General features: G+C 72.0%; 46 protein-coding genes, 2 tRNA genes and 1 pseudogene (2 of these 49 only partly in view). 42 read left to right on the top strand and 7 right to left on the bottom strand.

Features of this window, described 5'->3' with window-relative positions:
• From ACZ6CL_RS13440 to obgE, 12 genes are all read left to right on the top strand, one after another.
• On the top strand, window positions 1–584 hold the 3' portion of the coding sequence (locus ACZ6CL_RS13440) for a rod shape-determining protein (protein WP_039941926.1). It extends 436 nt beyond the left edge of the window; 584 of the gene's 1020 nt are visible here — the last part of the coding sequence; the start codon falls outside the window, past its left edge; its stop codon occupies window positions 582–584.
• Window positions 585–736: 152 nt separating this feature from the next.
• Entirely contained in the window at window positions 737–1678 is a 942-nt protein-coding gene (mreC, locus tag ACZ6CL_RS13435) for a rod shape-determining protein MreC (protein WP_468935126.1), read from the top strand.
• 6 nt (window positions 1679–1684) lie between these two features.
• On the top strand, window positions 1685–2392 hold the full coding sequence (mreD, locus tag ACZ6CL_RS13430; protein WP_468935238.1) for a rod shape-determining protein MreD: 708 nt from the start codon (window positions 1685–1687) through the stop codon (window positions 2390–2392).
• An 85-nt stretch (window positions 2393–2477) separates the two neighbouring features.
• Window positions 2478–4625 (top strand): penicillin-binding protein 2, encoded by a 2148-nt coding sequence (gene mrdA, locus ACZ6CL_RS13425; RefSeq protein WP_468935124.1) that lies wholly within the window; start codon window positions 2478–2480, stop codon window positions 4623–4625.
• Between the two features lie 65 nt (window positions 4626–4690).
• Window positions 4691–5824 carry a rod shape-determining protein RodA gene (gene rodA / locus ACZ6CL_RS13420; RefSeq protein ID WP_468935236.1) on the top strand — a complete coding sequence of 378 codons (1134 nt, stop codon included), beginning with the start codon at window positions 4691–4693 and terminating at the stop codon, window positions 5822–5824.
• A 51-nt stretch (window positions 5825–5875) separates the two neighbouring features.
• Window positions 5876–7474 (top strand): CYTH and CHAD domain-containing protein, encoded by a 1599-nt coding sequence (locus tag ACZ6CL_RS13415; protein WP_468935122.1) that lies wholly within the window; start codon window positions 5876–5878, stop codon window positions 7472–7474.
• A gap of 70 nt (window positions 7475–7544) precedes the next feature.
• Window positions 7545–9470, top strand: coding sequence for a TIGR03960 family B12-binding radical SAM protein (locus ACZ6CL_RS13410; RefSeq protein ID WP_468935121.1), 1926 nt, complete (start codon window positions 7545–7547; stop codon window positions 9468–9470).
• 165 nt (window positions 9471–9635) lie between these two features.
• Window positions 9636–10415, top strand: coding sequence for a TIGR03936 family radical SAM-associated protein (locus tag ACZ6CL_RS13405; protein ID WP_468935118.1), 780 nt, complete (start codon window positions 9636–9638; stop codon window positions 10413–10415).
• A gap of 223 nt (window positions 10416–10638) precedes the next feature.
• Complete coding sequence (locus ACZ6CL_RS13400; RefSeq protein ID WP_468935115.1) at window positions 10639–14697, top strand: Rne/Rng family ribonuclease; 4059 nt, start codon at window positions 10639–10641, stop codon at window positions 14695–14697.
• A gap of 252 nt (window positions 14698–14949) precedes the next feature.
• Complete coding sequence (gene rplU, locus ACZ6CL_RS13395) at window positions 14950–15270, top strand: 50S ribosomal protein L21 (protein WP_009717947.1); 321 nt, start codon at window positions 14950–14952, stop codon at window positions 15268–15270.
• 14 nt (window positions 15271–15284) lie between these two features.
• Window positions 15285–15542 carry a 50S ribosomal protein L27 gene (gene rpmA / locus ACZ6CL_RS13390; RefSeq protein WP_009717948.1) on the top strand — a complete coding sequence of 86 codons (258 nt, stop codon included), beginning with the start codon at window positions 15285–15287 and terminating at the stop codon, window positions 15540–15542.
• Window positions 15543–15689: 147 nt separating this feature from the next.
• The gene (gene obgE / locus ACZ6CL_RS13385; RefSeq protein WP_468935112.1) at window positions 15690–17123 is read left to right on the top strand and encodes a GTPase ObgE; all 1434 of its coding nucleotides are present in this window, start codon (window positions 15690–15692) and stop codon (window positions 17121–17123) included.
• Window positions 17124–17290: 167 nt separating this feature from the next.
• On the opposite strand, the gene ACZ6CL_RS13380 is transcribed toward obgE, so the two are convergent.
• Window positions 17291–19378: a hypothetical protein gene (locus ACZ6CL_RS13380; protein WP_468935110.1), complete on the bottom strand. Its 2088-nt coding sequence runs from the start codon at window positions 19376–19378 to the stop codon at window positions 17291–17293.
• Window positions 19379–19651: 273 nt separating this feature from the next.
• Between ACZ6CL_RS13380 and proB the strand changes: the two genes are divergently transcribed.
• The 5 genes from proB (at window position 19652) to ACZ6CL_RS13355 (ending at window position 24913) form a co-directional block, all read left to right on the top strand.
• On the top strand, window positions 19652–20836 hold the full coding sequence (gene proB, locus ACZ6CL_RS13375; RefSeq protein ID WP_468935108.1) for a glutamate 5-kinase: 1185 nt from the start codon (window positions 19652–19654) through the stop codon (window positions 20834–20836).
• 216 nt (window positions 20837–21052) lie between these two features.
• The gene (locus ACZ6CL_RS13370) at window positions 21053–21544 is read left to right on the top strand and encodes a hypothetical protein (RefSeq protein WP_468935105.1); all 492 of its coding nucleotides are present in this window, start codon (window positions 21053–21055) and stop codon (window positions 21542–21544) included.
• 128 nt (window positions 21545–21672) lie between these two features.
• Window positions 21673–22977: a glutamate-5-semialdehyde dehydrogenase gene (locus ACZ6CL_RS13365; protein ID WP_468935102.1), complete on the top strand. Its 1305-nt coding sequence runs from the start codon at window positions 21673–21675 to the stop codon at window positions 22975–22977.
• A gap of 105 nt (window positions 22978–23082) precedes the next feature.
• Window positions 23083–23709 carry an SCO2584 family spore wall biosynthesis protein gene (locus tag ACZ6CL_RS13360; protein WP_468935100.1) on the top strand — a complete coding sequence of 209 codons (627 nt, stop codon included), beginning with the start codon at window positions 23083–23085 and terminating at the stop codon, window positions 23707–23709.
• A 133-nt stretch (window positions 23710–23842) separates the two neighbouring features.
• The gene (locus tag ACZ6CL_RS13355) at window positions 23843–24913 is read left to right on the top strand and encodes an SCO2583 family membrane protein (protein ID WP_468935097.1); all 1071 of its coding nucleotides are present in this window, start codon (window positions 23843–23845) and stop codon (window positions 24911–24913) included.
• A gap of 11 nt (window positions 24914–24924) precedes the next feature.
• Here the strand turns inward: ACZ6CL_RS13355 and ACZ6CL_RS13350 are convergent, their stop codons facing one another.
• Complete coding sequence (locus tag ACZ6CL_RS13350) at window positions 24925–26091, bottom strand: M48 family metallopeptidase (RefSeq protein ID WP_468935094.1); 1167 nt, start codon at window positions 26089–26091, stop codon at window positions 24925–24927.
• Between the two features lie 116 nt (window positions 26092–26207).
• Here ACZ6CL_RS13350 and ACZ6CL_RS13345 point away from each other — a divergent pair, with 116 nt between their 5' ends.
• The 16 genes and pseudogenes from ACZ6CL_RS13345 to ACZ6CL_RS13270 all read left to right on the top strand — a co-directional run bounded on the left by ACZ6CL_RS13345 (window position 26208) and on the right by ACZ6CL_RS13270 (window position 41955).
• Window positions 26208–26357: a hypothetical protein gene (locus tag ACZ6CL_RS13345; RefSeq protein ID WP_167542520.1), complete on the top strand. Its 150-nt coding sequence runs from the start codon at window positions 26208–26210 to the stop codon at window positions 26355–26357.
• A 101-nt stretch (window positions 26358–26458) separates the two neighbouring features.
• Window positions 26459–26626, top strand: a complete 168-nt coding sequence (locus ACZ6CL_RS13340) for a hypothetical protein (protein ID WP_468935091.1) — start codon at window positions 26459–26461, stop codon at window positions 26624–26626.
• A 59-nt stretch (window positions 26627–26685) separates the two neighbouring features.
• The gene (gene nadD, locus ACZ6CL_RS13335) at window positions 26686–27297 is read left to right on the top strand and encodes a nicotinate-nucleotide adenylyltransferase (protein ID WP_009717958.1); all 612 of its coding nucleotides are present in this window, start codon (window positions 26686–26688) and stop codon (window positions 27295–27297) included.
• Between the two features lie 10 nt (window positions 27298–27307).
• Window positions 27308–29104, top strand: a complete 1797-nt coding sequence (locus ACZ6CL_RS13330) for an LCP family protein (RefSeq protein ID WP_468935088.1) — start codon at window positions 27308–27310, stop codon at window positions 29102–29104.
• A 130-nt stretch (window positions 29105–29234) separates the two neighbouring features.
• Window positions 29235–29675 (top strand): ribosome silencing factor, encoded by a 441-nt coding sequence (gene rsfS, locus ACZ6CL_RS13325; RefSeq protein WP_468935086.1) that lies wholly within the window; start codon window positions 29235–29237, stop codon window positions 29673–29675.
• 8 nt (window positions 29676–29683) lie between these two features.
• Complete coding sequence (locus ACZ6CL_RS13320; RefSeq protein WP_468935083.1) at window positions 29684–30325, top strand: histidine phosphatase family protein; 642 nt, start codon at window positions 29684–29686, stop codon at window positions 30323–30325.
• Between the two features lie 97 nt (window positions 30326–30422).
• Window positions 30423–30495: transfer RNA gene (locus ACZ6CL_RS13315), tRNA-Ala, on the top strand.
• Window positions 30496–30822: 327 nt separating this feature from the next.
• The gene (locus tag ACZ6CL_RS13310) at window positions 30823–30981 is read left to right on the top strand and encodes a hypothetical protein (protein WP_468935080.1); all 159 of its coding nucleotides are present in this window, start codon (window positions 30823–30825) and stop codon (window positions 30979–30981) included.
• A gap of 5 nt (window positions 30982–30986) precedes the next feature.
• Complete coding sequence (locus tag ACZ6CL_RS13305; protein WP_009717962.1) at window positions 30987–31220, top strand: hypothetical protein; 234 nt, start codon at window positions 30987–30989, stop codon at window positions 31218–31220.
• A 139-nt stretch (window positions 31221–31359) separates the two neighbouring features.
• Window positions 31360–31432, top strand: a tRNA-Ala gene (locus ACZ6CL_RS13300).
• A gap of 278 nt (window positions 31433–31710) precedes the next feature.
• Window positions 31711–34587, top strand: a complete 2877-nt coding sequence (gene leuS / locus ACZ6CL_RS13295; RefSeq protein ID WP_468935078.1) for a leucine--tRNA ligase — start codon at window positions 31711–31713, stop codon at window positions 34585–34587.
• Window positions 34588–34707: 120 nt separating this feature from the next.
• The gene (locus tag ACZ6CL_RS13290) at window positions 34708–35451 is read left to right on the top strand and encodes a hypothetical protein (RefSeq protein ID WP_468935076.1); all 744 of its coding nucleotides are present in this window, start codon (window positions 34708–34710) and stop codon (window positions 35449–35451) included.
• A gap of 81 nt (window positions 35452–35532) precedes the next feature.
• On the top strand, window positions 35533–36378 hold the full coding sequence (locus tag ACZ6CL_RS13285) for a DegV family protein (protein ID WP_468935073.1): 846 nt from the start codon (window positions 35533–35535) through the stop codon (window positions 36376–36378).
• Window positions 36379–37781: 1403 nt separating this feature from the next.
• A complete protein-coding gene (locus ACZ6CL_RS13280) occupies window positions 37782–38672 on the top strand; it encodes a ComEA family DNA-binding protein (protein WP_468935071.1) in 891 nt (296 codons plus the stop codon).
• Window positions 38669–41191 (top strand): annotated as a pseudogene (locus tag ACZ6CL_RS13275) (ComEC/Rec2 family competence protein); the annotation flags it as partial. The gene ACZ6CL_RS13280 and the pseudogene ACZ6CL_RS13275, both read left to right, overlap by 4 nt.
• Before the next feature lie 95 nt (window positions 41192–41286).
• Window positions 41287–41955, top strand: a complete 669-nt coding sequence (locus ACZ6CL_RS13270; protein WP_468935234.1) for an O-methyltransferase — start codon at window positions 41287–41289, stop codon at window positions 41953–41955.
• A gap of 119 nt (window positions 41956–42074) precedes the next feature.
• Here ACZ6CL_RS13270 and ACZ6CL_RS13265 read toward each other — a convergent pair whose 3' ends face one another.
• On the bottom strand, window positions 42075–42320 hold the full coding sequence (locus ACZ6CL_RS13265; RefSeq protein WP_468935232.1) for a hypothetical protein: 246 nt from the start codon (window positions 42318–42320) through the stop codon (window positions 42075–42077).
• Window positions 42321–42415: 95 nt separating this feature from the next.
• Between ACZ6CL_RS13265 and holA the strand changes: the two genes are divergently transcribed.
• Complete coding sequence (gene holA, locus ACZ6CL_RS13260) at window positions 42416–43405, top strand: DNA polymerase III subunit delta (protein WP_468935068.1); 990 nt, start codon at window positions 42416–42418, stop codon at window positions 43403–43405.
• 57 nt (window positions 43406–43462) lie between these two features.
• On the opposite strand, the gene ACZ6CL_RS13255 is transcribed toward holA, so the two are convergent.
• A complete protein-coding gene (locus tag ACZ6CL_RS13255; protein ID WP_468935065.1) occupies window positions 43463–44380 on the bottom strand; it encodes a hypothetical protein in 918 nt (305 codons plus the stop codon).
• A 232-nt stretch (window positions 44381–44612) separates the two neighbouring features.
• Complete coding sequence (gene rpsT, locus ACZ6CL_RS13250; protein ID WP_468935062.1) at window positions 44613–44879, bottom strand: 30S ribosomal protein S20; 267 nt, start codon at window positions 44877–44879, stop codon at window positions 44613–44615.
• Window positions 44880–45074: 195 nt separating this feature from the next.
• Here rpsT and lepA point away from each other — a divergent pair, with 195 nt between their 5' ends.
• From lepA to hemW, 4 genes are all read left to right on the top strand, one after another.
• Window positions 45075–46958, top strand: a complete 1884-nt coding sequence (gene lepA, locus ACZ6CL_RS13245) for a translation elongation factor 4 (protein ID WP_468935060.1) — start codon at window positions 45075–45077, stop codon at window positions 46956–46958.
• 219 nt (window positions 46959–47177) lie between these two features.
• A complete protein-coding gene (locus ACZ6CL_RS13240; RefSeq protein ID WP_468935058.1) occupies window positions 47178–49067 on the top strand; it encodes an AMP-dependent synthetase/ligase in 1890 nt (629 codons plus the stop codon).
• Window positions 49068–49277: 210 nt separating this feature from the next.
• Entirely contained in the window at window positions 49278–51224 is a 1947-nt protein-coding gene (locus tag ACZ6CL_RS13235) for a SpoIIE family protein phosphatase (RefSeq protein ID WP_468935055.1), read from the top strand.
• 115 nt (window positions 51225–51339) lie between these two features.
• Entirely contained in the window at window positions 51340–52572 is a 1233-nt protein-coding gene (hemW, locus tag ACZ6CL_RS13230; protein WP_468935053.1) for a radical SAM family heme chaperone HemW, read from the top strand.
• Between the two features lie 11 nt (window positions 52573–52583).
• Here hemW and ACZ6CL_RS13225 read toward each other — a convergent pair whose 3' ends face one another.
• Both ACZ6CL_RS13225 and ACZ6CL_RS13220 read right to left on the bottom strand, forming a co-directional pair.
• Window positions 52584–53414, bottom strand: coding sequence for a DUF3097 domain-containing protein (locus tag ACZ6CL_RS13225; RefSeq protein WP_468935050.1), 831 nt, complete (start codon window positions 53412–53414; stop codon window positions 52584–52586).
• Window positions 53415–53460: 46 nt separating this feature from the next.
• Window positions 53461–54195 (bottom strand): MBL fold metallo-hydrolase, encoded by a 735-nt coding sequence (locus ACZ6CL_RS13220; protein WP_468935047.1) that lies wholly within the window; start codon window positions 54193–54195, stop codon window positions 53461–53463.
• A gap of 175 nt (window positions 54196–54370) precedes the next feature.
• Between ACZ6CL_RS13220 and hrcA the strand changes: the two genes are divergently transcribed.
• The 4 genes in view from hrcA to ACZ6CL_RS13200 are tightly spaced (at most 42 nt apart) and all read left to right on the top strand, a layout consistent with a single transcriptional unit that may run on beyond the window.
• Window positions 54371–55384: a heat-inducible transcriptional repressor HrcA gene (gene hrcA, locus ACZ6CL_RS13215; RefSeq protein WP_468935044.1), complete on the top strand. Its 1014-nt coding sequence runs from the start codon at window positions 54371–54373 to the stop codon at window positions 55382–55384.
• Entirely contained in the window at window positions 55385–56518 is a 1134-nt protein-coding gene (gene dnaJ / locus ACZ6CL_RS13210) for a molecular chaperone DnaJ (RefSeq protein WP_468935041.1), read from the top strand.
• Window positions 56519–56560: 42 nt separating this feature from the next.
• Window positions 56561–57649: a nitronate monooxygenase gene (locus tag ACZ6CL_RS13205; RefSeq protein ID WP_468935038.1), complete on the top strand. Its 1089-nt coding sequence runs from the start codon at window positions 56561–56563 to the stop codon at window positions 57647–57649.
• Window positions 57646–57671 carry the beginning of a 16S rRNA (uracil(1498)-N(3))-methyltransferase gene (locus ACZ6CL_RS13200; RefSeq protein WP_468935036.1) on the top strand. Its footprint extends 718 nt past the window's final position, so the window shows 26 of its 744 coding nt (coding positions 1–26); it begins with the start codon at window positions 57646–57648; the stop codon falls past the right edge of the window. Before ACZ6CL_RS13205 ends, ACZ6CL_RS13200 begins: the two co-directional genes overlap by 4 nt.

The raw sequence follows: 57671 nt of genomic DNA, 5'->3' as shown, positions 1-57671 counted from the left end.
ACGAGGCCACCGGCAACATGGTGGTGGACATCGGCGGCGGTACCACCGAGGTCGCCGTCATCTCGCTCGGCGGCATCGTCACCGCCCAGTCGATCCGGGTGGCCGGCGACGAGCTGGACAACGCGATCATCCAGCACATCAAGAAGGAGTACAGCCTCCTCCTTGGCGAGCGCACCGCCGAGAACATCAAGATCACGATCGGCTCGGCGTTCGAGAGCGAGGAAGAGGAGCACACCGAGATCCGCGGCCGTGACCTGGTCAGCGGGCTCCCCAAGACCGTCGTGATCTCCGCCGCCGAGGTCCGCAAGGCCATGGAGGAGCCGGTCAACTCCATCGTCGACGCGGTCAAGACCACGCTCGACAAGTGCCCGCCGGAGCTGTCCGGCGACGTCATGGACCGCGGCATCGTGCTCACCGGTGGCGGCGCGCTGCTCCGCGGCCTCGACGAGCGGCTCCGCCGCGAGACCGGCATGCCGATCCACATCGCCGAGGACCCGCTGGATTCGGTGGCGCTCGGCTCCGGCAAGTGCGTGGAGGAATTCGAGGCGCTCCAGCAGGTGCTGGACGCCCAGCCGCGCAGATGACAACCAGGCGGATCGGCCGTACGGGCGGTGTGTCGCCCGTACGGCGCATCGGCGGATCCGCTGATATACAGGCATAAGGCTCCTTAAGGACCGGACGGCCACAACGAGATCGGGACCGGTCCGACTTCGACGAGGAAGGCACGTCGCCGCACGTGAGGGACACACGAGAGAGCCGGCTGCTCCTGGTGCTGCTGATCGCCATCGCGTTCGCACTGATCACGGTGGACATCCGCGGCGGCGAGGACTCGCCCCTCGACGGCGCCCGGCAGGGCGCCGCTTCCGCCTTCGGCCCGGTGGAGGACGGCGTCGCGAACGCCGTTGATCCCGTCGGTAACGCCGTGGCCGCCATCCGGGACTCCGACGCGCGGCACAACCGGATCAGTCAGCTGGAGCAGGAGAACACCAGACTCAGGCAACGGCTCGGCAGCGACGACCGCAACCGCGCCCGGTCGGTGGAACTCGACAAGCTGCGCCGGGTCGCGGGTACCGGTCAGTACGGCATCAAGGGCGCCGAGGTCATCGGCATCGGCGCCGCCCAGGGCTTCTCCTGGACCGTCACCCTCGACGTCGGCAGCGACGACGGGATCCAGCGCGACCAGACGGTCATCAACGGCGACGGACTCGTCGGCCGGGTCACCACGGTCGGCCCCTCCACCTCCACCGTGCTGCTCGCCATCGACCCCGACTTCACCGTCGGCACCCGGATGGAGAAGTCCAGCGAGCTGGGCTTCGCCACCGGCCGCGGCGACCGCTCCCTGCACGTCCAGCTCCTCAACGGCAAGGCGAAGATCAAGAAGGGTGACCGGCTCGTCACCTTCGGCTCCCAGGCCGACAAGCCGTTCGTGCCCGGCGTCCCGGTCGGCAAGGTGGTCCGCGTCGACCCCACCGGCGGCGACCTCACCCGCACCCTGCAGGTGCGCCCCTACGTCCGCTTCAGCAGGCTGGACATCGTCGGCGTGGTCGTCCAGCCGCCGCGCTCCAACCCGCGGGACACCGTGCTGCCGCCCAAGCCCGCGAAGCCCAAGCCGGCGCCCACGGTCACCGTCACGGCCACCCCCTCCGCCACCGCCACGAACCCGGCCAACAGGAGCTGACCGATGCTGCGCCTCAACCGTGTCCTCCTGTCCACCGTCCTCGTCGTCGTCGCCCTCGTCGTCCAGATCTGCGTCCTCGCCCGGCTGCAACTGCCCGGCGCCGTCCCCGACCTGCTGCTGCTCGTCGTCCTCGGCCTCGCGCTGGTCTACGGCCACACCGGCGGCGCCCTGGTCGGCTTCGGCGCCGGACTGCTCGCCGACCTCGCCCCGCCCGCGGACCACGCCGCCGGGCGCTATGCCCTGGTGCTGTGCGTCGTCGGCTATCTGGCGGGGCTCGCCAAGCCCGAGAGCGGCCAGCTCCGGTCGGCCACCGGGCCGATGGTGGTGGTCGTCGCGGCGGCCATCGGCGCCACCCTGCTGTACGCGGGGGTCGGCATCCTCGTCGGCGACGACGCGGCCCGCCACGTGGGCCTGGGACAGCTGCTGTTCACGGCCGCCCTGTACGACCTGCTGCTGGCGCCCTTCGCGGTGCCGCTGATCATGGGGCTGGCCAGACGCGGGGAGAACGACCGGATGGCCGACAGCTCCGGCGGCACCGGCACCGAGAGCGGCACCCGCTGGATCACCTCGGCGGGGAGCGTCCGGGCCGGGCGGATGAGCCGGTTCCGGCGCCCGGGCCGGGCCGCCCGGTTCGGCGGCCAGGGCGGCGGCCTGCTGACGAAGGCGACGAAGCGGACCGGCCGGATCAAGCTCAAGGGGGTCAAGCGCCTGTGAGCAGCCCCTTTCCACCGAGCAGCGCCGCCCTCCGCCCGGCCGTCGCAGCCCTCCCGTCTCCCGCCTCCACCCTCAACGGAGCGCCATGAGCAATATCCCGGAGACCGGACGGACTCCCCGGGTCACCGTCCGCCTCGTCGCCATCCAGATCCTCGTCTTCTCGCTGCTGCTCACCCTCGGCGGACGTCTCTGGTACCTGCAGATCCGCAACGGCGACGAATACACCGAGAAGGCCGCCAACAACCACGTCCAGCAGGTCGTCCACCCGGCCGTCCGCGGTTCGATACTGGACGCCCGCGGGGTGCCCCTCGCCGACAACGAGACCCGGCTCGTCGTCTCCGCCAGCCGCACCGCGCTGATGAAGGAGCCGGACGACGGCGAGGCCGTCCTCACCCGGCTCGCCGGCGTCCTCCACATGAAGCCCAAGGACGTCAAGGACAAGGTCCGGCTGTGCGACGCCGAGACCCCGCAGCCCTGCTGGAACGGCTCCCCTTACCAGCCCATCCCGATCACCGACGAGGCCAGCGCCAAGCAGGCGCTCCAGATCCGCGAGCGCGAAGAGGACTTCCCCGGGATCAGCGCCGAGCCCACCGCCGTCCGCCGCTACGCCGCCCCGGCCGGTTCCAACGCCGCCCAGGTGCTCGGCTACCTCTCGCCGGTCACCGACGAGCAGATCAAGAAGGCCGAGCACACCAAGTCGCCGCTGCTCCGCTCCGACCAGGTCGGCTCCAACGGGCTGGAGAGCGAGTACGACAGCAAGCTGCGCGGCAAGGCCGGGGTGACCCGCTACGAGGTCGACAACCTCGGCCGCGTCATCGGCCAGCGGGAGAGCCAGCAGGCCCGGCCCGGTGACAACGTCGTCACCAGCCTCGACTCACGCGTCCAGGCGGTCGCGGAGAAGGAGCTGGAGCAGGCGATGAAGGACGCCCGCAAGCAGTACGACCGGAACACCGGCACGAAGTACAAGGCGGACTCGGGCTCGGTCGTGGTCATGGAGGCCAAGACCGGCCGGGTGGTGGCGATGGCGTCGAACCCGTCGTACGACCCCAACGCCTGGGTCGGCGGCATCTCCGGCAAGGACTACAAGAAGCTCACCGGCAAGGACAGCAACTACCCGCTGCTGAACCGGGCGATCCAGGGCCAGGCGGCCCCCGGCTCGATCTTCAAGGTGATCCCGACGACCGCGGCGGTCAACGCCGGGTACGGGTTCGACGGTCCCTACGCCTGCACCAGCTCGTTCAACATCGGCGGCCAGGTCTTCAAGAACTTCGAGTCCGAGAACCACGGCGGGATCAGCCTCGGCCGCGCGCTGGAGGTCTCCTGCGACACCGTCTTCTACCGCCTCGCCTACGAGCAGTGGAAGAAGGACGGCGGCAACAAGCCCAAGAAGAACCCGGGGGACTGGTTCTACAAGACCGCCCACCAGTTCGGCCTCGGCAAGGAGACCGGCGTCGACCTCCCCAACGAGGTCAGCGGCCGGGTCCCGGACCGCCAGTGGAAGAAGGACTTCTGGAAGGCCAACAAGGACGCCTGGTGCAAGAACGGCAAGAAGGACGGTAGCTACACCCAGCGGCTCTCCTACGAGAACTGCCTCGAAGGCATGAAGATGCGCGCCGGTGACTCCGTCAACTACTCGATCGGCCAGGGCGACACCCTCGTCACCCCGATCCAGATGGCCACCATCTACGCGGCGATCAGCAACGGCGGCACGCTCTACGACCCGACCGTCGGCAAGGCGATCGTCAGCCCGGACGGCAAGCACATCCAGGAGATCAAGCCCACGTCCCACGGCAAGCTGCCGTTCAAGGGCGACACGCACAACCGGATCGACCAGGCGCTCGCGGGCGTCGCCACCCGGGGAACCGCCGCCTGGCGGTTCCAGGGCTGGCCGCAGGACAAGATCCCGATGCACGCCAAGACCGGTACCGCCGAGGTCTACGGCAAGCAGACCACCTCCTGGTTCGCGACGTACACCAAGGACTACTCGGTCGTCATGACGATCTCGCAGGGCGGCACCGGTTCCGGTGCCTCGGGCCCGGCCGTGCGCAAGATCTACAACGCGCTGTACGGGGTCGACGCCAAGGGCGGGATCAACAAGAAGAAGGCACTGCTGCCCACGCCGCAGGCCGACCTTCCCAAGATCTCCTCCGACGGCTCGATCGAGGCCCAGCCGGTGGGCAAGCCGTTCGCCCTGCTCGGCGACACCAGGCGGCGGGGAGGTGAGCGGCAGTGAGCGCCTCGACCCACGGCTACTCCGTCCCCCGCTTCGCCCCCGAGCGCAGCACCTGGCGCAAGCTCATGGCGCGCGACTCACTCGTGCGCCGCCTGGACTGGGTGCTGCTGCTCAGCTGCCTCGCGCTGTCCGCGATCGGCGCCGCGCTGGTCTACTCGGCGACCCGCAACCGCACCGAGCTGAACCAGGGCGATCCGTACTACTTCCTGGTCCGGCACGCCCTGAACACCGGGATCGGGCTGCTGCTCGCGATCGGCACCATCTGGCTCGGCCACCGCACCCTGCGCGGCGCGGTGCCGGTGCTGTACGGCCTGTCCGTCATCCTCGTCCTCGCCGTCCTCACCCCGCTGGGCTCGACGATCAACGGCGCGCACGCGTGGATCGTGGTCGGCGGCGGGTTCTCCCTCCAGCCCGGCGAGTTCGCCAAGATCACGATCATCCTCGGCATGTCGATGCTGCTGGCCGCGCGCGTGGACGCGGGCGACCGGCTCAGTCCCGACCACCGCACCGTCGTCCAGGCGCTCGGCCTGGCCGCACTGCCCATCGCGATCGTGATGCTGATGCCGGACCTCGGCTCGGTGATGGTCATGGCGGTGATCGTGCTCGCGGTGCTGCTCGCCTCCGGCGCGTCCAACCGCTGGATCGCCGGACTGATCGCCACCGCGGTGATCGGCGCGCTGCTGATCTGGCAGCTGCACATCCTCGACCAGTATCAGATCGACCGCTTCGCCGCCTTCGCCAATCCCGCCCTGGACCCGGCGGGCGTCGGCTACAACACCAACCAGGCGCGCATCGCGATCGGCTCGGGCGGCCTCACCGGCAAGGGGCTCTTCCACGGCACCCAGACCACCGGCCAGTTCGTGCCCGAGCAGCAGACGGACTTCGTCTTCTCGGTCGCGGGGGAGGAGCTGGGCTTCCTCGGCGCGGGCCTGATCATCGTGCTGCTGGGCGTCGTCCTGTGGCGTGCCTGCCGGATCGCCCGGGGGACCACCGAGTTGTACGGGACGGTCGTCGCGGCCGGGATCATCGCCTGGTTCGCGTTCCAGTCGTTCGAGAACATCGGGATGACGCTGGGCATCATGCCGGTCGCCGGTCTGCCCCTGCCCTTCGTCTCGTACGGCGGCTCGTCGATGTTCGCCGTATGGATCGGAATCGGACTGCTCCAGTCCATCCGGGTGCAAAGGCCCGTATCGGCCTGATCAGGACGCGGGGGACTCCCGTGAAAGGTCCCGGGCGACTACATTCACGCCATGGTGGACATGATGCGGGAGATCGAACGCAAGTACGAGACCACCGATGACGGCGCCCTGACCGGTGCCCTTCCCGAGCTGGCCGGGGTCGCCGGAATCGCGCAGGTCAGGGACCAGGGCGCCGTCACGCTCGACGCCACGTACTACGACACCCCCGGGCACCGGCTCGCCGCCGACGGCATCACCCTCCGCCGCCGCACCGGGGGCGACGACGCGGGCTGGCACCTCAAGCTGCCGGTGGGCCCGGACGTACGGGACGAGATCCGCGCCCCGCTCTCGGACGCACTGCCCCCGCACCTCGCGAGCCTCGTACGCTCCCGCGTCCGCGACACCGGCCTCGTACCGCTCGTCCACCTGCTGTCGGAGCGGCACGTCCACCATCTCGTGGACGGCGACGGCACGCTGCTCGCCGAGCTGTCCGCCGACCGGGTCACCGCACGACGGCTGGCCCCGGCCCCCGGCGACCCGGTGAGCTGGACCGAGGTCGAAGTGGAACTGGCCGAGGGCGGCGACCCCGCGCTGCTCGACACCCTGGAGCCGCGGCTGACGGACGCCGGGCTGCGCCGCGCCGACCTCCCCTCCAAGCTCGCCCGCGCCCTGGCCGAAACCGACCCGCGCGACGGCGGCCAGACGCTGGAGAAGAAGCCCGGCAAGAGGGGCGGCAAGCAGGGAAAGAAGGACGCCGGGAAGAAGAAGGCCGCCAGGAAGGCCGAGGCCACCGCCGGTGACACCGTCCTGGACTACGTACGCCGCCAGATCACCACGATCGTCACGCTCGACCCCGCCGTACGCCTGGACACCCCCGACTCCGTGCACCGCATGCGGGTAGCCACCCGCCGCCTGCGCAGCGCCTTCCGCTCGTACCGCAAGGTGCTGGACCGCACCGTCACCGACCCCATCGGCGCCGAGCTGAAGTGGCTGGCCGCCGAGCTGGGCATCGACCGGGACCGCGAAGTGCTCACCGCGCGCATCGGCGAACGGCTCGCCGAGGTCCCCGTCGAACTGCGGCTCGGCCCCGTCGCCGGCCGGCTGAAGATCTGGTCGCACGCCCGCCGCACCGGTTCCCGCGACCGGCTGATCGGCGTCCTGGACGGCGAGCGCTATCTCGCGCTGCTCGGCACCCTCGACGCGCTCCTGGCCGCCCCGCCGCTGCGCGGGGCCGCCGCCCGCCCGGCAGCCGAGGTGATCCGCAAGGCCGTGCTGCGCGACTACGAACGGCTCGCGGACCGCCTGGAGCCGGTCCTGGACGCCCCCTCGGGGCCCGACCGCGATGTCGTCCTGCACGAGGCCCGCAAGGACGCCAAGCGGGCCCGCTACGCCGCCGAAGCGGCCCGCCCGGCGCTCGGCGCGCCCGCGAAGGCGTTCGCGGGGCTCATGACCGAGGTGCAGGAGCTGCTCGGCGACCACCAGGACAGCGTGGTCGCTCGGGAAGCGCTGCGCGAGCTGGCCGTCCAGGCGCACGCGGCGGGGGAGTCCACCTTCACCGTCGGCCTGCTCTACGGCCGCGAGGAGGCCCGCGCTGCCGCCCGCGAGCGCGAACTGCCCGGTCTGTGGGCCGAGGTCTCCCGCCGGGAGCACCGGGCGGCCCTGCAGAACTGACCGTGGCGTAGCGGCCGGGAAGGGACCGGTACGCTTGAGGGTCACCCCTGTCCGCGCACGAAGGTTACTGATGTCTGTCGAGTCGGTCTTCCCACAGCTCGAGGCCCTGCTCCCCCATGTGCAGAAGCCGATCCAGTACGTCGGCGGTGAACTGAACTCCACGGTCAAGGCCTGGGACGAGTGCGACGTCCGCTGGGCGCTCATGTACCCGGACGCCTATGAGGTCGGGCTGCCCAACCAGGGCGTCATGATCCTCTACGAGGTGCTCAACGAGCGCGAGGGCGTGCTCGCCGAGCGTACGTACAGCGTCTGGCCGGACCTCGAAGAGCTGATGCGCGAGCACAAGGTGCCGCAGTTCACCGTGGACGCGCACCGCCCCGTCAGCGCCTTCGACGTCTTCGGCGTCTCCTTCTCGACCGAGCTGGGCTACACCAACCTGCTCACCGCGCTCGATCTCGCCGGTATCCCGCTGGACGCCGCCGACCGCACCGTGGACCACCCGGTCGTGGTCGCGGGCGGCCACGCCGCGTTCAACCCGGAGCCGATCGCGGACTTCATCGACTGCGCGGTGATCGGCGACGGCGAGCAGGCCGTCCTGGAGATGACCGAGATCATCCGGGCCTGGAAGGCCGAGGACCGCCCCGGCGGCCGCGACGAGCTGCTGTTCCGGCTCGCCCGTACCGGCAGCATCTACGTCCCGAAGTTCTACGACGTGGAGTACCTGGCCGACGGCCGGATCTCGCGCGTCATCCCCAACCGCTCGGGCGTGCCGTGGCGCGTCTCCAAGCACACCGTCATGGACCTCGACGAGTGGCCGTACCCGAAGCAGCCGCTCGTGCCGCTCGCCGAGACCGTGCACGAGCGGATGTCGGTGGAGATCTTCCGCGGCTGTACCCGCGGCTGCCGTTTCTGCCAGGCGGGCATGATCACCCGCCCGGTGCGCGAGCGCTCCATCACCGGCATCGGCGAGATGGTCGACAAGGGGCTCAAGGCCACCGGTTTCGAGGAGGTCGGCCTGCTGTCGCTCTCCTCCGCCGACCACACCGAGATCGGCGATGTCGCCAAGGGCCTCGCCGACCGGTACGAGGAAGACAAGATCGGCCTGTCCCTCCCGTCGACCCGGGTGGACGCCTTCAACATCGACCTGGCCAACGAGCTGACCCGCAACGGCCGCCGCTCGGGCCTCACCTTCGCCCCCGAGGGCGGCTCCGAGCGCATCCGCAAGGTCATCAACAAGATGGTCTCGGAAGAGGACCTCATCCGTACGGTGTCCACCGCCTACGGCAACGGCTGGCGGCAGGTGAAGCTGTACTTCATGTGCGGCCTGCCGACCGAGACCGACGAGGACGTGCTGCAGATCGCCGAGATGGCGACCAAGGTGATCGCCAAGGGCCGTGAGGTGTCCGGCAAGAACGACATCCGCTGCACCGTCTCGATCGGCGGGTTCGTCCCCAAGCCGCACACCCCGTTCCAGTGGGCGCCGCAGCTCAGTGCCGAGGACACCGACGCCCGGCTGGAGAAGCTGCGCGAGCGGATCCGCGGCGACAAGAAGTACGGCCGCTCGATCGGCTTCCGCTACCACGACGGCAAGCCCGGCATCGTCGAGGGCCTGCTCTCGCGCGGCGACCGCCGGGTGGGCGCGGTCATCCGCGCCGTCTACGAGGACGGCGGCCGCTTCGACGGCTGGCGCGAGCACTTCTCCTACGACCGCTGGATGGAGTGCGCCGAGCGCACCCTGCCCGAGGTCGGCCTTGACGTCGACTGGTACACCACCCGGGAGCGCACCTACGAGGAGGTCCTGCCCTGGGACCACCTCGACTCCGGTCTCGACAAGGACTGGCTGTGGGAGGACTGGCAGGACTCGCTCGACGAGACCGAGGTCGAGGACTGCCGCTGGACCCCGTGCTTCGACTGCGGCGTCTGCCCGCAGATGGACACGTCCATCCAGATCGGTCCCACCGGCCGCAAGCTGCTGCCCCTGTCGGTCGTGAAGTAGCCCGGGCGGAACCCGGGCAGAAACAGCCCTCGGGCAACCGGCCGGTCACAAAGTACGCTGGAAGGCGCACGGGCCGCACAGGTCCGTGCGCCGAAAAGCGAAGAAGCACAAGGAGACAGTCCCCTGGGCAAGCGACAGCCCGAAGGCCCGCCGCCCGCACCCGCGGTGCAGCGCATTCGTTTGCGTTACACCAAGCGCGGCCGCCTCCGGTTCACCAGCCACCGCGACTTCCAGCGCGCCTTCGAGCGGGCGCTGCGCCGCGCAGAGGTGCCCATGGCGTACTCGGCGGGCTTCACCCCGCACCCCAAGGTGTCGTACGCCAATGCCGCACCCACCGGCACCGGCAGTGAGGCCGAGTACCTGGAGATCCAGCTCACCGAGGCGCGGGAGCCCGAGACGCTGCGGACGCTGCTCAACGAGTCGCTGCCCGACGGCCTCGACGTCACCGACGCCGTCGAGGCCCGCACCTCCGGGCTCGCCGACCGGCTCCAGGCGTCCGTATGGGAGATCCGGCTCGACCGGGTCGCCCCGGCGGAGGCCGAACGGGCCGTGGCCGCCTTCCTGGAGGCCGAGACCGTCGAGGTCGAGCGCCGGACGAAAAACGGCATGCGCACCTTCGACGCCCGCGCCGCGGTGGCCCGCCTGGAAGCGTCCGCGGGTCGGGGCGATAGGCCTGGCGACGATGGCTGTGCGATACTGCGGCTGGTAGTACGGCATCTGACACCTGCCGTGCGACCCGACGACGTCCTGTCCGGTCTCCGCGCCACGGCCGACCTGGCGCCGCCGGTCCCCGCAGCGGTGACCAGGCTGGCGCAGGGGCTGCTCGATGAGGAGTCCGGCACGGTGACCGACCCGCTCGCGCCCGATCGCGAGGCAGTTCAGGCCGCCCCACCCACGGCCGCCGAGCTGACCGCCGCGATGGCGGCGCCGGAAGGTTCCGCGTAAGGACCGCCGTCGATGCGCCGCCCAGGCACTTGGGAGCCACCCGGGTCCGGCAGGCGCACTGACCAGGAGACTTTCGCCGGTCCCGGCCCCGAAAACCGGCCCGGCGAGCGATACGACAGCTCCCGTGCGGCGCCCGCGCCCCGGACGGCGGAACCCGCGCAGCGCGTGGGGTCCGGCCGGAAGCAGGCGCGGCGCCCGGGAGCGTGACGGGAGAACCGCCCGCATGCTCGAGCCCATTGAGCCGACCGAACCTATCCAGCCCCAGGCACAAGCCGCGCCCCGCGCCGCCGCCTCCGGGGATCCCACTTCACCCAGCGACACCCTGCCGCCGCGCCGCCGCCGCGCCGCCTCCCGGCCCGCCGGTCCGCCGGTCGGCGCCGTGAGTGACGCCGAGGTGACGGCGCCCGCCGTACCGGCCATACCGGCCGAGTCGATCGCCGCCGGCGCCGCCGTGGCCGCCGCGGAGGCGTCCACCGCTTCCGTCGCCTCCGACGCTTCCGACGGTGACACCGCTTCCGCCGCTCCGCCCGCCCGCGCGCGCCGCCGGGCGACGCGCAAGACCGCCGCCCCGGCAGGTGCGCCGGAGGCCGCGGAGACCGTCGTCACGGCGGACGCCCCCCGGGCCGCCGAGCCCGCCGGGATCCCGGCCGCCGATCCGGAGCCCGCCGCCGAGCCCGCGCCGCCCGCCCGTGCGCGCCGCCGGGCCACCCGCAAGGTGACCGCCCCGGCCGGTGCGCCGGAGGCCGCCGAGACGGTGGTGTCGGCGGAGGAGCCCGCAGCGGCCGAGGCCGCCGCCGAGCCCGCGCCGCCCGCCCGTGCGCGCCGCCGGGCCACCCGCAAGGCCGTCGCTCCGGAGGGCGCCCCGCAGACGGAGCCCGCCAACGTGGACGCGTCGTCTGCGGCGGCCGCTGGTGGCAGTGGCGACGAGGACACCGCCCCAGCCGCAGTCGCAGCCGACGCCCCGGCCGACGAGGCGCCCCGTGCCCGTACGCGCCGCCGTGCCGCCCGTAAGGCGACCGCCGCGGCCGGTGCGCCGCAGACCGCCGACGACGAGCCGGGCGCCGAGGCCGCGGAGGCCACTGAGCCCGCTGCCACCGAGGCCGAGGCCTCCGCGGAGGCCGCGCCGCCCGCCCGTACCCGCCGCCGGGCGACCCGTAAGACGGCCGCCGCCGCGGCCGAGGCCACTGAGGCCACCGAAGAGCCGACTCCCGAGCCCGCCGCGGCCGCTTCGGAGGAGAGCGCCGAGGAGGCGCCGCGCGCCCGCCGCCGCCGTGCCACGCGCAAGACGGCCGCCGCCGAGGAGCAGCAGTCCCAGCCGCAGGCCGCCGCCGAGGCCGCCGAGCCCGAGGCCGAGCCGGAGACCGCGCCGCGCGGTGGCCGCCGCCGGGCCGTGCGCCCGCCGACAGCGGTGTTCCAGGCGCCGGTCTTCACCGAGCCGGTCTTCCAGACCCCGGAGAGCGCCGCCGCCGAGGCCGCCGCGTCCGCCGCGGAAGAGGCCGACGAGGCCGAGGAGACCGAAGAGCAGGACAAGACCGCGGCCGCCGAGCCGGTGGCCCCCGCCGCGGGCGGCCGCCGTCGTCGCCGCCGCCGGGGCGAGCCCGTCGAGGAGCGCCCGGCGGAGGCCGAGGAGCCCGCCGCTGCCGCCGAGGAGGCCGAGCAGCAGGACGACCGCGCGGCCGACCGTGAGCAGGGCGACGAGGAGTCGGGCGACCGCCCGGCCCGCCGCCGTCGCCGTGGTGGCCGTCGCCGCCGCCGGGGCGAGGCCGCCGACGCCGAGGGCGCCGAGGGCCGTTCCGAGGGCGAGGACGGCGACCGCTACGAGGACGAGGCGCAGGCCGAGGGCGAGACCGGCGAGGAGCCGGGCGCCGCCGACGAGGAGGGCGCCGAGGCCGGTGAGTCCGCCGGTGGCAGCTCCAGCAGCCGTCGCCGCCGCCGTCGCCGCCGTCGCAGCGGGGACGGCGCCGAAGCGGAGTCGGGCGGTGACGACCCGGAGCGTACGGTCGTCAAGGTCCGGGAACCGCGCGAGCGGCGCGCGAAGGACACCGAGTCCAGCTCGGACGAGGTGCAGTCGATCAAGGGCTCCACGCGTCTGGAGGCGAAGAAGCAGCGTCGCCGCGAGGGCCGTGAGCAGGGCCGCCGCCGGGTGCCGATCATCACCGAGGCCGAGTTCCTGGCCCGCCGTGAGGCGGTCGAGCGGGTGATGGTCGTCCGGCAGAACGGCGAGCGCACCCAGATCGGCGTGCTGGAGGACAACGTCCTCGTCGAGCACTTCGTCAACAAGGAGCAGGCCACCAGCTACGTCGGCAACGTCTACCTGGGCAAGGTCCAGAACGTGCTGCCGTCGATGGAGGCCGCCTTCGTCGACATCGGCAAGGGCCGCAACGCCGTGCTGTACGCGGGCGAGGTCAACTTCGAGGCGCTGGGGCTCACCGGCGGTCCGCGCCGCATCGAGACCGCCCTGAAGTCCGGGCAGTCCGTGCTCGTCCAAGTCACCAAGGACCCGATCGGCCACAAGGGCGCCCGGCTGACCAGCCAGGTCTCCCTGCCCGGCCGCTACCTGGTGTACGTCCCCGAGGGCTCCATGACGGGCATCAGCCGCAAGCTGCCCGACACCGAGCGCGCCCGGCTGAAGCAGATCCTCAAGAAGATCGTCCCCGAGGACGCGGGCGTGATCGTGCGCACCGCGGCGGAGGGCGCGAGCGAGGACGAGCTGGCGCGCGACGTCCAGCGGCTGCAGGCTCAGTGGGAAGAGATCAAGAAGAAGGCGAAGAGCGGTAACGCGCCGACGCTCCTCTACGGGGAGCCGGACATGACCGTCCGGGTCGTCCGCGACATCTTCAACGAGGACTTCTCCAAGGTCATCGTCAGCGGCGAGGACGCCTGGCAGACCATCCACGGCTACGTCCAGCACGTCGCGCCCGACCTCGTCGACCGGCTCCAGAAGTGGAACTCGGACGTCGACGTCTTCGCCACGTACCGGATCGACGAGCAGCTGATGAAGGCGCTGGACCGCAAGGTCTGGCTGCCCAGCGGCGGTTCCCTGGTGATCGACCGGACCGAGGCGATGGTCGTGGTCGACGTCAACACCGGCAAGTTCACCGGCCAGGGCGGCAACCTGGAGGAGACGGTCACCAGGAACAACCTGGAGGCGGCCGAGGAGATCGTGCGTCAGCTGCGGCTGCGCGACCTCGGCGGCATCATCGTGATCGACTTCATCGACATGGTGCTGGAGTCCAACCGCGATCTCGTGCTGCGGCGGCTGCTGGAGTGTCTGGGCCGCGACCGTACGAAGCACCAGGTGGCCGAGGTCACCTCGCTCGGCCTGGTCCAGATGACCCGTAAGCGGGTCGGCCAGGGCCTGCTGGAGTCGTTCTCCGAGTCCTGCGTCCACTGCAACGGCCGTGGCGTGATCGTCCACATGGACCAGCCGACGGCGGTCGGCGGCGGTGGCGGCGGCAAGCGCAAGAAGAAGAAGTCGTCGGCGGCCGGTGGCCAGCAGGCGCCCGCGCCGGAGGAGACCGCCGAGGCCGAGACGGTCGCCGAGGCCGCCGAGGAGATCGCGGCGGAGGTCGCGGAGCCGAAGGCGCTGCCGGAGCCGGTCTTCGCGGCCGACGAGGAGCTGTACAGCAGCGCCGCCGAGGCCGAGGCCGCCGCGGGCCGTGGGCGTACCCGGCGCCGGGCGACGCGCAAGGTGTCCGCCCCGGCGGGCGCGCCGAAGAGCGCCGGGCAGCCGGAGGCCGTGGTCGTCGCGGCGGACGAGCCGAAGGCGGAGGCGCCCGCCGAGGCGCCCGAGGCCGCCGCTCCCGCCCCCGAGCCGGAGGTGGCTGCCGAGCCGGAGGCCGCTCCCGCGCCGCGTGCGCGCCGCAGGGCGACCCGTAAGGTGTCCGCTCCGGCGGGCTCGCCCACGGGCTCCGAGGACGCCGCCGTGGTGGTCGTCAGCGCTCCCGCGGGGGAGCAGGCGAAGCCGGAGGCCGACGAGCCGGTGGCGGCGCCCGCCGACGGTGAGGCCGAAGCCGGGGGCGAGGCTCCGGTGGACGGCGAGGCCAAGGCACCGGCGAAGAAGACGGCCCGTAAGACGGCTGCCAAGAAGGCGCCCGCGAAGAAGGCACCCGCCAAGAAGACGGCCGCCAAGAAGACCGCGTCGAAGACGACGACGGCCAAGAAGACGACCGCGAAGAAGACGACGGCGAAGAAGGCGACCACCAAGAAGGCGGCGTCGAAGAAGACCGCGGCGGCGGAGCAGCAGACGCCGCAGTCGGTCTCGGCCTCCGCCGACGACTGAGCCGGACGCATACGAGAGCCCGGAGGCCCCCCGCGCACGTGCGTAGGGGGCCTCCGGGCTCTGGTAACCTTGACCCTCGGCGTCCTACGCCAAGCCCCTGAGCACATCCCTCCCGCCCGGCGGGAGAGGCCGTTCGGCCGATGCTGAACCACGCAGAACCGCGAGGCATCACTCGGTTGTCATGACCTTCGTGGGTCATGGAGAGCGGCTGGCATCAGAGGTCCCGTTTACTAGCGAGAGAGTGAGAACCGCGTGTACGCAATCGTGCGCACCGGCGGCCGCCAGCAGAAGGTAGCCGTGGGCGATGTCATCGAGGTCGACCGCATTGGAACCAGCAAGGTCGGCGACACCGTCGAGCTCTCGACTCTGCTCGTTGTCGACGGCGATGCCGTCACCAGCGACCCGTGGGTCCTGGCCGGTGTGAAGGTTCACGCCGAGGTCGTTGACCACCACAAGGGTGCCAAGATCGACATCCTGAAGTACAAGAACAAGACCGGTTACCGGAAGCGGATCGGCCACCGCCAGCTGCACACCGCGCTGAAGATCACCGGCATCGACTCGGCTGCGAAGTAAGGGACTGAGGAGACATGGCACACAAGAAGGGCGCATCGTCCACTCGGAACGGTCGCGACTCCAACGCCCAGCGGCTCGGGGTCAAGCGCTTCGGCGGCCAGGCCGTCAACGCGGGTGAGATCCTCGTCCGCCAGCGCGGCACGCACTTCCACCCGGGCACGGGCGTCGGCCGCGGCGGCGACGACACGCTGTTCGCGCTGGCCGCCGGTGCGGTGCAGTTCGGCACCCACCGTGGCCGCAAGGTCGTGAACATCGTCCCGGTCGCCGAGTAATCTCGGCCCCGGCACGACGCCACACACCTTTCCGAGGGCGGACCGCTCTTCCCCGTGACGGGGAAGCGGGTCCGCCCTCGGTGCGTTACGCCTGGTACGCAGGTAACGACGACACATCGACCCCGTACGTAACTGGAGGCACCCGTCATGACCACCTTCGTGGACCGCGTCGAGCTGCACGTCGCCGCGGGTAACGGAGGCCACGGCTGCGCCTCCGTGCACCGCGAGAAGTTCAAACCGCTCGGCGGCCCGGACGGCGGTAACGGTGGCCGGGGCGGCGATGTGATCCTGGTCGTCGACCAGTCGGTCACCACGCTGCTCGAGTACCACCACAGCCCGCACCGCAAGGCCACCAACGGCAAGCCCGGCGAGGGCGGCCACCGCTCCGGCAAGGACGGCAGCGACCTGGTCCTGCCGGTCCCGGACGGCACCGTCGTCCTCGACAAGAAGGGCAATGTGCTCGCCGACCTGATCGGCGAGGGCACCACCTACATCGCCGCCCAGGGCGGCCGCGGCGGCCTCGGCAACGCGGCCCTCGCCTCGGCCCGGCGGAAGGCCCCCGGCTTCGCGCTGCTGGGCGAGCCGGGCCACACCGGGGACGTCGTCCTGGAGCTGAAGACCGTCGCGGACGTGGCCCTCGTCGGCTACCCGAGCGCCGGCAAGTCGTCGCTGATCTCGGTGCTCTCGGCCGCCAAGCCGAAGATCGCCGACTACCCCTTCACCACCCTGGTGCCCAACCTCGGCGTGGTGACGGCCGGTTCGACCGTCTACACCATCGCGGACGTGCCCGGTCTGATCCCGGGCGCCAGCCAGGGCAAGGGCCTCGGGCTGGAGTTCCTGCGCCATGTCGAGCGCTGCTCGGTGCTGGTGCACATCCTGGACACCGCGGTCCTGGAGTCCGAGCGCGACCCGCTGACCGACCTCGACGTCATCGAGGCCGAACTCGCCGAGTACGGCGGTCTGGAGGACCGGCCCCGGCTCGTCGTCCTCAACAAGGTCGACATCCCGGACGGCAAGGACCTCGCCGACATGATCCGCCCGGACCTGGAGGCCCGCGGCTACCAGGTCTTCGAGGTCTCGGCCGTCGCCCACCTCGGGCTGAAGGAGCTGTCGTTCGCCCTCGCCGACATCGTCGGGACGGCGCGGGCGGCCAAGCCGAAGGAGGAGGCGACCAGGATCGTCATCCGCCCGAAGGCCGTGGACGACGCGGGCTTCAGGGTCGTCGCCGAGGACGGTTTCTACCGCGTCGTGGGCGAGAAGCCCGAACGCTGGGTCCGTCAGACCGACTTCGCCAACGACGAGGCCGTCGGCTATCTCGCCGACCGGCTGAACCGCCTCGGAGTCGAGGAGGAGCTGATGAAGGCGGGCGCCCGCGCGGGCGACGAGGTCGTCATCGGCCCCGAGGAGAACGCGGTCGTCTTCGACTGGGAGCCGACGCTCGCGTCGGGCGCCGAGATGCTGGGCCGCCGAGGTGAGGACCACCGCTTCGAGGCCCCCCGCCCGGCGGCGCAGCGGCGCCGCGACCGGGACGCGGAGCGGGACGACGCGGACGAGGAGTACGAGTCGTTCAAGCCGTTCTAGGCCGGTTTCGGGGCGCGGGCGGGGCGGGCTGCCTCCGTCACGCGCCCTGACGGCCCCTGTCGGCCGCGAGCGGCCGGTGCCACGGCGAAGGGCCCGGGAGCGATGCTCCCGGGCCCTTACGCGCGCTGTGGCGCCTCAGCCGTCTCGGACCGGCGGTCCAGGCGGTCTCAGACCGTCGCCGTCTCCTCCGGCTCCGACGGCCCGGCCTCCAGCTCCGTCTCCTCGGCCGCGTCCCGGGCCTCGCGCTGCGACGGGATCTCGTCGGCCAGCCGCGTGGCCATCCGCGCCCGCCGCTCGTCGGCCAGCCGGGCCAGCTTCTGCGCGGCCTGGTCGAAGCGCACCAGGGACGGCGGGTCGGACGGCCCGAGCAGGTGCACCTTCAGCTCGGCGCGGGCGGCCGCGAGGGTGTCGTTCTCGGGCTCGCGGACGGCCTCCAGCAGCTCCGGAACCTCCGACGCCTCGGGCGTGAGGATCGTGGCGGCGCGCACCGTCGGGAAGTTCGCCCGGAACTCCTCCTCGGTCAGCCCGCTGGTGTTCGCCACCGCGTACGGCTTCTCGCTGGTCAGGTAGTCCGAGACGACGCTCGACACATCGCTGATCAGTACGTCGGCCTGGTTGAAGCAGGTGAAGATGGCGGGCCGCGGGCCGGTGACGACCTGGTGCTCCCACTCCGGCAGCGACGCCCAGTAGGCGCTCTCCCAGGCGGCGGTGGCGGCCGCGACGCCCGCGGCGCGGTTGTCGTCCGGGGTGCCCTGGAGCCTCATGCGCTCGATCTCGTCGGCGCTGCGGCGGAAGGCCCTGCTGGTGAGCTGGTTCAGCTCCTCGGCGCGCCGGTTCAGCTCGGCCGCGGCCTCGGCGGGCGGACGGGACCCGCCGCGCTGGGTGTTCGCCTCCGCGATCATCGCCTTGATGCGATCGTTGGCGCGCCCGGCCCGCCGGTCGACGGAGCCGGTCATCGGGTGCGGCTTGTACAGCAGCCGCACCTTGGGGTCGGCGAGGAGTTCGCGGACGATGTTCTCGCCCGCCAGGATGACCGAGGTGTTGCCCGGGTTGCCGTCCCAGCCCTCCCAGGTCGGCGCGTACAGCACGGTGGTGTACTCACCGGTCGGGACGCCCGCGTAGGGGCGGATCGGCGCCAGCTGCGGGCGGCCGACCTCCACCACGTCCTTGTCCTCGACGCCGATGTCGGCGAGCTGGTAGCGGTCGCGCGCGGCCGGGCCCGCGACCCACACCTCGTCGTACGCCTTGGCGTACGGGTTGCAGCTCGAGAGCTTGTCGCTCTCGCCGTGGTTGATGAACGCGTGCTTGATCGAGGGGATGCGCAGCACCTGCGAGGTCTTGCCCGAGTTGGCCGGGTGCAGCAGCACCTTGAGCGTCGAGTGCTCGATGCGCATCAGATGGGCGACCTTGGGGAGGCAGATGATCGGGACGTCCGTCGCGTCGATCTTCTGCACCATGAACCGCTCGCGCAGCACGATGATGGGGTTGCCCTCGAGCGCGGCGAGCGTGGAGAGCCACATGTTCGCCTGGTACGCGGAGCTGGTGCCGCCGGAGAAGTACATCCCCACGGTCGGCTGGTACTCGGCCAGCCAGGTGTCGAGCCACTCCAGGGCCTTCGCCTCGCTCACCGCCCGCTTGCGCGGCAGCAGCCAGGTGGCCAGGTGGACGGTACCGGCGATGCCGATCAGCAGGGCGATCGCGAGGCCGACGGCGCCCCAGACGCCGTTCTTGGTGCCGGCCGTCAGCAGTAGACCGGCGGTGGCGGGGGCGGCGAGCCGCAGGATCCGGCGGCCGTGCTGGCGGGAGAACAGCCGCGGCGGGGCGTCGCTCAGCCGCAGCGCGGACGCGTCGATGTTGCGCGTGACGAACGGCAGCTGCCGGGTGCGGCGCACCATTATGGCGGCCGCCTGGCAGGCGAAGTGCACCACATAGAACAGCAGCAGCCCGACGGTCAGCGGCGCCTGCTCGTGCAGTGGATTGATTCCCTCGATCCGCAGCAGCCCGACCATGATGAGCATGTCGCGGAACAGCTGGCGCACCGTGATGTCGAAGCGCACCTTGCCCAACAGCGTCAGCAGTCCGGGCTGCTTCTGCTGCAGGAAGAGATCGAGGGCGAGGCCGCACGCCGAGGCGGCGATGAAGAGCGGTACGTTCGGAAGTACGGCGCCGACGAGCTGTGTGGTGAAGAACACCACCATGGCTAGCAGCGCCGTCAGCTGTACGACCCGGCGTGGGGCGAATCCAGCAGAGGGCACGGGATGGGCTCCTGGCGGGAGGGCGGTGGACGTGTGGGGGGACCCCTGACCGTATGCCGCTCTCTGGCCCGGTGACAATCCGCGCAGGTGCCAACCGTCCTGAAACGGGCCCAAACGATCTCCCGGGGCTTCACGGCGCGGAGAAAAGGCCGGGTGAGACGGGGCCCGGCTCACGTAGATTGCCCCCTTGTCATGATGTGAGTGTGCGGGACACGCGTTCCGCGAGGTGCGCGTGAGAGCCGGGGACCATCCCGGGATGAGCAGGGGAGAGGCGTGACAGAGCAGGACGGGTCGGCGGTACGGGACGAGGTGGCCGCGGCCCGCAGGATCGTGGTCAAGATCGGTTCGTCTTCCCTCACCACCGCGGCGGGGGGTCTGGACGCGGACCGGGTTGACGCGCTGGTCGACGTGCTCGCGAAGGTGCTCGACCAGGACGCGAGCGGGGCCGGAGCCGGGCCCGGGTCCGGAACCGGCAAGGAAATAGTCCTGGTCTCCTCCGGGGCCATCGCCGCCGGACTCGCCCCCCTGGGCCTGGACCGGCGCCCCCGCGACCTCGCCCGCCAGCAGGCCGCCGCCAGCGTCGGACAGGGACTGCTGGTGGCCCGCTACACCGCCTCCTTCGCGCGCTACGGGCGCCGCGTCGGCCAGGTGCTGCTCACCACGGACGACACCAGCCGCCGCGCCCACTACCGCAACGCCACCCGGACCCTGGACCAGCTGCTGGCCATGGGCGCCCTGCCGATCGTCAACGAGAACGACACCGTGGCCACCGACGAGATCCGGTTCGGGGACAACGACCGGCTCGCCGCCCTGGTCGCCCATCTCGTACGGGCCGATCTGCTGGTGCTGCTCTCCGATGTGGACGGGCTCTACGACGGCGACCCGAGGACCCCCGGCACCTCGCGCATCGGCGAGGTCAAGGGCCCGGCGGACCTCGCCGGGGTCTCGATCGGCAGCGCGGGCCGCTCCGGGGTCGGCACCGGCGGCATGGTCACCAAGGTCGAGGCGGCCCGGATCGCCGCCGCCGCCGGGGTCCCCGTGGTGCTCACCTCCGCCAGCCGGGCCGGGGACGCCCTGCTGGGCCGCCCCACCGGTACGTACTTCCACCGCACCGGCCGCCGCTCGGCCGACCGGCTGCTGTGGCTCGCCCACGCCTCGGACCCCCGCGGATCGCTCACCCTGGACGACGGGGCGGTGCGGGCCGTGGTGGAGCGCCGCACGTCGCTGCTGCCCGCGGGGATCGCGGCGGTGGAGGGTGAGTTCACCGCCGGTGATCCGGTCGAGCTGCGCGACACCGAGGGCCGCGCGGTGGCGCGTGGGCTGGTGAACTTCGACGCCAAGGAGATCCCGCGGCTGATCGGCCGCTCGACCCGCGACCTCGCCCGCGAGCTGGGCCCCGCGTACGAGCGCGAGGTCGTGCACCGGGACGATCTGGTGGTGCTCCACCGCCACGCGTGACGCTCCGCCCGGGTCGCCTTCGTACCCCGGAGGTGAGGTGAGCCCCCGAAAAAAGGGGGCTTACCTTCCGCAAAAACGCCCCGCCGCCGCGCGAGGACTGGTCAACTTTGTTCAACGGGGTCGCGCGGGCAGCGGGCCCGCGGTGGAAGTACGAGCACCACCGCCACAGTGCTCCGCCCGCGCGTGAGCGGAGCAGCGAGCTACAGGAGGCCGCCGGTGAGACGAGGGCGCCCGGGGGCGCCGCCCCGAGGGGCGGCGGAGCGCACCCTGACCAGTGTCGGGTTGAACGGTGTCGGCGCGAACGGCGCCGGGACGGGTGATGCCGGGACGGAGGACGCGCCAGCGCAGGGCAAGCGACCTGTCGAGCTGTCCCGGCTGTGGCACATCACGCTGAGCGTCTCGGGTGTCGAGGCGCCGCTGCGGGAGGTACGGCGGGCGCTGGAGCAGCTGGCCCACGACCACCCCTTCCTGCTGACCAGCCGCTACGCCAACGATCACGCCGAGATCCGTTACTGGGAGGAGGCGCGCGATCTGCACGACGCCGCGGCGGTGGCGCTGCGGCTGTGGGGTGAGCACCGTTCCACGGCCAAGCTGCCCCCGTGGGAGATCGTGGGCCTTGAGGTCATCGACCGTGATACGTATCACCAGCGCATCGCGGAGGGCTACGGGCCGCCACCGGCCTCCCCGGTGGGTGTGCACCCGTTCTGAGGGGACCTGGTGAGGGACCTGGGAGCGCTTCGCATATGAACCGAGATGTGAGTTCGGGATATGAGAAGGCCATCTCGAAGGGCGGAATACCGCAGGGGTCGCCGCGCTGGGCTCAGTAGGCTGCCTGCATGACCAGCGCACCCACGTCGCCGCTCACCGACCCCTGGCCGAAGTCTCCCGTCCTCCAGACCGCCTACCGGGCGCGAGCCGCGGCCGTCGACCTCGCCCCGCTGCCGCGCGCCCTCAAGGACGACGCGCTGCTGGCGATGGCCGACGCCCTGGAGGTGCGGACGAAGGAGATCGTCGAGGCCAACGCCGCCGATGTGGAGCGGGCCCGGGAGGCGGGCACGAGCGAGTCGATCGTCGACCGGCTGACCCTCACCCCGGAGCGGGTGCGGGCCATCGCCTCCGATGTGCGCGACGTGGTCGCGCTGCCCGATCCGGTCGGCGAGGTGGTGCGCGGCTCGACGCTGCCCAACGGCATCGACCTGCGCCAGGTGCGCGTCCCGCTGGGCGTCGTCGGCATCATCTACGAGGCCCGCCCGAACGTCACCGTGGACGCCGCGGCGCTGTGCCTGAAGTCGGGCAACGCCGTCCTGCTGCGCGGCTCTTCGTCGGCGTACCACTCGAACAGCGCGCTGGTGAAGGTGTTGCGCGACGCCGTGGGCGGCGCCGGACTGCCCGCGGACGCGATCCAGCTGGTGCCGGGGGAGAGCCGGGAGTCGGTGCGCGAGCTGATGCGCGCCCGCGGCCTGGTGGATGTGCTGATCCCGCGGGGCGGCGCCTCGCTGATCCGTACGGTGGTCGAGGAGTCGACCGTTCCGGTCATCGAGACCGGCACCGGCAACTGCCATGTGTACGTGGACGCCCAGGCCGACCTCGACATGGCCGTGGACATCCTGGTGAACTCCAAGGCGCAGCGCCCCAGCGTGTGCAACGCGGCGGAGACGCTGCTGGTGCACCAGGACATCGCCGCGGAGTTCCTGCCGCGCGCCCTGGAGGCGCTCGCGGCGGCAGGCGTCACGGTGCACGCCGACGAGCGGGTGCTGGCGCTGGCCGAGGCCGAGGGGACGAAGGCCACGGTCGTCCCGGCGGCGATGGAGGACTGGGAGACCGAGTACCTGTCGTACGACATCGCCGCGGCGGTCGTGGACTCCCTGGAGGCCGCGGTGGCCCACATCGGCCTGTGGTCCTCCGGTCACACCGAGGCGATCGTCACGACGTCACAGGCGGCCGCCCGCCGCTTCACCCAATTGGTGGACTCCACCACGGTCGCCGTGAACGCGTCCACCCGCTTCACGGACGGCAGCCAGTTCGGCTTCGGCGCCGAGATCGGCATCTCCACCCAGAAGCTCCACGCCCGGGGACCGATGGGACTGCCCGAGCTGACGTCGACCAAGTACATCGTCACCGGCGATGGACACACCCGCTGAGTCACTCGTTCGGGGGATGGGCGAACCCGGTGGTCACCGGGGGGATCTTCCCCCGAATACCATTTCGCCCTGCCCAAATTGACCCGTCCGGTCTACTCTGAATGGGTGCCGGACGACGTGGGGGGCAAGCCGTTCCCGAACGGCGACGAGCCCGAAGACCGCAGCCACGGGGAGGCGAACGACGAGTTCGCCACCGTGGTCTTCGACGAGGACTTCGTACGGTCCGCCGTCATCCATGAACCCACCGCCATCGAACGCATGCTGGCCGCCGCGCAGGCGCGCGCCGAGGCCGAGGCGTCCCGGCGCAGCCGAGCCGGGGTGTCCCCCGACGACGAGCTGTTCGACGACGCGTACGGCCCGGAGGGTGACGGCGAGTTCGGGGACGGCCCGTACGACGACTACGCCGACCCGGACGGCCGCTTCGGCCCGGGCCGGGAGCTGGACGGCGCCTACGGCCCGTACGGGCGCCACGGGAGCGCCGGGCGGCCCTATCGCGGCCATGCCCGCTGGCACCGCCCGGTGGCCTGGCTGCTGGCCGTCCTGATGGGCATCGGGGTGGTCGCGCTGGCCTTCACGGCGGTCTACCGGGGCACCTCGGGCAACCGCCAGGACCCGGCCCCGCCGCCCGCCACCAGTGGGGTCGACGGCACGCCCGCGGGGCGGCCCGGCAGCATGCCGTCCACGGCGGCCGAGCGCGAGGCGCCCGCCTCCGTCGTACCGCGCTCCCCGTGACGGCGCCGTCCGTCACACCCGCGTCACGTCCTCGTAGCACGTCGCACCGTATGCGGCGTTTCCTCCGCACTGCGCGTGCAGTTGTGGAGTACCACCGCGTTTACCGCTGCCCCCGGCGACCTACTCTTGAGGTATGACCGGGCGTGGAGACCCTCCCGAGGGGACACCCGAGGGCGTCCCGGGAGGTGGTGAGGACGAGTACCGCTCCGTCGTATTCGACGAGTCGTTCGTTCGTGCTGCCCGGCTCCAGGAGTTCTCCGCCCAGGAGCGCATGGGCGACCACTCCCCAGCGGTGCGCAGCCGCCACGCCTGGGCCCGCGCCGGGGCGTCGCGGCAGGCCGTCGTCCTCGTCCTGCTGATCGCCTTCGCCTTCGCGGCGGCCGTCTACATGGGCGTACGCCACCCCTACCAGGCCCCGGAGCCGCAGGCCGTCGAGCCGCTGCGCAGCAGCGTGGTGCCGCTCTCGCCGCGCGGTGAGGTGCCCGGCGGGCGGCCCGCGGAGCTGTTCCGGGAGAGCCCGGCCGCCGAGTTCCGTATCGGCGCCGAGGGGATCACCCTGCCCGCCGTGCGGCGCACCCAGGGCTTCTCCGAGAGTCAGGTGGTGACGGCGCTCACCACGGCCAAGGACTACGTGGTGAAGTCCACCCTCGACCCGGGAGTGCTCACCGGTGGCCCGGTGCAGGCGGTGCGGCTGCTGCTCGATCCCGCCCAGCAGCTCCAGTTCGACCAGAGCTTCGAGCACCCGGTCGACGACGGCCGTCACTCGGCCACCGGCTGGCTGACCCGCTTCAGCCCGGCCGAGGTGACGCTGGCCAACGCGCCCGTGCGGGTGCGCGGCTCGCTGACGGTCGTCGAGCGCACCCCCTCGACCCTGGAGGTCAGCGCCGACCACGTCTTCGTCTACGCGATCCAGCGGGCCCACGAGCGGGCCCCGGACCACGCCTCACTGTTCACGGTCCGCCGGGAGACCCGGTTCCGCTTCGACCGCGGGGATCTGCGCGACCACCGGGTGGAGCTGGTGCACAGCTCGGTGCTGGCGGGCCCGCAGGCGTGCGCCGCGAACGCCTCCGGCTATCTGCGGCCGCTGGTGGCCGGGCAGAGCGTCCGGAACGACGCCCCGACCGGCACCGACCCGTACGCCCCGGGCCGCACCCCGGTCTCGCTGTGCGGCGTGCTCTCCCCGGGGACGCACCCCGGGCCGTAGGGCGCAGGGCGTCAGCTCCGGGGCGGCTCGTCCCCCGGGGAGCCCTCCTGGCCCTCTCCGCCGTCCTGGGAGTCCCGCGGGGATGTGCCCTCAGTGGTGTCCCCGCCCGGCCTGCCGCCGCCACCGGTGAACCGGTCGCGCAGCTTGCCGCCCAGATCCCCGGCGCCGCCCGCCACGTCCCGTACGAACGCGATCAGCGGATCCTTGCTGGTGCGGACCGACTCCGCGTAGTGGCTGGCCGACTCCCGGAACGAGTCGCTGACCGAGGTGTCCTTGTCCTCGTCGCGGCGTGGGTAGTGGCCGTCCATGAGCCGCTGGAAGTCCCGGCTCGCGGCCCACTTCTTCAGCTCGGCGGCGCGCACGGTGGTGAACGGGTGGCTGCGCGGCAGCATGTTCAGGATCTTGAGCACGGAGTCCCGCAGATCCCCGCTGGATTCGTACTCCTCGGCCTGCTCCAGGAAGGCGTCCACGTTCATCTCGTGCAGATGGTGACCGCCCGCGAGCTTCATCAGTCCGCGCATCGAGGCCCGCAGATCCTGTCCGACCAGCAGCCCCGCCCGGTCCGCCGACAGCTCCGACTTGCGGAACCACTCGCGCAGCGCCGTCACCAGGGCCAGCACCGCGACATTGCCCAGCGGGATCCAGGCGACCTTCAGAGCGAGGTTCGTCAGGAACAGCAGTATCGTCCGGTAGACGGAGTGCCCCGACAGCGCGTGGCCCACCTCATGGCCGATGACCGCCCGCATCTCCTCCGCGTCGAGCAGCTCCACCAGCCCGGTGGTCAGCACGATGATCGGCGCGTCCATGCCGATGCACATCGCGTTCGGCTTCGGGTCCTGGGTGACGTACATCGCCGGGACCTGCTCCAGGTCCAGGATGTAGCAGGCGTCCCGCAGCATGTCGTGGAGGTGGGCGAACTGCCGGTCGCTCACCCGCACCGAATCGGACAGGTACAGCAGCCGCAGACTGCGCTCGGGCAGCAGTCCGCTGAGCGCCTTGAAGACGGTGTCGAAGCCGGTGAGCTTGCGCAGCGCGATCAGCGCCGAGCGGTCGGCCGGATGTTCGTACGCGCGTGAGGAAATGCCCGGAAACCGCCGCCTCTGGCGGCTGGGCACATGCTCACGTCCCTCTCCGGCGCCGCTCCCGTCGCCGGTCCCATGCGTATGGCTGTCGCTCATCTGTCCCCCTCATGCGGACTGTTCCCGGACTGTGCCCCGGAAGTGCCTCGGTCGTGCCCGTCCCCCCTGGCGGACCCCACCTTAGGCCCTGCCCGGCGGGGGGCTAGCGTGGAGACATGCCCGATATGACTGGCCTCACCGCCGTGCTCGCCGCCACTTCCAAGGACCAGGGACCGGGAGCGCTGCTGCGCACCGTCATCGTGGTCGGGGTCGTGGGATCCGTCCTGGTCGCGTGGTTCCTGCTGCGCGGGTACAAACAGGACTGAGAGCGGGCCGAAGGGCACACTGAGAGCAGGCCCGGAATCCGGCTCGCATACGATGTGGCGGACGTGACGTGACGCCGAGACCCGGATAGGTATCGCCTGCGATGAGCGCTTTCAGCACCGCACATGCTGCCCTGACCACCCTGGCGAGCGAGGGCGGTGAGCACGTGGACACCCACCCGAGCATCAGCCCCTACATGACCGGTGGTGCCGCTCTGGTCATCCTGTTCCTGCTGCTGTGGATCACCACCCGCTTCAACCGGGACCGCTGACCTGGGCCGTTGCCTCTTCGGGCCCCGGTTTCGAGCCGGGCCCAGTAGGGTCTGCACGCATGGAAGAGGAGAAGGGGCCCGCCAAGCGGCGGCTCGGTGTGATGGGCGGGACGTTCGATCCGATCCACCACGGTCACCTGGTCGCGGCGAGTGAGGTGGCGTCGCAGTTCCACCTGGACGAGGTCGTGTTCGTACCGACCGGGCAGCCGTGGCAGAAGAGCCACAAAAAGGTTTCCCCGGCCGAGGACCGCTATCTGATGACGGTCATCGCGACCGCGTCGAACCCGCAGTTCTCGGTCAGCCGTATCGACATCGACCGCGGCGGCGCGACGTACACCACGGACACGCTCCGGGATCTGCGCGCGCTCAACGGTGACGCGGACCTGTTCTTCATCACCGGAGCGGACGCGCTCGCCCAGATCCTCACCTGGCGCGACGCCGAAGTGCTGTTCTCGCTCGCCCACTTCATCGGTGTGACGCGTCCCGGGCACATACTGGCCGACCCGGGACTGCCGGAGGGTGGGGTGTCGCTCGTCGAGGTTCCGGCGCTGGCGATCTCGTCGTCGGACTGCCGGGCGCGTGTCGCACACGGCGAACCCGTCTGGTACCTGGTGCCGGACGGTGTGGTGCGGTACATCGACAAGCGAGAGCTGTACCGGCACGACTGCTGAAGGGGTACCGGTGAACGACGGACAGGACCCGTACGACCCGTACGCGCGGGATCCGTATGCCCAGGAGCCGCAGATCTACGGCTACGACGCCTATGGGCAGCCGGTGTACCAGCCGCAGGGGACGCAGCAGGGTTACGCCCCGTCGTCGTACTACGGGCAGCAGCAGGGGCAGCAGGACGGCTACGGATACGGCTACGACCCGTACGGCCAGGCGCAGCAGGAGCAGACGCAGTATCCGCAGACGCAGCAGCCGTACGACCCGTACTACGGACAGCAGCAGCACTATCCGCAGGACGTCCAGCAGCAGGGGCAGGCCGGGCAGCAGGACCAGTACGGGCAGCAGGGCTACGGTTACGCCGCGCCTGCCGCCCCCGCCGTGGCCGAGGAGGACGAGCCGAACCCGTACCAGGAGCTTGCCGAGCTGGCCGGGCCGGAGCCGTCCCACGGCGCCCCGGCCTCGGCCCCCTCGGCCCCCTCGGCCCCGGACAGGGACGGCTCCCGGAAGGGCGGCGGCGCGGCCAAGCCCGGCACGGATCCGGAGGGTCCGGAGTACCGCACCGAGCAGTTCTCCTTCGTGGAGGAGCCCGACGAGGACTCCGAAGACGTCATCGACTGGCTGAAGTTCGCCGAGACCCGCTCGGAGCGGCGTGACGAGCGCCGCCGCAAGGGCCGCAACCGGTTCGTCGCGCTCGTCACGGTGCTGGTCCTCGCCGCCGTGGGCGGGGTCGGCTACCTCTGGTACGCGGGCAAGCTGCCCGGCCTCTCCGCCGACGGCGACGAACAGGCGGCGGCCGGGGGCCCGCAGAAGCGGGACGTGATCGTCGTCCACCTGCGGGAGCTGAAGGGCGGCCGTACCTCCACCGCGCTGCTGGTGGACAACGAGACCACCAAGAAGGGCACCACCGTCCTGCTGCCGAACGACCTGTCCGTCTCCACCGAGGACGGCGGCTCCACCACGCTCGGCAAGTCCGTGACCGACGAGGGCTCGGACGCGACCCGGGACTCCCTGTCCACCCTGCTGGGCTCGAAGATCCAGGGCACCTGGCGGCTGGACACGCCCTATCTGGAGAACCTCGTCGAGCTGGTCGGCAGCATCACCCTGGACACCGACACCACCGTCCCGGCGGCCCGGAAGGGCGAGGACCCGCTGGTCAAGCGGGGCAAGGAGCAGGTGCTGAGCGGCCAGGCGGCGGTGGCGTACGCCACCTACCGGGCCCCGGGTGAGGCGCAGACCAAGCAGCTCGCGCGGTTCGGCCAGGTCATGGACGCCTCCCTGAAGAAGGTCTCCAGCGATACGGGCGGCGCCACCAAGACCGTCGAACAGCTGGCCCAGATCCCCGACCCGTCGCTGTCCGAGCAGCAGCTCGGCGCCTCGCTGGCGCGGCTCGCCGGGCAGGCCAAGGACGGCGACTACGACACGATGATGCTGCCGGTCCAGAGCGACGGCACGCTCAGTGCCCGGGCGACCGACCGGGTCGTCAAGAGCGTCCTCGGCGGCACGGTCAAGAACACCGACCCGGGATCCGCGGCGCGGGTGAGCGTGACCAGCGCGGGCGGCGGCGAGGACGCGTCGGGCGCCGCCCGGGTCGCGCTGGTCAACGGCGGTTTCACGGTCGTCGCGACCACCGAGGGCGGCTCCCCGCAGCAGACCTCGCGGGTGACGTACGCGGACGCCAAGCAGGCCGGGCAGGCCAAGGAGGTCGCCAAGACCCTCGGACTGCCCGCGACCTCGGTCACGAAGGGCAAGGGCGCCGCCAACGCGGACGTGACGGTGGTCCTCGGCGCGGACTACGACCCCCAGGGCTGAGTCGCGGCCGACGGGAGAGTCGGGAGGGTCACGGCGGTCACGGGGTAATGGCCGCGAGCCGTGTCGGTGGGGCGTGAGACCCTTGGGGTGCCAGACCCTGAGGGTCCCCACCGACCGGAAAGCCTCGCTTGTGACCGCCACGGACCGCTCCATCGAGCTCATCAACGCCGCCGCCCAGGCGGCCGCCGACAAGCTCGCGCACGACATCATCGCGTACGACGTCAGCGACGTGCTCTCGATCACCGACGCCTTCCTGCTGGCCTCGGCGCCCAACGACCGCCAGGTCAAGTCGATCGTCGACGAGATCGAGGAGCGGCTGAACAAGGACCTCGGTGCCAAGCCGGTGCGCCGCGAGGGCGACCGCGAGGCCCGCTGGGTGCTGCTGGACTACGTGGACATCGTGGTGCACGTCCAGCACAGCGAGGAGCGCGTCTTCTACGCCCTGGAGCGGCTGTGGAAGGACTGCCCGCAGCTGGACCTTCCGGCCGACGCCCAGGCCACCCGCGGCAAGGCGGAGGAGTACGCGCAGGCGCAGGGTCCGGACGGCGGTGCGGGCGGTGAGCTGAGCTGAACGCCACCATGAGCGGCCGCGGCCGCCGCATAGTCCTGTGGCGGCACGGCCAGACGGCCTGGAACATCGAGCGCCGTTTCCAGGGCTCGCTGGACATCGAGCTGACCGACACCGGCGTCGCCCAGGCCCACCGCGCGGCCCGGCTGCTGGCCGGGCTGCGGCCGGACGCGATCGTCGCCTCCGACCTCAAGCGGGTCGTGGCGACCGCCGCCGAGCTGGCGACCGTGACCGGACTCACGGTCGACCACTACGCGGGGCTGCGGGAGACCTACGCCGGTGAGTGGCAGGGGCTCACGCACGAGGAGATCATCGAGCGGTTCGGCGAGCAGTACGCGGCGTGGAAGCGCGGCGAGCCGGTGCGGCGCGGCGGCGGCGAGCTGGAGTCCGAGGTCGCCGACCGGGCGGCGCCGGTCGTGCTGGAGGCCTCCGAGAAGCTGCCCGACGGCGGCACCCTCGTGGTGGTCAGCCACGGCGGCACGATCCGCACCACCATCGGGCGGCTGCTCGGCCTGGAGCCGCACACCTGGGAGGCGCTCGGCGGCCTCTCGAACTGCTGCTGGTCGGTGCTGGGCGAGGGCGCGCGCGGCTGGCGGCTGCTGGAGCACAACGCCGGATCGCTCCCCGAGCCCGTCCTCGGCGACGACGCCTAGGCGACGGCCAGCGGCCCCCTCCCGGCCCGATTTCCTTTTCCGGCTGGTCACCGGCTAAGCTCCTTCTTGTTCGAAGCGCAGCGGCGCGGAGAGCAGCGGGGCTATAGCTCAGTTGGTAGAGCGCCTGCATGGCATGCAGGAGGTCAGGAGTTCAATTCTCCTTAGCTCCACAGATGACGGCGATCCCGTCTCCCTCACCGGGAGGCGGGATCGCCGCTTTTGTGCGCGGTGGCCCGTCTCGCGTGCGGCCGCCCCCTGTTGACGTCGGCTCAACTCAGCCTGTCGCCGGGGTGGCTGGGTTCGGTGCGATCTTCCTGGGTAGGTTGGACGACACCGCCCGAGCGCGCGAGGCTCGGCGGAAGTGGCGGTGTGCGGGGCGCTGATGAGTCTGGTGAGGCGTCTGTGGCATCTCCGCTGACCTGGGCGTCGCCCCGTGGCAGAATCGGACCGCCGGCGGGGGCGCAGGGCCGATAGTCCGATGGGGAGGGACGGGTGGGATGCCGACCAGCATCCTCGACGCGTTCGAGGACCTTTCCGAGGCGGCTCGGGAGGGCATCGAATGCCCGTCCTGCGGCTCCGGTCATGTGGCTCAGGTACTCGGTGACAACGGCGGTGTTTCCTACGTGTGTACGGCCTGCGGCCACAGCTGGAGCTGAGTGACATGGGAGCACACAGCCGGAAATGTGACTGGTGTGGCGGCGGCACACCCATCGTCCGCGACATGGAGCCGCTCAACTCCGACTACCAGTACTGGTGCGCGGAGTGCGCCCAGGCGCTGATCATCAAGGGCGACCCGATCGAGACCTACCGGGAGCTGGAGGGCGAGCCGATCTACGGTCGGCTCCTCGAAGAGCACTGCACGCTGAAGCGTTTCTACTCGTTCGCGACGGCGTGAAGCGGTGTGAAGCCGCGTGAGGGGCACCGGTCGAGGGCGCCGCGGCAATCGATTTGGCTAAAGCCCGGGGCGTCCGTGTAATGTAGGCGATGCCGCCGAGGGGAACCGGACAGGGAAACCGGGCGGAACAGCAAGACCTGGGGCTATAGCTCAGTTGGTAGAGCGCCTGCATGGCATGCAGGAGGTCAGGAGTTCAATTCTCCTTAGCTCCACAATCCCAGGAGCGGGTCGTCCGATGCGGGCGGCCCGTTTCCCGTTTCCTCACCCGCGTCCTACCTCGATGCGGCTCCTCGGTGCCCTGCGGTAACCTGACCCCATGCGTGCCGTACGCCTTCTGCTTAGCGGGCCGCGCTGATCAGTACCGACCGCGATCATCTTCGGTCGGCATCGGCGCGGCGTCCCCTCCTGTGTGAGGGGCCTTTTTGTTTCACGGACAAGAGGGAATCGGCCTGTACCGCGGGCAGAGACGACCAATGGAGCTTTGAGGATCATGAGCGAGACCAATGCCGCAGCCGAGGTGGCCGCGCCGCACCGCTACACGGCCGCGCTGGCCGCTGACATCGAGGCCCGCTGGCAGGACTTCTGGGACGCGAACGGCACGTACAACGCTCCCAACCCGGGCGGCGACCTGACCGGTGACGCCGATGTCGTCGCCCGGCCGAAGAAGTTCGTCATGGACATGTTCCCGTACCCCTCGGGTGCGGGGCTGCACGTGGGCCATCCGCTGGGCTACATCGCCACCGATGTGTACGCCCGCTACCACCGCATGACGGGCCACAACGTCCTGCACACCCTGGGCTTCGACGCCTTCGGCCTGCCCGCCGAGCAGTACGCGGTGCAGACCGGCACCCACCCCCGGGTCAGCACCGACGCCAACATCGTCAACATGCGGCGCCAGCTGCGACAGCTGGGCCTGGGCCACGACCCGCGCCGCTCCTTCGCCACGATCGACCCGGACTACTACAAGTGGACCCAGTGGATCTTCCTGCAGATCTTCAATTCCTGGTACGACCCGGAGGCGGAGACCGCACGCCCGATCGACACCCTGGTCGAGCAGTTCGCCTCCGGTGAGCGCGCCACCCCCGACGGGCGCCCCTGGGACGGGCTGACCGAGGCCGAGCGGGCGGACGTCCTGGGCGGCTACCGCCTGGCGTACGCCTCGGACGCGCCCGTCAACTGGTGCCCCGGCCTGGGCACCGTGCTGGCCAACGAGGAGGTCACCGCCGACGGCCGCTCCGAGCGCGGCAACTTCCCGGTCTTCAAGGCCAAGCTGCGCCAGTGGAACATGCGGATCACCGCCTACGCGGACCGGCTGCTGAACGACCTGGACGCGCTGGACTGGCCCGAGGCCATCAAGCTGCAGCAGCGCAACTGGATCGGCCGCAGCGAGGGCGCCCGGGTCGACTTCCCGGTGCAGGACCACGCCGACGCGAAGATCACGGTCTTCACCACCCGCCAGGACACCCTGTTCGGCGCGACCTACATGGTGCTGGCGCCCGAGCACGACCTGGTCGACTCCATCGTCCCGGCCGCCTGGCCCGAGGGCACCCACGACGTGTGGACCGGCGGCCACGCCACCCCCGCCCAGGCCGTCGACGCGTACCGCAAGCAGGCCGCGGCCAAGTCGGACGTCGAGCGGCAGGCCGAGGCCAAGGACAAGACCGGCGTCTTCACCGGTGCGTACGCGGTCAACCCGGTCAGCGGAGACCGGGTGCCGGTCTTCATCGCCGACTATGTGCTGATGGGCTACGGCACCGGCGCGATCATGGCCGTCCCGGCGCACGACGGCCGTGACTTCGCCTTCGCCCGCGCCTTCGAGCTGCCGATGCGCTGCGTCGTCGAGCCCTCCGACGATCGCGGCACCGACCCGTCGACCTGGGACGACGCGTTCGGCTCGTACGACGCCAAGATCGTCAACTCGGCGGGTGACGGGGTCTCGCTGGACGGCCTGGGCGTGACCGAGGCCAAGGCCCGGATCACCGAGTGGCTGGAGGCCCGCTCCATCGGTGAGGGCACCGTCAACTTCCGGCTGCGTGACTGGCTGTTCAGCCGCCAGCGCTACTGGGGCGAGCCCTTCCCGATCGTCTACGACGAGGACGGCGTGGCCCACCCGCTGCCCGAGTCGATGCTGCCGCTGGAGCTGCCCGAGGTCGAGGACTACTCGCCGCGCACCTTCGACCCGGACGACGCCGACACCTCCCCGGAGACCCCGCTGTCCCGGAACGAGGAGTGGGTCCACGTGGAGCTGGACCTGGGCGACGGGCGCGGCCCGCGGCCGTACCGCCGCGAGACCAACACCATGCCCAACTGGGCGGGCTCCTGCTGGTACGAGCTGCGCTACCTGGACCCGCACAACGGCGAGCGGCTGGTCGACCCCGGCACCGAGCGCTACTGGATGGGCCCGAGCGACGGCCAGCCGCACGGCGGTGTCGACCTGTACGTCGGCGGCGCCGAGCACGCGGTGCTGCACCTGCTGTACGCCCGGTTCTGGTCCAAGGTGCTGTTCGACCTGGGCCACGTCTCGTCGGCCGAGCCGTTCCACAAGCTGTACAACCAGGGCATGATCCAGGCCTACGTCTACCGGGACAGCCGCGGCATCGCCGTCCCGGCCGCCGAGGTCGAGGAGCGCGACGGGGCGTACTGGTACCAGGGCGAGAAGGTCACCCGTCTGCTGGGCAAGATGGGCAAGTCCCTGAAGAACGCCGTCACCCCGGACGAGATCTGCGCCGAGTACGGGGCGGACACGCTGCGCCTGTACGAGATGGCCATGGGCCCGCTGGACGTCTCGCGCCCCTGGGACACCCGCGCGGTCGTCGGTCAGTACCGGCTGCTGCAGCGGCTGTGGCGGAACGTCGTGGACGAGGCCACGGGCGAGGTCGCCGTCGTCGACGCGGAGCCCGACGAGGACACGCTGCGTGCCCTGCACAAGGCGATCGACGGGGTCCGGCAGGACATGGTGGGGCTGCGGTTCAACACCGCCATCGCCAAGATCACCGAGCTGAACAACCACGTCACCAAGGTGCGCGAGGTGCCGCGCTCGGTCGCCGAGCCGATGGTGCTGCTGATCGCGCCGCTGGCCCCGCACATCGCCGAGGAGCTGTGGCGCAAGCTGGGCCACGACACGTCGGTCGTCCACGAGCCCTTCCCGGTCGCCGACCCGGCGTACGTCGTGGACGAGACGGTGACCTGCGTGGTGCAGATCAAGGGCAAGGTCAAGGCCCGGCTGGAGGTCTCCCCGTCGGTCTCCGACGAGGAGCTGGAGGCGCTGGCCCTGGGCGACCCGGCGGTGGTCGCCGCGCTGAACGGCGCGGGCATCCGGAAGGTGATCGTGCGGGCGCCGAAGCTGGTGAACATCGTCCCGGCCTGACCGCTCAGGGGATACCCGTAGGGGCGGGCTGGGGGTTCGTCAGGAACCCTCGGCCCGCCCGGTCCGTTTACGCTGGGAGGACAGCTGCCACCGCGGTGACCGCCGCCCGAAGGAGCGCACATGGAAGCCATCTGGATCCTGTTGCTGCTTTTCGTCATGTTCATGGTGACCGGTGCGTATGTCACCGTGCGGGTGGTCAGGACGGCCAAGCGCGGCCTCGACCGCACCGTGGACCAGGCCCGCCGCACGGTCGAGGACACCCGGCTCCGGGCCCGCCAGTTCGCCCGGCCGGGCGCGGCAGGTGAGCTGGCCGAGCTGCGGCTGTCGCTGCGGTCGTCGATGTCCGCCACCGAGCAGGCGCTGCAGGCGGTGGCGGGCCAAGACCGCTCCGTGGCGGAGTCGTTGGACCTGTTCCGGCGGCTCAGCGAGCACGGCCGCGAGCTGGACGACGACCTGAAGCGGCTGGAGCGGGAGCCCGACCGGACCCGCCTCGCCGCCCTGCTCCCGGAGCTGCGGGAGCGTACGGAGCGGATCACGCACTCCGCGGACTCGCTGCGGTGGGCCGTGCGGGAGCGGGCCCAGCGGTTCGCCCACGACGAGCTGGACGCGCTGGGACGCGAGATCGAGATGGAGGCGGGGGCGCTGCGGCACTGGACGGTGACAGAGCCGGAGCCGGGGCCCGTGGCGGCGCCGAAGCCCGTGGGCGAGCCCGCGTCCCGGCGGGAATCGTCTCGGCAGGAACCGTCTCGGCAGGAGCCGTCTCGGCAGGAATCGCCCCGCAAGGAACCGCCCTCCCTGGGGACCGCGCCCCGGCCGCAGCCGTACTCCTGGCAGAAATCAGCCCGCCCCGAGAACACCGCCTGAACACGGACTTACCGGTAGGGTCGGTGATCGTCGGTGGGGTCGCGCTGTCGGCCCGGGGCCTCCCCGGATAATCTCCCTGTCATGTCCCGCCATGTCGCGATCGTGACCGATTCAACGGCTTACCTGCCGCAGGAGGCGATGGAGCGGCATCGCATCACCACTGTGCCGCTGACGGTGGTGCTCGGAGACCAGGCGCTGGAGGAAGGGACCGAGATCTCGGCCCTGTCGCTCGCGGAGGCCCTGCAGAAGCGCAAGCCGGTGACCACGTCCCGGCCCAGCCCGGAGACCTTCGCGGACGCCTACCGCGCGGCCGCGGCGGAGGGCGCGACCGGCATCGTCTCGCTGCACCTGTCCGCCGAGATCTCCGGCACCTACGACGCGGCCGTGCTCGCCGCACAGGACGCGCCCGTACCGGTGCGGGTGGTGGACAGCGGCATGGTCGCGATGGCGCTCGGCTTCTGCGCCCTGGCGGCGGCCGAGGCCGCGGAGGGCGGCGGCACGCTGGACGAGGCCGTCGCGGCGGCCCAGAAGCGGGCCGACGGCACCGCCGCCTACTTCTACGTCGACACCCTCGACTATCTGCGCCGCGGCGGCCGCATCGGCGCGGCGCAGGCCCTCCTCGGCTCCGCGCTCGCGGTCAAACCGCTGCTCCAGGTCGACGAGGGCCGGATCGAACTGCGGGAGAAGGTCCGCACCGCCTCCAAGGCCATCGCCCGGCTCGAGGAGATCGTGGTGGAGCGGGCGGGCCGGAGCCCGGTGGACATCGCCGTCCAGCACCTCGCGGCGGCCGAGCGCGCGACCGCCCTCGCGGAGCGGCTGCGGGAGCGGGTACCGGGGCTCGTGGAGCTGTACGTGAGCGAGGTGGGCGCGGTGATCGGGGCGCACACCGGACCGGGCCTGCTGGGCGCGGTGGTCTCCCCGCGATAGCGGACTCGTCCGGGTGACGGACTTTTCCACAAAGTGCGGGTTATCCCCGAAAACCGGGACCGCTCAGCGGGATCGGGCGCATGTGCCTACCGTCGGGTGGCATGAGGACCCGATCACACACAGTTACCGCCCGCCCGGACCGCGGCCGCCACCGCGAGACCCGTTCCCACCGCCGCCTCACGGCCCCCCGTTGCCCGGCCCCACCACGCCGCCACGCCCGCGCGGCGGCCCTCTTCCCCACCCCACCCATCCGAAGCCCAAACCCCTCAACACCCCCCGCCACGCAGAACCCACCCACCCCGACCACACAACCGACCCCGACCCCACCCCCCGCTCGGAGCCCGGCCTCTGCTCCAGACCCGGTGCCTGCCTGGGGTCGGGCCTCTGCTCGCGGCCCGGTGCCTGCTCAGGGTCCTGCTCCTGCTCGCGGCCCGGTGCCTGCTCAGGGTCCTGCTCCTGCTCGCGGCCCGGTTTCCGTCTGGGGGCGGGCCTCTACTCCTGGCCCGGGGCCCGCTTCGGCTCCGGCGCCCGCCGCACGCCCAGCCCCCATTCCGGGACTGGGGTCCGCTTCGGCCCCGGCGCCCGCTCGGACCTCGACCAGGTCCCCGATTCTGGCTTCCGCCCCTGGTCAGGCATCTGTTCCGAGCCAGGCGCTCGGCCGGGACCAGGCGCCAGGGATGGGCCGGGCGCCCGGCTCAGGGTCGGCCTCGGTCTCGGGCGGGGTGTCCGCCCCAGGGACGGCATCTCTCCTGGGCCGGGAGCCCGTTTCGGAGGCGTACCGTACTCCGGTTCCGGCCTCCGCTTTGGGGGCGGTGCCCGTCTCTGGCCAGGCACAGGATCTGCTCCCGGCACCGGGCGCAAGACCGGCCTTGGGCGGGGCGTCGGGCCTGGGGGCGGTGTCCTCGCCGGGGCGTGCACCTGCTCAAAGTTCGGTGTCGGCTCCGAGGCAGCGGCCTGTGCCGGTCCCGGTGCTCGCCGCCAGCCCGACTTCCGCTCCGGGGCCGGTGCCCGCATCGGCTCCGGACCGTGCTTCGGGGCCGGTCTCCGCTCGGCGCTCGGCGCCTGCCGCGGTACAGGTGCGCGCTCCTGGCCGGGCACCCGGCTCAGGGGCGGCCTTGGGCGCGGGTGGGGTGTCGGACCTGGGGGCGGCATTTGCTGCGAGGCGGGCGGCTGCCGAGGGTGCGGTGCCTGCTCCGAGCCGGGGGACCGTGCCGGTTCCGGCACCGTCCCGAAGCCCGAGCCCCGCTCCGGGCCCGGTGCTGGCTCGGGACCGGGCCGCTGATCGGGGCCCGGCGGCTGCCTCGGTTTCGGTCTCCGCTCCGAATCCGGCACCCGGTTCGGGCGTGGCCCCGGAGCCGGGCCGGGCGTCCATCCGGGGTTCGGCAGCGGCCTCCGATCCGGGCGTGGCCCCGGAGCCGGGGCCCGCGTTGGGAGTGGGTGTCGGCTCCGCCGACGACCTGGGCGGGCCATCGGGACCGGAGTCTGGCAGCGAGGCCCGGCGGCGCGTGCCGCGTTGGGCCGTGCCGGACGCCGGGGACGAGGAAGTCCCCGAGGAGGAGACCGGCCGCCGGTCCGGCTCGGCGCTTCGCCGCCGCGAACGGATGTGGCTGGCGCTGCGCGAACGCCTCCCGCTGTGGCTTCAGCTGCGCTGCGGCATGGAGTTACGGACCGTTGCCGCGCTCGCGGTCGCCCTCGTCGTCGCGGCGGTCTTCGCGGTCTACCACTTCTGGAGCGGCCGCCCTCAGACCGTGCGGCCGCCCGAGCCCGAACCCGCGCGTGCGGCGGCCGTCAGTCCCGGGCCGACGGACGGAGCGCGTCCAGCCGCCGGGACGGGCGGCGGACGGTCGGTCGTGGTCGATGTGACGGGCAAGGTCCGCCGTCCGGGGCTGCGCCAACTCCCGTCCGGGGCGCGGGTCGCCGACGCGATCAAGGCGGCGGGCGGAGCGCGGCCGGGCGCGGACACGAGCGGACTGAACCGCGCCCGGCCCCTGGTGGACGGTGAGCAGATCGTGGTCGGCGCCCCGGCGCACCAGGCCCCGGCGGACCCCGCCCCCACCGGCCCGGCGCCCGGCCCAGGGCCCGGGCCCGGCGCACCGGCCGGTGGGGTGATCAGCCTCAACGCGGCGACCGCGGAACAGCTCGACACCCTGCCGGGCGTCGGCCCGGTCCTGGCCCGGCACATCCTCGACTACCGCACCCAGCACGGCGGATTCCGTTCCATCGACGAACTCCGCGAGGTCAACGGCATCGGCGACCGCAGGTTCGCCGATCTCCGCCCGCTGGTTCAGCCATGACGTCCGTACCACCCACCCGCACCCGCGTCGCGGTCCACGCGGCTGCCGCCTCACCGCGCGGGGCGTCCGATCCCCGCCAGGAGGGCCCGGCGGACCTCCGCCTGGTGCCGCCCGCGCTGGCGGCCTCGGCCGCGGCAGCGATCGCCTTGGGCGCTCCGAGCGGCACGGTGGCCATGATCTGCGCGGGAGCCTTACTGGCGGCAGCCGTCCTGCTGTATGTGACCCGGCGGCGCCGGGCCGCCATGGGACGGATCCGGCGGCGGACGGCGGGGGCCGTGGCGGCGGTCTTGCTGTGCGGGGCCACGGCGGGGGCGGTCGCCGCGCTGCACGCGGCGGATGTGCGACGCGGACCGGTCCCGGCGCTGGCCGGGGAGTTCGCCGAGGCGACGGCCGAGGTGACGGTCACGCGCGACCCGAGGCTCAGCCGCCCCCGGGTGCGCGGGGCCGCGCTCGCGCCCGTGTCGGTGGTGGTCGAGGCGGAGGCCACCAGGATCACCGGGCCTGACGGCACGACGACGGACACCCGGGCCCCGGTGCTGGTGACAGTCCGCCCGGAGGCTCGGCAGCGCGCGGCGTGGCTGCGGCTGCTGCCGTCCACGCGGCTGCGGGTGCACGGCCGTCTGGCGCCACCGCTGCGCGACGGGGACCGGGTCGCGGCGGTGGTGCGCGGTGGCGGCGGGCCGCCGCGCGTCATCGGGGCGCCCAGCGCGGTCCAGCGGCTGGCGGGCCGGTTGCGCGCCGGGCTGCGGACGGCGACTGATGAGCTGTCCCCGGACGCGCGGGCACTGCTGCCGGGGCTGGTCGTGGGGGACACCTCACGGGTCCCGCCGGACCTCGACGAGGCGTTCCGGGCCACGGACATGACGCATCTGCTGGCCGTCTCCGGGAGCAACCTCACGCTGCTGCTGGCGCTGTTGACCGGCCCTCCCCACCTCGCCGCGCGGGCCGAGCGCCGCGGGCTGGCCGCGGCCCTCGGCATACGGCTCCGGACGACGGCCCTGCTCGGCGGCGGGCTCACCCTCGGCTTCGTGATCGTCTGCAGACCAGACCCCAGTGTGCTGCGGGCGGCGGCGTGCGGCCTGATCACGCTGCTGGCCATCGGCACCGGGCGCCGCCGCTCCCTGCTCCCGGCCCTGGCCGCCGCGGTCCTCGCGCTGCTGCTGTACGACCCGTGGCTGGCCCGGAGCTATGGGTTCCTGCTGTCCGTCCTGGCCACCGGCGCGCTGCTCACCTTCGCGCCGGGATGGAGCGCTGCCCTGCGGCGTCGTGGAGTGCCACCGCGGCCCGCCGAGATGCTGGCGGCAGCCGCCGCGGCGCAAGCGGTGTGCGCCCCGGTGGTGGTGATGATGGCCGCGCGGGTGAGCTTGGTGGCGATCCCCTGCAATCTTTTCGCCGAGCTGGCGGTGGGGCCCGCCATGATCATCGGCTCCGCCGCGCTCGCGGTGGCCCCGTTCGCGCTTCCGGTCGCCCGGTGGATCGCCTGGCCCGCGGGCTGGCCTGCCGAGTGGATCGCCGAAGTGGCCCGGACCGGCGCGGGGCTGCCCGGAGCGGAGGCGGGCTGGCCGGGCGGCTGGCCCGGTGGGCTGCTGCTGGCAGCCGTCACCCTGATCGCGGTCCTCCTGGGGCGCCACCTGCTCCGGCACCGGTGGCTATGGGCGGTCTGCGCGCTGCTCCTGCTGCTCGCGGTGGTCCGTCCGGCGCCACTGACCCGAGTCATCACCGGCTGGCCGCCGCCCGGTTGGCGCATGGTGGCCTGCGACGTGGGCCAGGGGGATGCCCTGGTCCTGGCGGCGGGCCCCGGCACGGCCGTCGTCGTGGACGCCGGTCCCGAGCCACGGGCCGTCGACCGCTGTCTGCGGACGCTGGGCGTGGTCCGCGTCCCGCTGCTCGTCCTCACTCACTTTCACGCCGACCACGTGGCCGGGTTACCGGGGGTGCTGCGCGGCCGCTCGGTGGGGGCGATCGAGACGACCGGCCTGGCGGAACCGCCCGGCCAGGCCGCGGCCGTGCGGCGCCTGGCCGCGGCGGCGCGGGTGCCCGTGGTGACGGCCATGCCGGGGGAGCGGCGCCGGTCGGGCCCGCTGTCCTGGGAGGTCCTGTGGCCGGGCCCCGCCACCCCGACTGCCCTCCCGCCTGCCACCCGGGTCGCAGACCCGGCACAGGAGGGGCCGAATGACGCGAGTGTGACCCTGCTGGTCCGTACGGCGGGCCTGACCCTGCTGCTCCTCGGCGATCTGGAACCGCCCGCCCAGCAGGCGCTGCTGACGGCGCATCCGGCGCTGCCCCCGGTGGACGTGCTCAAGGTCGCCCACCACGGTTCGGCCTACCAGGACCCGCGGCTGATCCACCGGCTGCGCCCGCGGATCGCCTTGATCTCCTGCGGCGCGGACAATCCCTATGGACATCCATCACCCCGTACCGTCGCGGCCCTGGAAACCCGGGGTGCCGCCGTGCTGCGGACCGACCGGGACGGGCCGATCGCGGTGACCGGTCCGCGGCTGCGGGCGGTGGCCGGTGGGAGAAGAAGGAGCAGAGGGAGAGAAGGGAGCAGGGGGAGCCGGATGCCCGTAGGTTCCAGGGGCGGACTCAACCCGTTCCGAAAGGAAGCTCGTTCATGTCGCTCGCACAGTGGACCAGGGTCGATGACTACTTCAACGGCCTTCTGGCACCGTCGGATCCGGCCCTGGACGCCGCGCTGGAGCACAGCGCGGCCGCCGGGCTGCCGCCGCATCAGGTGGCACCCAACCAGGGAAAGCTGCTGCATCTGCTGGCCCGGATCCAGGGGGCGCGCACCGTCCTGGAGATCGGCACCCTGGGCGGGTACAGCACGATCTGGCTGGCCAGGGCGCTACCCGAGGGCGGGCGGCTGGTGTCCCTGGAGGCTGATTCCCGGTGCGCTGAGGTGGCGCGGGCCAATGTGGAGCGGGCAGGGCTGGGCGAGGTCGTCGAGATCCGTACCGGCAAAGCGCTGGAGTCGCTGCCCCGGCTGGCCGAGGAGGGGTACGGCCCCTTCGACGTGGTCTTCATCGACGCCGACAAGCCCGGCAACCCCGACTACCTCGCTTGGGCGCTGCGGCTCACCCGGCCCGGCAGCCTCATCATCGGGGACAACGTGGTGCGGGACGGGGCGGTGGCCGACCCCGCCAGCACGGACCCCCGCGTCCAGGGCGTACGGCGCTTCACGGAGCTGATCGCGCGTGAGCCCCGGCTGACGGCGACGGCGGTGCAGACAGTCGGCGAGAAGGGGTACGACGGCTTCGCGCTGGCGCTGGTCACCGGGTAGCGGACGGGGCGGGCAGCGGACGGCGGCCGCTTCAAGACGGCGGCCGCTTCAGACGGTGGCTGCTTCAAGACGGCGGCCGCTTCAGGAGAGCGGCCGCTTCAGGGGCGGCGGCCCGGCGGTCAGTCGGTCTCCAGCCAGCCCTCGTACTCCTCGGCGAAGGCGTCCAGCGCGGCCGGGTCCAGCCGCGCGGCCGGGTCCTCGACGACCACCAGCCACTGGGCGTCCTCGGCGTCGTCCTCACCTGCCAGGGCGTCGCGCACCAGCTGGGGTTCCTCCGCGATGCCGAAGCGCCCGGGCAGCGCCTCGGCCACCTCCTCGGCCGCGTCGCGTTCGGGCAGTACCAGCACATGGCGTACGCCGTTCAGTCCTCCATCCATCACCGGAACATTGTCGGGCATACGGAAGGCCCGGACGGCACGGAAGACCGGGCTGTCGGCGGTCCGTGGGATGCTGGACCGCGATGGCCAGGAAGACGACATCCGACGACCCCCTCGCCCCGGTGACCCTTGCCGTGGGCCAGGAGGATCTGCTGCTCGACCGCGCCGTGCAGCAGGTGGTGGCGGCCGCCCGCGCCGCCGACCCCGACACCGATGTGCGCGACCTCACGCCCGACGCGCTGCAGCCCGGTACCCTCGCCGAGCTGACCAGCCCGTCGCTCTTCGCGGAGCGCAAGGTCGTGGTGGTGCGCAACGCACAGGATCTGTCGGCCGACACGATCAAGGATGTGAAGGGCTACCTCGGCTCCCCCGCCGAGGAGATCACCCTGGTGCTGCTGCACGCCGGTGGCGCCAAGGGCAAGGGGCTGCTCGACGCCGCCCGCAAGGCCGGGGCGCGCGAGGTCGCGTGCCCGAAGATGACCAAGCCCGCCGACCGGCTGGCGTTCGTCCGGTCGGAGTTCCGCACCGGCGGCCGGTCCGCGACACCGGAGGCCTGCCAGGCGCTGGTGGACGCCATCGGGAGCGATCTGCGCGAGCTGGCCAGCGCGGTGTCCCAGCTCTCAGCCGATGTCGAGGGCACGATCGACGAGGCCATCGTCGGCCGCTACTACACGGGCCGGGCCGAGGCGTCCAGCTTCACCGTCGCCGACCGTGCAGTCGAGGGGCGGGCGGCCGAGGCGCTGGAGGCGCTGCGCTGGGCCATGGCCACGGGGGTGGCCCCCGTGCTGATCACCAGCGCCCTGGCCCAGGGCGTCCGCGCCATCGGCAAGCTGGCCTCCGCCCCGCGCGGTGCCCGCCCCGGTGATCTCGCCCGTGAGCTGGGCATGCCGCCCTGGAAGATCGACCGGGTGCGGCAGCAGATGCGCGGCTGGTCGGCGGACGGGGTCTCGGTCGCGCTGCGCGCGGTCGCCGAGGCCGACGCGGGTGTCAAGGGCGGCGGGGACGATCCGGAATACGCCCTGGAGAAGGCCGTCGTCACCATCGCCCGTGCCGCCCGCGCGGGCCGTTCGTAGCTCCGGCAGACCCGACAGGCGGACCGGGCAGGCAGACCCGACCGTCCCCGGTTCGCCCTACTCCTTCATCTTCGCCAGGGTCGCCCGGGCGCTCTTTTCGAGCATCTCGGTGGCCTCCTGCGCCGTCATGGCGTCGGCGCTCGATGAGCTGGATACGTACTCCGACCACGTCGACTGGTAGGTCATCCAGCCCTCCCGCACGCCGAGGATCACATACGCCCCGGTGTCGCTGCTGCCGGTGCTCTGCTGGGTGACGATGTACGCCTCGTCGCCGAGGTCGTCCACCTCGCTCACCTTGTAGGTGGAGCTGGAGGTCCGCTGGTCCTCGTAGCTCCGGTACTGGGCCTCGAACTCCGGTTCCGGGTCGGTCTTCCGGTGCAGACCGGCCGTCGTGGAGAGCCATTCCGAGGAGTAGTCGCTGGTGGACGCATCGGTCGGCTCGAAGTCGACGCTGCAGCTCATCGAGTCCAGGGCCGGGGCCCGCGAGGAGCTGTGCCGCGGATTCGACGAGCTGGTGGAGTCCTTCTGCTCGTATCCGGCGTCCTCGATGGCATCGAGGTCCGTGGAGGCGCACAGATTGCTGGTGTAGCTGTAGCCCGCGAGGTCGGCATCCGGCTCACCGCCGAACCCTCCGGTCGCGAACACCACGCCCGCCCAGACCGCCGAGGCGACGACGGCCCCGCCCAGGGCCCACAGCCAGCCCTTTCCACCCCCGGCACCGCCCCCGCCACCGGGCCCGGGCGGTATCGGGGAAGGCGCGCCGTACGCCCCGTACCCGCCGCCCAAGGGCCCCGGGGGCGGTCCGGGCGGCCCGGGCACCCCGGGCATGGTCGGCTGCGCGTACGCCGGGGCGTGCGGCGACGGCTGCAGCTGCGGATGCGGCTGCGACTGAGGAGCCTGCTGAGGCGGGAGCGGCGGCTGAGGTGGCTGCGGCGGCGGCCCGTACGGATTGGGTGTCTCCCCCGGTATCGACATGACGTGAACATACCCGCAGAAAGACCAAAATCCCCCCGCTGCGCAGGGGCCATCCCGATATAGCACTGCCGGATACAGCAATGCCCCCGGAGTGGGCCCGGGGGCATTGAACGTAGCGTGGCGTACTACGAAGGCTGTCCGTGATCCGAGGTAGAGGGCTCGGATGTTCCCCACGGTGGGGTGGGGGCGAGGAGTCGCCCCGGTGGGTCACCCGTGCGGGTGGCCCGGAAGATCAGCCCTTGAGGCCGGAGATCTGCTGCGCGATCGCCGACTTCTTGTTGGCGGCGTTGTTCTTGTGGAGCACGCCCTTGCTGACGGCCTTGTCCAGCTTGCGCGCGGCGGCGCGGGCGGCGGCGGTGGCCTTCTCGGCGTCACCGGCGGCCACGGCCTCGCGGGTCCGGCGGATAGCGGTCTTCAGCTCGGACTTGACGGCCTTGTTGCGCAGGCGCGCCTTCTCGTTCGTCTTGTTCCGCTTGATCTGGGACTTGATGTTCGCCACGTGAAAGAGCCTTCGCAGGTTCGATGGTTTTCGCTGTCTGTCGTGCGTTCGCGTCCCGCGCGAGAGGGGCGCGTAAGACACAGTCGGCCAGATTACCAGCAGCGCTGGCGGCCTCCCAAACCCGGAAGCGGTCGGCGTTCATGGGACCATGGAGAAACTGAGAACACCGAGTCCCGCCTAGACACAGGACGCTGCGTGCCCGCGACCCCTACCAATGTGCCGGAGCCGAGCCGTACCGACCCGGCTCTGATCCGTAACTTCTGCATCATCGCGCACATCGACCACGGCAAGTCGACGCTTGCCGACCGCATGCTTCAGCTGACCGGTGTGGTCGAGCAGCGACAGATGCGCGCGCAGTACCTCGACCGCATGGACATCGAGCGCGAGCGCGGCATCACGATCAAGTCCCAGGCGGTCCGGCTGCCCTGGGCGCTGACCGAGGAGCAGAGCAAGCCGCAGCCGGTCACCCATGTGCTCAACATGATCGACACCCCTGGCCACGTGGACTTCACCTACGAGGTCTCGCGTTCGCTGGCGGCCTGTGAGGGCTGCATCCTGCTGGTCGACGCGGCCCAGGGCATCGAGGCCCAGACCCTCGCCAACCTCTATCTGGCGATGGAGCACGACCTCACGATCATCCCGGTCCTCAACAAGATCGACCTCCCGGCCGCCCAGCCCGAGAAGTTCGCCGCCGAGCTGGCGCACCTCATCGGCTGCGACCCCTCCGACGTACTCAAGGTCTCCGCCAAGACCGGCGAGGGCGTGGACGAGCTGCTGGACACGGTGGTGCGTCTGGTCCCGCCGCCGGTGGGGGTCAAGGACGCGCCCGCCCGCGCGATGATCTTCGACTCCGTCTATGACGCGTACCGCGGTGTCGTGACGTACGTGAAGGTCGTGGACGGCACGCTCAGCAAGCGTGAGCGCATCAGGATGATGTCCACCGGCGCCGCCCACGAGCTGCTGGAGATCGGCACCAACTCACCCGAGATGACCGCCTCCGACGGGCTGTCCGTCGGTGAGGTGGGCTATCTGATCACTGGTGTGAAGGACGTCCGCCAGTCCAAGGTCGGCGACACGATCACCCAGTTCACCAAGGGCGCCGAGGAGCCGCTGGGCGGCTACAAGGACCCGAAGCCGATGGTGTTCTCGGGCCTGTATCCGCTGGACGGCTCGGACTATCCGGTGCTGCGCGAGGCCCTGGACAAGCTCCAGCTCAACGACGCCGCGCTGGTCTACGAGCCGGAGACGTCCGCCGCCCTCGGCTTCGGCTTCCGGGTCGGCTTCCTCGGGCTGCTGCACCTGGAGGTCATCCGCGAGCGCCTGGAGCGCGAGTTCAACCTCGACCTGATCGCCACCGCGCCCAACGTGGTCTACCGGGTGGACATGGAGGACGGCGCCGAGCACACGGTGACCAACCCCAGCGAGTTCCCCGCGGGCAAGGTCGACAAGGTGCACGAGCCGGTCGTCCGGGGCACGATCCTCGCCCCGAGCGAGTTCATCGGCGCGATCATGGAGCTGTGCCAGAACCGCCGCGGCGTGCTCCTCGGCATGGACTACCTCTCCGAGGACCGGGTCGAGATCCGCTACACGCTCCCGCTCGCCGAGGTCGTCTTCGACTTCTTCGACCAGCTGAAGTCCAAGACCCGCGGCTACGCCTCGCTCGACTACGAGCCCACCGGCGAGCAGGCCTCCGACCTGGTCAAGGTCGACATCCTGCTGCACGGCGACAAGGTCGACGCCTTCTCCGCGATCACCCACAAGGACAAGGCGTACGCGTACGGCGTCCGGCTGGTCGCCAAGCTGCGCGAGCTGATCCCGCGGCAGAGCTTCGAGGTGCCGATCCAGGCCGCCATCGGCTCCCGGGTCATCGCCCGGGAGACCGTCCGCGCCATCCGCAAGGACGTCCTCGCCAAGTGTTACGGCGGTGACATCTCCCGTAAGCGGAAGCTGCTGGAGAAGCAGAAGGAAGGCAAGAAGCGGATGAAGATGGTCGGCAGCGTGGAGGTGCCGCAGGAGGCCTTCATCGCTGTGCTGTCCTCCGACGACGGCGGCAGCGGCGACAGCAAGGGCAAGAAGTAACGCGTGAGGCGGCCGGAAACGGCTATGACCGAACGGGTCCGGTGCGCGGGAGGCGCCGGGCCCGTTGTCGTGTGACGCTCGATGGGCGAGGGAAGTCTTCCTCATTCGAACTACGTGGCCCGGAACCCCTTACGCAGTACGGTTTCGGCCCTTACCCTGATCGCCACGCGAAGGTTACTCGCGAGTCACCAAGCACTGAGGCGGGCCCCGGAGGATGCCGTGACCGACACCCAGAATCTGCTCGAGACCCGGCCGCCGTCCCTGGCGACGCATTTCCTCCAGCGCGTCGAGGCGACACCGGACAAGGAGGCGTACCGCTATCCGGTGCCGCCCGCCTCCGGCCGGGGCCCGGACGAGTGGCGCCCGCTGACCTGGCGCGAAAGCGCGGATCGGGTCTTCGCCATCGCCGCCGGGCTGATCACCCTCGGCGTCAGCCCCGAGGAGCGGGTGGCGCTCGCCTCCTCGACCCGCGTCGAGTGGATCCTCGGCGATCTCGGTGTGCTGTGCGCGGGCGCGGCGACCACCACGGTCTACCCGAGCACCAACGCCGAGGAGACCGCCTTCATCCTCGCCGACTCCGGCAGCCGGGTCCTGATCGCCGAGGACGGCGCCCAGCTCGCCAAGGTCCGCGAGAAGCGCGACGAGCTGCCCGACCTCGCCCATGTGGTGGTGATCGAGGCCGAGGACGCGACGCCCGCCGGGGACGACCCGGAGGGCTGGGTGCTCTCCCTCGCCGAGCTGGAGAAGCGCGGCGCGGCGCACCTGGCCCAGCATCCCGACGCCGTACGGGAGCGGACGGACGCGCTGCGCGCCGATCAGCTGGCGACGCTCATCTACACCTCCGGCACCACCGGCCGTCCCAAGGGTGTACGGCTGGCGCATGACTCCTGGTCCTACATGGCCATCGCCATCGGCACCCAGGAGGGGCTGCTCTACCCGGACGACATGCAGTACCTGTGGCTGCCCCTCGCGCATGTCTTCGGCAAGGTGTTGACGGCGGGGCAGATCTACGTCGGACACACGACGGCCGTGGACGGCCGGGTCGACAAGATCATCGAGAATCTGCCGGTCGTCCGGCCCACCTATATGTGCGGGGTGCCGCGGATCTTCGAGAAGGTCTACAACGGGGTCGCGCAGAAGGCCCGCGAGGGCGGTGGCGCCAAGTACAAGATCTTCCAGTGGGCGGCCGGGATCGCCCGCGACTACGCCAAGATCTCCCAGGACAACTTCCGCCGCACCGGCACCGCGTCCGTGCCGTTCGGCCTCAAGGCCCAGCACGCCGCCGCCGACAAGCTCGTCTACACCAAGCTGCGCGAGGCGTTCGGCGGGCGGCTGCGCGCCGCCGTGTCCGGTTCGGCCGCGCTGGCCCCGGAGATCGGCTACTTCTTCGCGGGCGCCGGGATCAACATCCTTGAGGGGTACGGGCTCACCGAGTCCAGCGCCGCCAGCTTCCTCAACCCGCCGGACTACCGCACCGGTACGGTCGGGAAGGCGTTCCCCGGCACCGAGGTGCGGTTCGCCGACGACGGCGAGGTACTGCTGCGCGGCCCCGGCATCATGCAGGGCTACCACGGGCTGCCCGACCTGACCGAGAAGGTGCTGGAGTCCGACGGCTGGTTCCACACCGGCGACATCGGGGAGATGTCGCCCGACGGCTATCTGCGGATCACCGACCGCAAGAAGGACCTGATCAAGACCTCGGGCGGGAAGTACGTCGCCCCGGCGGAGGTCGAGGGTCAGTTCAAGGCGGTGTGCCCCTTCGTCTCCAACATCCTGGTGCACGGCGCGGACCGCAACTACTGCACCGCGCTGATCGCCCTCGATGAACCGACCCTCATGGGCTGGGCGCAGGAGCACGGCCTGGCGGGGAAGTCCTACGCCGAGGTCGTGGACACCGAGGCGGTGCGGGAGTTGATCGACGGCTATGTCCGGCGGCTCAACGAGGGGCTGCAACGGTGGCAGACGATCAAGAAGTTCCGGCTGCTGCCGCGTGATCTGGACGTGGAGCACGGCGAGCTGACACCGAGTCTGAAGATGAAGCGTCCGGTAGTGGAACGCGAGTACAAGGCCCTGATCGAGGACATGTACGCCGGTACGCGCGAGGCCTGACGGCGGGGCCGGCCCCGGTTCCCCACCCGGCGCCGGCCCCCGCTTCCGCCACGGCGACACCACCCCGCACCCCGGATACGACCCGGGGTTCCTTACCGGAACAGGCTTGTCCTACGCACGATTTTTCCCCTCAACACAGTTAACTTGCGTGACTCGGTGCATATAAGTGCGGTCCGTCTGTCACTCTGTCCGTGCCGGGTTACGGCGCATATGACGGAGCTTCTCAGGAGCCGCACAGTGGGGACGTCATCTTCCACCCCGTCTGCATCCGCAGGCGGGGTGGCTCTGCCGGTCGGGGGAATCGGTCCCGTCCGTACCAGTGCCTCGGCCCGCGCGAGCCTGCCCGGCAGTCCGCTCGCGGCCTCCGCGGCACGCCGGTTCGTGCGCGCCGCGCTCGCCGAGTGGGTCGCGCTCGACGTACCGGCCGCCGACCGGATCACCGACCGGACCGCGGACGAGGCCGTCCTGCTGGTGAGCGAGCTGGTCACCAACGCCGTGGTGCACGCGGGCACCGCCGTCGAGGTGTGCTGTGCGCTCGATGTGTCCAGCCACGAGGGCGAACCGCCCTCCCTCGTCGTCGAGGTGACCGACCACCACCCCACCCGGGTGCTGCGCGGCGACCCGCCGGACGGCCCGGACGGCGCGGAGTGCGCGGGCGGCCACGGGCTGCGGCTCGTCGCCGAGATCGCCGAAGCGTGGGGGACGACGTACCGGCGGGCCAGCAAGACGGTGTGGTTCCAGGTGTCGGTCACGGCCGCCGCCGAACCGGCGGTGCCCGAGGAGCCCGCGGCCGGGGACCTCGCGCCCTCGTGGGCCTCGCGCGGTACCGGGATCGTCGCCCCCGTGCCGCGCCGGGTGCCCGCCCGCCGCGCCGATCCGGAATGGACCCGGCACGGTGCGCTGTCGTTCCTCGCCGAGGCGTCCGACCTGCTCGCCGGGCAGTTCGACGAGGAGATGGTCACCTCGCTGGCCGGACAGCTGCTGGTGCCGCGGCTCGCCGACTGGTGCGCGGTCTGGCTCGACTCCGGCAGCGGGCCGCCGCGGCTGGCCCGGGTCTGGCACGCCAGCGAGAGCCGCATGGAGGGGCTGCGGCAGGTGCTGGAGAAGGAACCGCCCCAGCTGCCCGCCACCGCGCGCGGCGGCGCCCTGGACTGGCCCTGGCCGGCCGACCCCGCGGCGTACGGGCCCGGCGGCGCGGCCCTGGCCTGCCGGCTGATCGCGGGCGGGCGCGCGCTGGGCACGCTGCTGCTCGGGCGGGCCGGGCTGGTGCGCATGCCGGACGAAGTCGTCGGCCTGATCGAGGACTTCGCGCGCCGCGTCGCGCTCGCCCTCGCCTCCGCCCGGCGCTACACCCGCCAGGCCAATATCAGCCGGGTGCTCCAGCGCGGGCTGCTGCCGTCCGGGATCGCCCGCATCCCCGGCGTCGAGTCGGCCGTCGTGTACGAGCCGACCGGCGACATCTCTGCCGGAGGCGACTTCTACGACGTCTTCCCGGCCGGTGACGGGCGCTGGTGCTTCGTGCTCGGCGACGTCTGCGGAAACGGTCCTGAAGCGGCCGTGGTGACCGGACTGGTGCGGCCCTGGCTGCGGCTGCTGGGCCGCGAGGGCTACGAGGTGGGCGAGGTCCTCGACCGCCTCAACCAGCTGCTGGGCGAGGAGGCCGTCGGCGAGGCCGTCGAGGCCGCGGGCGGCGTTGACCCGGGCGGCGCGGGCCTGCCCCCGGGCGGGGGCCCGGCGCGGTTCCTCTCGCTCCTGTACGGCGAGCTGGTGCCGCTGGGGCCGGGCAGCGAGGGCGGGGTGCGGTGCACGCTGGCGAGCGCGGGCCATCCGCTGCCGCTGGTCCTCCAGCCCGATGGAATGGTACGAACGGTCGCCGTGCCGCAGATACTCCTCGGCGTGGTGGAGGACGCCGCGTACGAGAGTGAAACGTTCGATCTGGCGCCCGGCGAGACGCTGCTGTGCGTGACCGACGGGGTGACGGAGCACCGCTCCGGCAGCCGCCAGTTCGACGATGAGGACGGCCTCGCTGCGGTGCTCGCGGGCTGCGCCGGGATGACCGCGCGGGAGGTCGCGGAGCGGGTGCGGCGGGCGGTGGACGAGTTCGCGGTGGAGCCGCCGGACGACGACCTGGCGATGCTGGTGCTGAAGGCGCTGTAGCGGTAGCCGGGGCAGCGCGCGCGGAGTGCGACGGGTGCGGCGCCGCCGAGCCGGAACGGCGCCGGGCGGGGCCGCGGGGCAGGGGCGGCCCGCGCCATGGCGGACAATGGGGCGTATGCCTTCCGTACTGCCCGACGGCGACCCCATGCCCCAGGACGGCGCGCTGCCCCCCGGCGCGCTGACCGCGGCGGCGGGGCGGCCGCTGGGGTTCTATCTGCACGTGCCCTACTGCGCCACCCGCTGCGGGTACTGCGACTTCAACACCTACACCGCCGCCGAGCTGCGCGGTTCGGGCGGCGTGCTCGCCTCCCGGGACAACTACGCCGAGCAGGTCGCGGAGGAGGTACGGCTCGCGCGGAAGGTGCTGGGGGACGACCCGCGCCCGGTCGAGACCGTGTTCGTCGGCGGCGGCACGCCCACCCTGCTCGCGGCGGCGGACCTCGGGCGGATGCTCGGCGCCATCCGGGACGCGTTCGGGCTCGCGGACGGGGCCGAGATCACCACCGAGGCCAATCCGGAGTCGGTCGATCCGCGGTATCTGGAGGCGCTGCGGGAGGCCGGGTTCAACCGGGTGTCGTTCGGGATGCAGAGCGCCCGGCAGCACGTCCTGAAGGTGCTGGACCGCACCCACACCCCCGGGCGCCCCGAGGCCTGCGTCGCGGAGGCGCGGGCCGCCGGGTTCGACCATGTGAACCTGGACCTGATCTACGGCACCCCCGGCGAGAGCGACGACGACTGGCGGGCCACCCTGGAGGCAGCGCTCGGCGCGGGTCCGGACCATGTGTCGGCGTACGCGCTGATCGTCGAGGAGGGCACCCAGCTGGCGCGGCGCATCCGGCGCGGCGAGGTGCCGATGACCGACGACGACGCGCACGCCGACCGATATCTGATCGCCGAGGAGATGCTGTCGGCGGCGGGCTTCGACTGGTACGAGGTCTCCAACTGGGCCACCTCGCCGCAGGGCCGCTGCCGCCACAACGAGCTGTACTGGCGCGGCGCCGACTGGTGGGGCGCGGGCCCCGGCGCGCACAGCCACGTCGGCGGGGTGCGCTGGTGGAACGTCAAGCACCCCGGCGCGTACGCCCAGGCGCTCAGCGAGGGCCGCTCACCGGGCGCCGGGCGGGAGCTGCTGTCCGACGAGGAGCGGCGGGTGGAGCGCATCCTGCTGGAGCTGCGGCTGTCCGAGGGCTGCCCGCTGGAGCTGCTGCGTCCGGCAGGCGCGGCGGCCGCGGCGCGGGCGCTGGAGGACGGTCTGCTGGAGCCGGAGCCCTACCGGCAGGGTCGGGCCGTGCTCACGCTCAGGGGGCGTCTGCTGGCCGACGCGGTGGTGCGGGACGTGGTCGACTAACCGGCGGTCGACTAACCGGCCTCGGGCGCCGTGACGAAATCGATCAGTTCCTCCACCCGCCCCAGCAGCTCCGGCCGCAGGTCCTTGTAGGAGTGGACCGCGGACAGGATCCGCTGCCAGGCCGCGCCCGTGTTCTCCGGCCAGCCCAGCGCCCGGCAGACGCCCGTCTTCCAGTCCTGGCCGCGCGGCACCGCCGGCCAGGCCGCGATGCCCAGCGAGGACGGCTTCACGGCCTCCCACACGTCGATGAAGGGGTGCCCGACGACCAGCACGTTCTCGTCGGTGATCTGCTCGGCGATACGGGACTCCTTGGACCCGGCCACCAGGTGGTCCACCAGGACGCCGAGCCGGGCGTCCGGGCCGGGGGCGAAATCGCGCACGATGGCGGGCAGGTCGTCGACGCCCGCCAGGTACTCCACGACCACGCCCTCGATGCGCAGATCGTCGCCCCAGACCCGCTCCACCAGCTCCGCGTCGTGGCGGCCCTCCACATAGATGCGCCCGGCGCGGGCGACCCGCGCGCGGGCGCCCGGGACGGCGACCGATCCGGAGGCGGTGCGCTGCGGCCCGCTCGGGGCCGTCGTACGCGGGCGTACGAGGGTGACGACGCGGCCCTCCAGGAGGAAGCCGCGCGGCTCCATGGGGAAGACGCGGTGCTTGCCGAAGCGGTCCTCAAGAGTGACCGTCGGCCCCTGCGCGGTCTTCTCGCAGCGGATCACGGCACCGCAGAACCCCGTGGTGACCTCCTCGACCACGAGATCCGGGTCCGCGGGAACCTCGGGGGCGGGCTGCTGCCGCTTCCAGGGCGGGGTCAGATCCGAGTCGTACTGTCGGCTGCGCATCCGGATGACGATAGCGCGGCGGGCTAACAGAACACGCGGAGGCGCGTTAAGGGGACACGCCGAAGCGCGCGGCCAGTTCGTCGCGTTGGTCACGTACGAAGGCCGCGTCCACGACCGCCCCGTGGCCGGGGACGTACCGCGCGTCCTCGCCGCCGAGGGCGAGCAGCCGGTCGAGGGCGGCGGGCCAGTGGGCGGGGATCGCGTCGGGTCCGGCCTGCGGCGGGCCCGACTCCTCCACCAGATCGCCGCAGAACACCACCTCCGGTTGGCCGGGAACCTGGCCCGGGACCAGAACGGCCAGGTCATGGGCGGTGTGCCCGGGCCCCACGTTCGCCAGAAGCACAGACCGGCCGCCCAGGTCGAGGGTGATCTCCCCGGAGACCACGTGACGCGGCGGTACGAGGTGATCGGCGGCCTCGGCGGCGGCCCCCGGGGGCACCCCGTGCCGTATCGCGTCCTCGCGCAGCGCCTCCCGGTCGTGGCGCAGCAGACCGTCCACGCCGGTGGCTCCGTACACTTCGCAGCCCGCGAACGCGGCCGTGCCCAGGACATGGTCGAAGTGCGGATGGGTCAGCGCGATCCGGGTCGGACGGCGGCCGGTCAGCCGGGTGATCTCGGCCCGCAGCGCCGCGCCCTCGCGCAGTGTGGAGCCGCTGTCCACCACGAGGACGTCCGTCTCGCCGGTGATCACGCCGACCGTGCAGTCCCAGTCGGGCAGCCTGCGGCGGGCGACATCGGGACCGAGCTGTTCCCACCCGGCCTCTTCCCAACACGTCTTCATACCGAGACGCTAGCTCCAACAGCGATAGCGTGACGTGTGGCCGGGGCGCCGGCGGGGGGCGGCTCTTGCCGTGGCCACCGCACCCCGCCGTACACTGGCTGAGGGGTTCTGGCACTCGTGACCGTTGAGTGCCAGAGGGACGACCGATGACACGGCTGGACTGGAGGTGCGCGGGGTGCTCAGCGAACGCAGACTCGAAGTGCTGCGTGCCATTGTCCAGGACTACGTGGGCACCGAGGAGCCGGTCGGCTCCAAGGCGCTCACCGAGCGGCACCGGCTGGGAGTCTCCCCGGCCACGGTGCGCAACGACATGGCCGCGCTGGAGGACGAGGGCTTCATCGCCCAGCCGCACACCAGCGCCGGGCGCATCCCCACGGACAAGGGGTACCGGCTCTTCGTGGACCGGCTGGCCGGAGTGAAGCCGCTGTCCGCTCCGGAGCGGCGGGCCATCCAGAGCTTCCTGGACAGCGCCGTCGACCTCGACGACGTGGTGGGGCGCACCGTCCGGCTGCTGGCGCAGCTGACCCGGCAGGTCGCGGTGGTGCAGTATCCGTCGCTGACCCGTTCGACGGTGCGGCACGTGGAGCTGCTGCCGCTGGCCACGGCCCGGGTGATGCTGGTGCTGATCACCGACACCGGGCGGGTCGAGCAGCGCGTGGTGGACTGCCCGGCTCCGATCAGCGACGACTCGCTGGCGGATCTGCGGGCCCGGCTCAACAGCCGGGTCGTGGGGCGGCGGTTCGCGGATGTGCCGCAATTGGTGCAGGATCTTCCGGAGTCCTTCGAACAGGAGGACCGGGGGACGGTCTCGACCGTGCTGGCGACGTTGCTCGAAACGCTTGTCGAGGAGACCGAAGAGCGGCTCATGATCGGCGGAACCGCGAACCTCACGCGTTTCGTGCATGATTTCCCCCTGACGATCCGGCCCGTGCTGGAGGCACTTGAGGAGCAGGTCGTCCTCCTCAAGCTGCTCGGCGAGCAAGACTCGGGTATGACCGTGCGCATTGGGCATGAGAATGCTCACGAGGGGCTGAATTCCACCTCGGTCGTCGCGGTCGGCTACGGTTCGGGCGACGAAGCCGTCGCCAAACTCGGCGTGGTCGGACCGACCCGCATGGACTACCCCGGAACGATGGGAGCGGTACGCGCAGTGGCACGTTACGTCGGACAGATCCTGGCGGAGTCGTAAGTGGCGACGGACTACTACGCAGTCCTGGGCGTGCAGCGCGATGCCTCGCAGGACGAGATCAAGAAGGCATTCCGCCGGCTCGCACGCGAGCTGCACCCGGACGTGAACCCGGATCCGAAGACCCAGGAGCGGTTCAAGGAGATCAACGCCGCTTACGAGGTGCTGTCGGACCCGCAGAAGAAGCAGGTCTACGACCTGGGCGGAGACCCGTCGGGGTCGGCCGCGGGCGGCGGCGCCGGTGGGTTCGGCGCGGGCTTCGGCAACTTCTCCGACATCATGGACGCGTTCTTCGGCACCGCCTCGCAGCGCGGCCCGCGGTCCCGCACCCGGCGCGGCCAGGACGCCATGATCCGCCTCGACGTGGAGCTGAGCGAGGCCGCGTTCGGCACCACCAAGGACATCCAGGTCGACACCGCCGTGGTGTGCACGACCTGCAGCGGTGAGGGCGCGGCGCCGGGTACTTCGGCGCAGACGTGTGACATGTGCCGCGGCCGCGGTGAGGTCTCGCAGGTGACGCGGTCCTTCCTCGGCCAGGTCATGACCTCGCGGCCCTGCCCGCAGTGCCAGGGCTTCGGCACCGTGGTGCCGACCCCGTGCCCGGAGTGCGCGGGCGACGGGCGGATCCGCTCGCGGCGCACGCTGACCGTGAAGATCCCGGCCGGTGTGGACAACGGCACCCGCATCCAGCTCGCGGGCGAGGGCGAGGTCGGCCCGGGCGGCGGCCCGGCGGGCGACCTGTACGTGGAGATCCACGAGGTCCCGCACCCCGTCTTCCAGCGGCGCGGCGACGACCTGCACTGCACGGTGACGATCCCGATGACGGCGGCGTCCCTCGGCACCAAGGTGCCACTGGAGACGCTGGACGGCCTGGAGGAGATCGACATCCGGCCCGGCACCCAGTCCGGCCAGTCGGTCCCGCTGCACCAGCGCGGCGTCACCCATCTGCGCGGCGGCGGCCGGGGCGATCTGATCGTGCACGTCGAGGTGACGACCCCGACCAAGCTCGACCCGGAGCAGGAGGAGCTGTTGCGGCGGCTGTCCAAGCTGCGCGGCGAGGAGCGGCCGACAGGGGAGTTCAAGCCCGGGCAGCAGGGGCTGTTCTCGCGCCTGAAAGACGCGTTCAACGGACGCTGATCCGGTGGCGGATCGTCGCGGGGGACATGGCACCATGTGGCCATGTCCTCCGCGCTGACCGATCTCGCCCGGTACCCGATCGTGCAGGCTCCGATGGCGGGCGGGGCCTCCTGCCCGCAGCTCGCCGCCGCTGTCATCGAGGCCGGGGGCCTCGGCTTCCTCGCCGCCGGTTACAAGGCGCCGGAGGCGATGTACGAGGAGATCAAGCAGCTGCGCGGGCTGACCGGCCGCCCCTTCGGCGTCAACCTGTTCATGCCGCAGCCGCCCGGCGACCCGACCTCCGTGGCGGTCTACGCCGACCGCCTCGCGGGTGAGGCGTCCCGCTACCAGACCGCGCTGGGGGACCCCGAGGCCAGCTCCGACGACGCGTACGACGCCAAGCTGGCGATCCTGCTGAACGACCCCGTCCCGGTGGTCTCGTTCACCTTCGGCTGTCCCACCCGCGCCGTGCTGGACGCGTTCGCCCGGGTGGGCACCCGGACCATCGTCACCGTGACCTCGCCGGTCGAGGCGGAGACCGCCCAGTGGGCGGGCGCCGACGCCGTCTGCGTCCAGGGCGTGGAGGCCGGTGGCCACCAGGGGGGCTTCCGCAACGACCCGGCGGACGATGCCCCCGGCGCGGTGCTCGGGCTGCTGTCGCTGGTCGCGCTGGTGCGCGAGACCGTGCAGATCCCGATCATCGCGGCGGGCGGGCTGATGCGCGGCTCGCAGATCGCCGCGGTGCTGGCCGCGGGCGCGTCGGCGGGACAGCTGGGCACCGCGTTCCTGGTCTGCCCCGAGTCGGGGGCGAACGCCCTGCACAAGACGGCCATGACCGACCCGCTGTTCGGCCGGACGGAGCTGACCCGGGCGTTCTCCGGCCGCCCGGCCCGCGGGCTGGTCAACCGGTTCATCCGCGACCACGGCCCGTACGCCCCGGCCGCCTACCCCCAGCTGCACCACCTCACCTCCGGGCTGCGCAAGGCGGCGGCCAGGGGCGGCGACCCGCAGGGCATGGCGCTGTGGGCCGGGCAGGGGCACCGGCTGGCGCGCGAACTGCCCGCCGCGCGGCTGGTGGAGAGCCTGGCCGTCGAACTGGACGCGGCGCGGTCCGGCTACGGGCTCCAGGCCCCGCGAGGCGTGGTGTCGTGAGCGCCCCGGTGTTCGTGGCCGA

The organism is Streptomyces sp. NPDC041200 (assembly GCF_055591805.1).
The sequence above is the reverse complement of the archived record's forward strand: the minus strand, read 5'-3'. Positions and strand labels throughout refer to the sequence as shown.

Bases quoted from the DNA above. Each gene is read 5' to 3' on its own strand.
- obgE (WP_468935112.1), top strand. From the start codon at position 15,690: ATGACCACCTTCGTGGACCGCGTCGAGCTGCACGTCGCCGCGGGTAAC.
- ACZ6CL_RS13270 (WP_468935234.1), top strand. From the start codon at position 41,287: ATGTCGCTCGCACAGTGGACCAGGGTCGATGACTACTTCAACGGCCTT.
- ACZ6CL_RS13305 (WP_009717962.1), top strand. From the start codon at position 30,987: ATGGGAGCACACAGCCGGAAATGTGACTGGTGTGGCGGCGGCACACCC.
- ACZ6CL_RS13320 (WP_468935083.1), top strand. From the start codon at position 29,684: ATGAGCGGCCGCGGCCGCCGCATAGTCCTGTGGCGGCACGGCCAGACG.
- ACZ6CL_RS13220 (WP_468935047.1), bottom strand. From the start codon at position 54,195: ATGAAGACGTGTTGGGAAGAGGCCGGGTGGGAACAGCTCGGTCCCGAT.
- ACZ6CL_RS13235 (WP_468935055.1), top strand. From the start codon at position 49,278: ATGACGGAGCTTCTCAGGAGCCGCACAGTGGGGACGTCATCTTCCACC.
- ACZ6CL_RS13400 (WP_468935115.1), top strand. From the start codon at position 10,639: ATGCTCGAGCCCATTGAGCCGACCGAACCTATCCAGCCCCAGGCACAA.
- nadD (WP_009717958.1), top strand. From the start codon at position 26,686: ATGGAAGAGGAGAAGGGGCCCGCCAAGCGGCGGCTCGGTGTGATGGGC.
- ACZ6CL_RS13205 (WP_468935038.1), top strand. From the start codon at position 56,561: ATGTCCTCCGCGCTGACCGATCTCGCCCGGTACCCGATCGTGCAGGCT.
- ACZ6CL_RS13365 (WP_468935102.1), top strand. From the start codon at position 21,673: ATGACCAGCGCACCCACGTCGCCGCTCACCGACCCCTGGCCGAAGTCT.
- rodA (WP_468935236.1), top strand. From the start codon at position 4,691: ATGGCGCGCGACTCACTCGTGCGCCGCCTGGACTGGGTGCTGCTGCTC.
- ACZ6CL_RS13285 (WP_468935073.1), top strand. From the start codon at position 35,533: ATGTCCCGCCATGTCGCGATCGTGACCGATTCAACGGCTTACCTGCCG.
- ACZ6CL_RS13415 (WP_468935122.1), top strand. From the start codon at position 5,876: ATGGTGGACATGATGCGGGAGATCGAACGCAAGTACGAGACCACCGAT.
- ACZ6CL_RS13410 (WP_468935121.1), top strand. From the start codon at position 7,545: ATGTCTGTCGAGTCGGTCTTCCCACAGCTCGAGGCCCTGCTCCCCCAT.
- ACZ6CL_RS13255 (WP_468935065.1), bottom strand. From the start codon at position 44,380: ATGTCGATACCGGGGGAGACACCCAATCCGTACGGGCCGCCGCCGCAG.
- ACZ6CL_RS13355 (WP_468935097.1), top strand. From the start codon at position 23,843: ATGACCGGGCGTGGAGACCCTCCCGAGGGGACACCCGAGGGCGTCCCG.
- rpmA (WP_009717948.1), top strand. From the start codon at position 15,285: ATGGCACACAAGAAGGGCGCATCGTCCACTCGGAACGGTCGCGACTCC.
- ACZ6CL_RS13290 (WP_468935076.1), top strand. From the start codon at position 34,708: ATGGAAGCCATCTGGATCCTGTTGCTGCTTTTCGTCATGTTCATGGTG.
- holA (WP_468935068.1), top strand. From the start codon at position 42,416: ATGGCCAGGAAGACGACATCCGACGACCCCCTCGCCCCGGTGACCCTT.
- mrdA (WP_468935124.1), top strand. From the start codon at position 2,478: ATGAGCAATATCCCGGAGACCGGACGGACTCCCCGGGTCACCGTCCGC.
- ACZ6CL_RS13310 (WP_468935080.1), top strand. From the start codon at position 30,823: ATGCCGACCAGCATCCTCGACGCGTTCGAGGACCTTTCCGAGGCGGCT.
- ACZ6CL_RS13345 (WP_167542520.1), top strand. From the start codon at position 26,208: ATGCCCGATATGACTGGCCTCACCGCCGTGCTCGCCGCCACTTCCAAG.
- hemW (WP_468935053.1), top strand. From the start codon at position 51,340: ATGCCTTCCGTACTGCCCGACGGCGACCCCATGCCCCAGGACGGCGCG.
- ACZ6CL_RS13225 (WP_468935050.1), bottom strand. From the start codon at position 53,414: ATGCGCAGCCGACAGTACGACTCGGATCTGACCCCGCCCTGGAAGCGG.
- leuS (WP_468935078.1), top strand. From the start codon at position 31,711: ATGAGCGAGACCAATGCCGCAGCCGAGGTGGCCGCGCCGCACCGCTAC.
- ACZ6CL_RS13350 (WP_468935094.1), bottom strand. From the start codon at position 26,091: ATGAGCGACAGCCATACGCATGGGACCGGCGACGGGAGCGGCGCCGGA.
- ACZ6CL_RS13340 (WP_468935091.1), top strand. From the start codon at position 26,459: ATGAGCGCTTTCAGCACCGCACATGCTGCCCTGACCACCCTGGCGAGC.